Raw genomic sequence first — 57671 nt, 5'->3', positions numbered from 1 at the left:
GGTGAGCGGCCAAGTGGTGCGCTGGAACGACCCGTTGGGCCTCGGGCCGATCGGCGGCTACGACTACGCGGTGGTCCGGATCGCCCCGCCGGACGACACCGCCACCGTCACCCACGCCGGCCCGCTGCCCGCACCCGGCCCGCCGTACGGGCCGCTCGCCGTCTCCGTCTACGGCGGCCGCTCCGGCCGCTGCCGGGGCACCGTCACCGGCGCCCTCGAACAGCTCGGCGACGCCGACCGGCAGTGGCTGACGCTCTGGCAGGTCGTCACCTCGGAACCGCTCGGGTACGGCGACTCCGGCAGCCTCGCGATGGTCGACTCCGGCCCGTACCGGGGCCGTCTGCTGGGCCACCTCGTCGGCGGCACGGTGACCGCGCCGCACGCCTTCGACCACTGCTACGTCCAGGACCTGCGCGCCTGCCTCGCCCACCAGGACGGGCCGGACGTCCTCCTCTGACACCACCCGGTCCCGTCGGCCTCGGCGACGGGATCCGCGAATCCACCCGGAGGATCCGATGAGCACCATCCGCAGCATCGCCAAGGGGGCCCACATCCGCACCAGGGCGGCCGCGCTGCCCGTGCTCGGCCCGCCGGGAGCGAAGGCCGTCGCGGTCCGGCCGGCCCAGCCGGCCCAGGGGCAGCAGGGCGGCGGTGGCGAGGCCGCGGAGCCCCAGGAGAAGGCCACCGATCTCAGCTCGCTGCTCACAACACCGTCCCGGTGGAGGTGGTGGCGCTCTACACCACCGTGCTCGGCGTGCTCACCAGCGTGCTGGCGGCCGACGCCCAGGACAGCTACCTCCCGCTGCGGTGGTGGCTCTACGGCGGCTGCGTGCTGGCGACGGTCCTGGCCGTGCCGCTCGCGTACTCGCTCGACAAGGCGCCGCCCGCGGAGCAGGGACAGGAACCCGCGGCCGAGCCGCCCGTCACGGCCCCGCCGCAGAAGCCGCCCGGGGTGGACGGCCCCGCCGGCGCGTCCGCCCTCGTCCCGGCCGTCGGGGCGGCCGCGGCTCCGGCCGCCGTGGAGACCCCCGTCAAGAAGCCTCCCGGCCGGGACCGCCGGGGCCCCGTCGCGGAGACCTTCATGGCCGCCTTCTCCTTCGCGGTCTGGGGCCTGGTCATCCCCGAGTCCCCGCTCTACCTGCTGATGGAGGCCCCCACCCTCCCCGTGGTGGTCGCCCTGCTGAGCGCCGCCGGCGCCTTCCTGGCCAACAACGTCTTCGGCCCCTGGCTGGACCGCCCGGCCCGCCGCATCCGGATCACCCTGTACTGAGGCCCCGCCCCGCCGGGACGCCGCCCCGCACGGGTACCCTGCCTGCGGCACGACCCTCACCCAAGGGGTCAACTCATGCGCGTAGGCATCGTCGGTCACGAGGGTCTCTCCGACCTCAGCGAGATGCTGGTCCGGGGCGAGCTCTGGCGCCTCGTCACCTCGCACACCCCGCACGACCTGATCGGCGTCAGCTGCCTGGGCCAGGGGCCGGAGAGCTGGTTCGCCCAGTCCGTGCTGGACCACGGCGGCAAGCTGGAGGTCGTCCTGTCCGCGTCCACGGCCCAGGCGGGCGCCTTCGCCGGGCCCGCCCGCTCCACCGTCCGCTCCCTGCTCAACCAGGCCAACGCGGTGCACCGCCTGGCGCCCGAGCAGTACGGCGGCCTCGGCGACGACACCTGCCGGGCGATGGTCGGGATGATCGACGAGCTGGTCGCGGTCTGGGACGGCGTCACCCCCGGTGCCCCGGCCGAGCTGGTCGCGGCGGCCAGGGCGGCCGGGTTGTACGTGGAGGTGGTCTGGCCGACCGGATGTGAGAGCCCGTCAGCGGGATGAGCCGGGCGCGGGGTGCCCGGTGCCCGGACGAGGGCCGGGGGAGCGGGGCCGAGCTGCCACAATGGGCCCCATGTCGATCACTCCCGCCGCCCCCGGCAGCACCGCGCTCGACCCGGCGATCGCCGCCCGGCTGAAGCGGACCGCCGACGGCCTGCTGCCCGCCGTCGCCCAGCAGTACGACACCGGCGAGGTGTTGATGCTCGGTTGGATGGACGACGAGGCGCTGCACCGCACCCTCACCACCGGCCGCTGCACCTACTGGAGCCGCAGCCGCAGCGAGTACTGGGTGAAGGGCGACACCTCCGGCCACGTCCAGGCGGTCAAGTCGGTCGCCCTGGACTGCGACGGGGACACCCTGCTGGTGAAGGTCGACCAGACCGGCGCGGCCTGCCACACCGGCGCCCGCACCTGCTTCGACGCCGACGTGCTCCCGCTCTCCTGAACCGCTGACCTCCCCTTCGACCGAACGGTGCCCAGCCCCATGGATCTCGAGACCTTCCGCAAACTCGCAGTGGACACCCGGGTCATCCCGGTCTCCCGTCGGCTCCTCGCGGACGGCCTCACCCCGATCGGGCTCTACCGCAGCCTGGCCGGGGAGCGACCGGGCACCTTCCTGCTGGAGTCGGCCGAGCAGGGCAACTGGTCGCGGTACTCCTTCGTCGGGGTCCGCAGCGCCGCCACGCTCACCGCCGACCGGGACGGCAACGCCCGCTGGCACGGCACCCCGCCGGTCGGCATCCCCACCACCGGCGACCCGCTCGCGGTGCTGCGCTCCACCCTGGAGGCGCTGCACACCCCGCGCCACGACGACGACGGCCTGCCGCCGCTCACCGGCGGCCTGGTCGGCTACCTCGGCTACGACGTGGTGCGGCGGCTGGAGAAGCTGCCCAACCTCACCCCGGACGACCTCCAGCTCCCCGAGCTGACCATGCTGCTGGCCACCGACCTCGCGGTGCTGGACCACGCCGACGGCTCGGTGGTGCTGATCGCCAACGCGGTCAACCACAACGACCTGGCCTCGGGCGTGGACGAGGCGTACGCGGACGCGGTGGCCCGCCTGGACGCCATGCAGGCCGACCTGGCCCGCCCGGTCGACCCGGGCCTGGCCACCTTCACCCCGACCGCCGTGGAGCCGCACTCGCCGTTCGGCGGGGCGCCCTACCGGGCCGCCGTCGAGGAGGTCAAGGAGCGCATCCGGGCCGGCGAGGCCTTCCAGGTGGTGCCCTCGCAGCGCTTCGAAGTGCCCTGCGCAGCAAAGGCCTTGGACGTCTACCGGGTGCTGCGCACCACCAACCCCAGCCCGTACATGTACCTGTTCCGCTTCCCCGGCCCGGACGGCACCGCCGAGGGCGGCTTCGACGTGGTCGGCTCCAGCCCCGAGGCGCTGGTCAAGGTGACGGACGGTCAGGCGATGCTGCACCCGATCGCCGGCACCCGGCACCGGGGCGCCACCCCGCACGAGGACGCCGAGCTGGCGGCCGAGCTGCTGGCCGACCCGAAGGAGCGGGCCGAGCACCTGATGCTGGTCGACCTGGGCCGCAACGACCTGGGCCGGGTCTGCGAGCCGGGCAGCGTCGAGGTGGTCGACTTCATGTCGATCGAGAAGTACAGCCACGTGATGCACATCGTCTCCACCGTCACCGGCAAGGTCGCCCCCGGCCGCACCGCCTTCGACGTGCTCACCGCCTGCTTCCCGGCCGGCACCCTCTCCGGCGCCCCCAAGCCGCGCGCCATGCGGATCATCGAGGAGCTCGAACCCACCCGCCGCGGCCTCTACGGCGGCTGCGTCGGCTACCTCGACTTCGCCGGCGACTCCGACACCGCCATCGCCATCCGCACCGCCCTCCTGCGCTCCGGCACCGCCTACGTCCAGGCCGGCGCCGGCGTGGTCGCCGACTCCGACCCGCACGCCGAGGACACCGAGTGCCGCAACAAGGCCGCCGCCGTCCTGCGCGCCGTCGCCACCGCCAACACGCTGAAGGCCTCCGGCTGACCCCCGGTGAACCGTCGGTGTACGGCTCGGGGATAGTGGACGGGTGACCACCGAGCTGCCTTCGCCCCGTACCGCCGAACCCGTCGAGACCGCTGCTCCGAGCCCGAAGGGGCGGCGGATGCTCGGGGTGATGCTGGGGTGCACGGTGCTGGGGGCGGTGCTGGTGCTGACCGCGGTGAGCCGGGTGTGGGCCGAGGGGACGGCCGGGGGTCAGCTGGAGGTGTCGGCGACCGGGAGCGCGGTGTCGGGCCTGCCGGGCGGGCTGGCGCTGGTCGGGCTGGCCTCGGCGGTGGCGGTGTTCGCGGTGCGCGGGGTCGGCAAGCTGGTGGTGGGCGCGCTGCTGACGCTGGCCGGGCTCGGTGCGGCGGTGGCCGCGGTGCTGGGCGCCACCGACGGTGCCGCGCTGCACTCGGCGGCGGCCAAGAAGCTGGCCCTGGTGAGCGCCTCGGCCGAGCAGGTGAGCCACACCGCCTGGCCCTGGGTCGCCTTCGCCGGCGGACTGCTGCTTGCGGTGGCGGGCGCCCTGACGGTGCGTCACGGCCGGTCCTGGCCGGCCATGGGTGCCCGGTACGAGGCCCCGGCCCGGAAGGCGGCGCCGAAGCCCAAGGGTGCGGGCACCCCCGCGGACATCTGGCAGGCCCTCGACCGCGGCGAGGACCCGACGGCGTAGCGGTGGTCGACCCGGGGCCCCGCAGGGGCCTCCAGGGGCGCGGGGAACTGCGCGCAGGGGAACGGCAGTACGTGCAACTGGCTGACGTGCCCCGATCTCACCCTGGGCCGCCTTCCGTACTCGCGCAGTTCCTCGCGCCCCTGGGCCTTCGGCCCCCGGGGTGACCGCGGCGGACCCCCGCTTGGGGTCGGGTGTGTGGGCCCGGCACAATGGACGAGTCAACCCGACGGGCGCCCGCAGTCCGGCCGGGCCCCGCAGATTCAAGGAGCACCATCAGATGTCGGCAACCGCGCACGGCCACACCCCCGCCGCCTGGACCGGCTCGACCATCGCCTTCATCGGCTTCACGGTCAGCGGCGTTGCGATGATCATCCCCGCCGTCTGGCTCTTCTGGGTGGGCCTGGGCGTGGTCCTGCTCGGCGGTGTCGTCGGCAAGGCGATGTCGATGGCCGGCATGGGCAAGCAGCCCAGCCCGTACTTCGCCACCCCGGAGGAGACCCTCGCCCGTCGCGAGCTGGCCGCCAAGGCCGCCGCGGGCGTCTGATCCACGGTCGACGAACGGGAGCGGTGGGGCGCGCGGAGCGCCCCGCCGCTCCCGTTCGCATGACACGCACCGCCGGCTGAGGGATGCGCCCCGGCCCCGGGGGCAGAATCGGCCCTGTGACCGCCGCCCCGCAGCCGAAGCCCGCCGCCGCCCCGCCCTCCCGGGCGCGCCGGACGGTCCGTCCGCTGCTGGCGCTGGTGGCGGTGGCCGTTCCCACCGTCTACGTGGCCGCGGTCGACCCGAACGCCCCGGGCCACTACCCCGTCTGCCCGGTGCTGGCCGCCACCGGCTGGTGGTGCCCGGGCTGCGGGGGGCTGCGAGCGGTGCACGCGCTGGCCCACGGGGACCTGGCCACCGCCGCGCACGACAACCTGCTGGTGGTGGTGCTGGCGATGGTCGTCGGGGTGCTGTGGAGCGGCTGGCTCTGGGCCGCGCTGACCGGTGGGCGGGCGCCGAAGGTCCGGTTCGGGCTGCCGCAGACGGTGCTCCTGCTGCTGGTGCTGGCGGTCTTCATGGTCTACCGCAACCTCCCGGTCGGGGCCGGGCTGGCGCCCCCGGTGCTCTGACGGAGCCCACGCGACGGCGTACGGCCGGGTCCGCTCCGCGAGACGCGCGCCGGGCGGATGCGGTTCGCGCCCCCCGCGCCCGATACCATCGAGGAGCCGACGGGGGCCGGAAGTTCCGCGCCGTTCAGCAGGACGGAGCAGGACGTGGTCCGCCGCCCGCGGTGAAACACCCGACGAGCCGGGCATGTGCCCGGCGGAATGATGGGGGCGCCCGCGTGAGTGTGCTCGACGAGATCATCGACGGGGTCCGTGAGGACCTCGCCGAGCGGCAGTCCCGGGTCTCCCTGGACCAGCTCAAGGAGCTGGCCGCGAAGGCCCCCGACGCCAAGGACGGAGTGGCCGCGCTGCGCGGCGACGGCGTCCGGGTGATCTGCGAGGTCAAGCGCTCCAGCCCGTCCAAGGGGGCCCTGGCGGCGATCGCCGACCCGGCGGCCCTGGCGCTCGACTACGCGGCCGGCGGTGCCGCCGCGATCAGCGTGCTGACCGAGCAGCGCCGCTTCGGCGGTTCGCTGGCCGACCTGGACGCCGTCCGGGCGGCGGTGGACACCCCGCTGCTGCGCAAGGACTTCATCGTCACCGCCTACCAGCTCTGGGAGGCCCGCGCCCACGGCGCCGACCTCGCGCTGCTGATCGTGGCGGCCCTGGACCAGCCGGCCCTGGTGTCGCTCATCGAGCGCGCCGAGTCGATCGGGCTCACCCCGCTGGTCGAGGTGCACGACGAGGAGGAGATCGCGCGCGCGGTGGACGCCGGCGCGAAGATCATCGGCGTCAACGCCCGCAACCTCAGGACCCTCGAGGTGGACCGGAACACCTTCGGCAACGTGGTGGACGCCATCCCGGCGCACATCGTGAAGGTGGCCGAGTCCGGCGTGCGCGGCCCGCACGACCTGATCGCCTACGCCAACCTCGGCGCGGACGCGGTGCTGGTCGGCGAGTCGCTGGTGACCGGCCGGGACCCGAAGGCGGCCGTGGCCGACCTGGTCGCCGCCGGTGCCCACCCGGCGCTGCGCAACAACGGACGGGGCTGACCCGCAGATGAACGCCCGCCTCGCTCCCGGCTGCCGGCCGCGCGGTTGCCGCGCGCCCGCGCGCCGGGTGCTGGGGCGGCGGGTCCGGTACGTGATCGGTTGTGAGCCGGGGCAGGTCCCCGGTCGGCGATGGCGACGCACGCACGGCTGACGTTCCGTCAGCACGCATGCCATGCACGCCACTTCACCGATTCACGAGGACGTAACTGCCATGTCCGAAAAGGACTACCTGCCAGGCACCCAGGTCCCCGACGCCCGGGGGTACTTCGGGGCGTACGGCGGCCGCTTCATCCCGGAGGCGCTGGTCGCCGCCGTCGAGCAGGTCGCCGAGGAGTACGAGAAGGCCAAGGCCGACCCGGCCTTCGCGGCCGAGCTGGACGGGCTGCTGAAGGACTACACCGGCCGCCCGAGCCCGCTCACCGACGTGCACCGGTTCTCCGCCGAGGCCGGCGGGGCGCGGATCCTGCTCAAGCGCGAGGACCTCAACCACACCGGCTCGCACAAGATCAACAACGTGCTGGGCCAGGCCCTGCTCACCCGCCGGATGGGCAAGACCCGGATCATCGCAGAGACCGGCGCCGGCCAGCACGGCGTGGCCACCGCCACCGCCTGCGCGCTGTTCGGCTTCGACTGCACCATCTACATGGGCGAGGTCGACACCCAGCGCCAGGCGCTGAACGTGGCCCGGATGCGGATGCTCGGCGCCGAGGTGGTGGCCGTGAAGTCCGGCAGCCGCACCCTCAAGGACGCCATCAACGAGGCCTTCCGCGACTGGGTGGCCAACGTCGACGACACCCACTACCTGTTCGGCACGGTCGCCGGGCCGCACCCCTTCCCGGCCATGGTCCGGGACTTCCACCGGGTGATCGGCGTGGAGGCCCGCGAGCAGGTGCTGGAGCGCACCGGCAGGCTCCCGGACGCCGTGGTCGCCTGCGTCGGCGGCGGCTCCAACGCGATGGGCATCTTCCACGAGTTCATCCCGGACGCGGGCGTCCGGCTGATCGGCTGCGAGGCGGCCGGCGAGGGCGTGGACACCGAGAAGCACGCGGCCACCCTGACCAAGGGCGACCCGGGCGTGCTGCACGGCTCCCGCACCTACGTGCTGCAGGACGAGGACGGCCAGACCATCGAGTCGCACTCGATCTCGGCCGGCCTGGACTACCCGGGCGTCGGCCCGGAGCACGCCTGGCTGAAGGACACCGGCCGGGCCGAGTACCGTCCGGTGACCGACGACGAGGCGATGCAGGCGCTGCGCCTGCTGTCCCGCACCGAGGGGATCATCCCGGCCATCGAGAGCGCCCACGCGCTCGCCGGGGCGCTCAAGCTCGGGCGCGAGCTGGGCCCGGAGGCGACCATCCTGGTCTCGCTCTCCGGCCGCGGCGACAAGGACATGCACACCGCCGCCGAGTACTTCGGCCTGTACGACGCCGCGCAGAACGACAGCAACGGGGGCAAGTGATCATGGCTTCGAAGTTGAGCTCCGTGCTGGCCGCCGCCAAGGCGGAGGACCGCGCGGCCCTGATCGGCTACCTCCCGGCCGGCTTCCCGACCGTGGACGGCGGGATCGCCGCCGTGAAGGCGCTGATCGAGGGCGGCTGCGACGTGGTCGAGATCGGCCTGCCGCACTCCGACCCGGTGCTGGACGGCGCGGTCATCCAGACCGCCGACGACATCGCGCTGCGCGGTGGCGTGAAGATCAAGGACGTGATCCGCACCGTCGCCGAGGTGGCCGACGCCCACCCGGAGGCCGCGGTCCTGGTGATGACGTACTGGAACCCGGTCGAGCGCTACGGCGTGGCCCGCTTCGCGGCCGACCTGGCGGCCGCCGGGGGAGCGGGCTGCATCCTGCCCGACCTGCCGGTGGAGGAGTCCGGCGAGTGGCGCTCGGCCGCGGCCGAGCACGGTCTGGACACCGTGTTCGTGGTCGCGCCGAGCAGCAAGGACGCCCGGCTGGCCGAGGTCACGGCGGCCGGCTCCGGCTTCGTCTACGCCGCCGCGGTGATGGGCGTGACGGGCACCCGGGCCGCCGTCGGCTCGATGGCCGAGGACCTGGTCGCCCGGACCCGGGCCACCACCGAGCTGCCGGTCTGCGTCGGCCTCGGGGTCTCCAACGCGACCCAGGCCGCCGAGGTGGCCGGCTTCGCCGACGGCGTGATCGTCGGCTCCGCCTTCGTCCAGCGCATCCTGGACGCGGACGGCGAGCCGGCCGCGCTGGACGCGGTCCGCTCGCTCGCCGCCGAGCTGGCCGAGGGCGTCCGCAAGCGCTGACGCCACTCGCCGCCCGACCGAGGCCCGTGCGAACCCCCTCCGGGGGGCGCACGGGCCTTCGTCACCCCGGGCCGCGCCACGCTCGGGAGCGCCCCGCAGGGGCGCGAGGAACTGCGCGCAGGGGAACGGCAGCACGTGCAACTGGCTCGCGTGCCCCGATCCAGCGCTGGTCCGCCTTCCGATTCGCGCAGTTCCTCGCGCCCCTGCGGGGCGCTCCGCCATTGCCGCGTCAGGCGGGACACACCGGCGGGCTGCCCCGTCCGGGTGAAGTACCTGGCTCCGACGCATCGGGGGGGATTGACCGGCGTTGAGTGGAGGGACGAGTTCGTGTGCGGTACGGACCGTTCCCGACCGAAGGAGTCCATCCAGTGCCCTGTTTCCAGCGCGCCGTCCTGCTCCGGGCGGCGGTCGCCGCCCTGGTGCTCGGCGTCGCGATGGGGGCGGAGGCGACCGTCGGCCCGGCGATGGCCCGGCGCGGGGTGGAGCGGGCCGAGCACGAGGCGTACCGCTGCGGGCAGTTGGCCAGCGCGGACTCGGCGGCCCGGGCCGGGCGCTCGCAGCCGGAGGGCCGGCCCCCGCTGGGTTCGGCGGCCGAGCGGCTGCGCTGCCGCCAGCTGCGCTGACCCACCGTCAGTGAGATCGGACATACGCACTATTCCATCACTCATTCGGCTTAAGGCGCGAATGTGGAGTAACCGCCATTCATCCCCTACGGTTCATCAGGAAGCGTGAGCGGCAGCCACGTCACGACGCACCGATGGGGGAGGACACCCGATGGCCAGTGAGCAGACCGCCGAGCGTCCGGGCGGCGGGTCCGCCCTGCGCAGGGCGGTGGACGGTCCGCCCGGTGAGTGGTTCGGGCTGGTGGTCCGGCTCGGCCTGGCGGTGGTCTGGGCCTGGGCCGGGCTGGCGAAGATCGCCGATCCGGCGGAGGCCGCCCAGGCGGTGCGGGCGTACGAGATCCTGCCCGAGTCCCTGGTCAAGCCGGTCGGCTACGGGCTGCCGTTCCTCGAAGTGACGCTCGCCCTGCTGCTGTTGATCGGTCTGGGCACCCGGATCGTCGCGGCGGTCTCGGCCCTGCTGCTGCTCGCCTTCATCGCCGGGATCGCCTCCGCGTGGGCCCGGGGCATCTCGATCGACTGCGGCTGCTTCGGCGGCGGCGGTGCGGTCGACTCCTCGAAGACCGAGTACGCGCAGGAGATCGCGCGCGACACCGGCTTCCTGCTGCTGGCCGCCTGGCTGGTCTGGCGGCCGAGGACCAAGCTCTCGGCCGACGCCTGGCTCAACGCCTGAACGGCCCGCGCCCGCCCCGGACCTGACGGACTCCCGACGACTTTCCCCGCCCACCCGGCCCCCACCTTGGACGTACCGAGACATGAGCGAGAAGAACCGAGAAGGCAAGCGCACCGCCCGCGAGCGGATGCTGGAGGAGCGGGCTGCGGAGGAGGCCCGGGACAAGCGCAAGAAGAAGCTGGTCATCGGCGGCGCGGTGCTGGCCGTGATCGCGGTCGGCGTGGTGATCGGCGTGGTGGTGCAGAACCAGCGCGACAAGCCGGACACCCCCGTCGCCCACCCGGCCGGGACGATCGGCGAGAAGAACCTGGTCATCCCGGACGGCCCGTCCAACGCCCCCTCGACGCTCACCGTCTACGAGGACCCGCGGTGCCCCGCCTGCGGCATCTTCGAGCGTGAATTCGCCTCCACGGTCGACCAGTTGGAGGACGCCGGGAAGCTCCAGGGGAACTACCACATCGTCTCCTTCATCGACCGCTCGCTCGGGGGCAAGGGCTCCAAGTACGGGGCCAACGCGCTCGGCTGCGCGCAGGACGCGGGCAAGTTCCGCGCCTACCACGACGTGCTCTACAAGAACCAGCCCGAGGAGACCGCCGACACCTTCGGCACCAAGTCGACCCTGATCGACCTGGCCAAGCAGGTGCCGGGCCTGGACTCGCCGGCCTTCGAGAGCTGCGTCAACGACAACAAGTACGCGGACTGGGTTTCGGCGGTGCAGCAGGACTTCGACAAGTCCAGCTACAAGTCGACCCCGACGGTGCTGCTCAACGGCCAGCCGGTCTACCCGAAGAACGCGGCCGGCGAGCAGATCTCCCCGGAGAACCTGGTGAAGTGGGTGGACGAGGCCAACGCCGGCAAGCAGCTCGGCACGGTGGCCTCCGCGCCCGCCTCGCCGGCCCAGTAGCGAACGTTCGGAAGCTGTGACCCCGCGCGGTGCAGGAGTGCCGGGCGGGGTCGGGTAGCGTCGACCCTGCCATGGATCTCGCATACATTCCGAGCCCGTCGCGGGGCGTCCTCTACCTGGGGCCGGTCCCGCTGCGCGCCTACGCGTTCTGCATCATCATCGGTGTCGTCGTGGCCGTCTGGCTCGGCAGCAAGCGCTGGGTCGCCAGGGGCGGCGCCAAGCACACCGTCGGGGACATCGCCGTCTGGGCGGTGCCGTTCGGCCTGGTGGGCGGCCGCCTCTACCACGTGATCACCGACAACCAGCTGTACTTCGGGGAGGACCGGAACCCGGTCGACGCCCTGAAGATCTGGGAGGGCGGCCTCGGAATCTGGGGCGCGATCGCCTTCGGTGCCGTCGGCGCCTGGATCGGCGCCCGCCGCCGGGGCGTGCCGCTGCCCGCCTACGCCGACGCGATCGCCCCGGGCATCGCGCTGGCCCAGGCCTGCGGTCGCTGGGGCAACTGGTTCAACCAGGAGCTGTACGGCCGGGCCACCGACCTGCCGTGGGGCCTGGAGATCCACAAGGTCGAGGCGGACGGCACCGTGGTGGACGGGGTCTTCCACCCGACCTTCCTCTACGAGTCGCTCTGGTGCGTCGGCGTCGCGCTGCTGGTGATCTGGGCGGACAAGCGCTTCACCCTCGGCCACGGCCGGGCCTTCGCGATCTACGTCGCCGCGTACAGCGTCGGCCGCTTCTGGATCGAGGGGATGCGGATCGACGAGGCGCACCACTTCCTGGGCCTGCGCCTGAACGAGTGGACCGCGATCCTCACCTTCGTCGCCGCGATCGTCTACCTGGTGGTGGTCGGCAGGCTGCGCCCCGGCCGGGAGGCTCCGGACAGCATCGACCCGGCCTCGAACGTGGGCGAACTGACGGTGTCCGCACCGGAGTCCGCCACCGGCGACCAGACCCCCGCCGAGACGCCGGCCGAGGCCCCCGCCGAATCGGACCGACCGGAGCCCGGCACCAAGGCCTGACCTGCGACTCCCCAACTCCTCGGCCGCCCGCACCGCTTGGTGCAGGGCGGCCGAAGTCGTGTTCGGGAAGCCTTACTTTGCTGGAAAGCCCCGATACATCGGACTACCTTTCAAATCGTCACGAGAAGACCGCAACCACCTTCCTGAGGGGGGCTATTCGCCATGGCCGCGACCATTGCCGAGCCGATCGCCGAGGAGAACCCGATGCCGCGCATCCCGGCCGAGGGGCACCACCGGGACGTCAACGGCGGCTGGCTGCGTCCGGCGGTCTTCGGCGCCATGGACGGCCTGGTTTCCAACTTCGCGCTGATGACCGGTGTGGTCGGCGGCGCCGCCTCGCCGGGCACGGTGATCATCACCGGGCTGGCCGGCCTGGCCGCCGGGGCCTGCTCGATGGCGGCGGGGGAGTACACCTCGGTGGCCTCCCAGCGCGAGCTGGTCGAGGCCGAGATCGAGGCCGAGCGGCTGGAGCTGCGCCGCAACCCGCAGGGCGAGCTGGCCGAGCTGGCCGAGCTCTACGTCTCGCGCGGGGTGGAGCCCGAGCTGGCCAAGGAGGTGGCCCGGCAGCTCTCCGCCGACCCGGAGCAGGCGCTGGAGGTGCACGCCCGCGAGGAGCTCGGGGTGGACCCGACCGACCTGCCCTCCCCGATGGTGGCGGCGGTCTCCTCCTTCCTCTGCTTCGCGGCCGGCGCGCTGCTCCCGCTGCTGCCCTACCTGCTGGGCGCCACCTCGCTGGCCCCGGCCCTGGTGCTCTCGCTGATCGGCCTGTTCCTGTGCGGCGCGGTGGTGGCCCGGGTGACGGCCCGCACCTGGTGGTTCAGCGGCCTGCGCCAGCTGGTGCTGGGCGGTGCCGCGGCGGCCGTGACCTTCGGGCTGGGCGCGCTGATCGGCGGCCAGATCGGCTGACCGGGCGAGCATGGTTATGACATTGCACACATGGTTCTGCGGGCCGACCTGCGCAGATCCCGGCCGAGCCGTGGTCCGGCCGCAGAATCTCATGCCGCGCTCGCCGATCGACGCAGGATTCGCAGGGCACCCGTTCTCGACATGTGGACAGGGAATTACGCCCCTGTTTCGTCCTCGGGGGCAGGGGGCACACTGGTGGGGGCACGCGGCCGAGAGCACGCCTCCGGCCCGTCCCCGATACGTCAGGTTGAGCGCCCTGACCAGGGCGGACTGTCCGCACTGTGGACGAGAAATCCCACTGTCCGGTCAGTCCGACATCATGTAACCTGCACGAAATCGCATGAGGGCCAACGTCGTCCCTACTGCACCAAGCACTTGCCAGAGACGACGACGGGAGAGCCGATGCTGTCTGCATCCATGCACTCCGCCAACGAGCCCGGTCAGGCCGCCGCGCGGCCTTACGCGCTCGTTCCGGATGCGCGACCCACTGCTCAGGGCCTGTACGACCCGCGTAACGAGCACGACGCCTGCGGCGTCGGTTTCGTCGCCACGCTGACCGGCATCGCCGACCACACGATCGTCGACCAGGCGCTGACCGTCCTGCGCAACCTGGAGCACCGAGGCGCCACCGGCGCCGAGCCGGACTCCGGTGACGGCGCGGGCATCCTGACCCAGGTGCCGGACGCGTTCCTGCGCTCCAAGGTCTCCTTCGAGCTCCCCGAGGCCGGCTCCTACGCCGTCGGCATCGCCTTCCTGCCGGACGAGGACGCCGCCGACGCGGCCGCCGTCGCGCAGATCGAGGCCATCGCCGCCGAGGAGGACCTGACCGTCCTCGGCTGGCGCGAGGTGCCGGTCACCCCCGACCTGCTCGGCGCCACCGCCCGTTCGGTGATGCCGCGCTTCCGCCAGCTCTTCGTCACCGGCGAGGGCAAGAGCGGGATCGCGCTGGACCGGGTCGCCTTCGTCGTCCGCAAGCGCGCCGAGCGCGAGGCCGGGGTGTACTTCCCCTCGCTCTCCGCCCGGACCATCGTCTACAAGGGCATGCTGACCACCGGTCAGCTGGAGCCCTTCTTCCCCGACCTGTCGGACCGGCTCTTCGCCTCCGCCATCGGCCTGGTGCACTCGCGGTTCTCCACGAACACCTTCCCGAGCTGGCCGCTGGCCCACCCGTACCGCTTCGTCGCCCACAACGGTGAGATCAACACCGTCAAGGGCAACCGGAACTGGATGACGGCCCGTGAGTCCCAGCTGGCCACCGACCTGATCCCGGGCGACCTGAACCGGATCTTCCCGATCTGCACCCCGGACCACTCCGACTCGGCCTCCTTCGACGAGGTCCTGGAGCTGCTCCACCTGGGCGGCCGCTCGCTGCCGCACTCGGTGCTGATGATGATCCCGGAGGCGTGGGAGAACCACGCCACCATGGAGCCGGCCCGCCGCGCCTTCTACCAGTACCACTCCAACCTGATGGAGCCCTGGGACGGCCCGGCCTGCGTGACCTTCACCGACGGCACCCAGATCGGCGCGGTCCTGGACCGCAACGGCCTGCGCCCGGCCCGGTACTGGGTCACCGAGGACGGCCTCGTGGTGCTCTCCTCCGAGGTCGGCGTGCTCGACATCGACCAGGAGAAGGTGACCCGCAAGGGCCGCCTGCAGCCGGGCAAGATGTTCCTCATCGACACCGCCGAGGGCCGGATCGTCGAGGACGAGGAGATCAAGTCCGCGCTGGCCGACGAGCACCCGTACCAGGAGTGGGTGGCCGCCGGGCAGATCGAGCTCAAGGCGCTGCCCGAGCGCGAGCACATCCACCACACCCACGCCTCGGTGACGCGCCGTCAGCAGACCTTCGGCTACACCGAGGAGGAGCTGCGGGTCATCCTGGCCCCGATGGCCAAGACCGGCGGCGAGGCGCTCGGCTCGATGGGCACCGACAGCCCGATCGCGGCGCTGTCCGAGAAGCCCCGGCTGCTCTTCGACTACTTCGTGCAGCTCTTCGCGCAGGTCACCAACCCGCCGCTGGACGCCATCCGCGAGGAGCTCGTCACCTCGCTGCTGTCCAACCTCGGGCCGGAGGGCAACCTGCTCTCCACCACCTCCGCGCACTGCCGCTCGATCGGCATCACCTTCCCGGTGATCGACAACGACGAGCTGGCCAAGCTGACCCACGTCAACCAGGACGGCGACCAGCCGGGCCTCAAGGCCGTCACGCTGTCGGGCCTCTACAAGGTCGCCGGCGGCGGCGAGGCGCTGGCCGCCCGGCTCGCGGCCATCGCGGCCGAGGCCGACGCGGCGATCGCCGACGGTGCCCGGATCATCCTGCTGTCGGACCGTCACTCCGACGCCGAGCACGCGCCGATCCCCTCGCTGCTGCTCACCTCCGCGGTGCACCACCACCTGATCCGCACCAAGCAGCGCACCCAGGTGTCGCTGCTGGTCGAGGCCGGTGACGTCCGCGAGGTGCACCACGTCGCGCTGCTGATCGGCTACGGCGCCGGCGCGGTCAACCCGTACCTGGCCATGGAGTCGGTCGAGGACCTGGTCGAGCAGGGCGTCTTCATCCAGGGCATCGAGCCCGAGAAGGCGATCAAGAACCTGATCAAGGCGCTCGGCAAGGGCGTCCTGAAGGTGATGTCCAAGATGGGCATCTCCACCGTCGCCTCCTACCGCGGCGCCCAGGTCTTCGAGGCCATCGGCCTCGACCAGGCCACCGTGGACGCCTACTTCGCGGGCACCACCACCAAGCTCGGCGGCATCGGCCTGGCCGAGGTCGCCAAGGAGGTGGCCGCGCGCCACGCCAAGGCGTACCCGGCCTCCGGCATCTCCGCCGCGCACCGCGCGCTGGAGATCGGCGGCGAGTACCAGTGGCGCCGCGAGGGCGAGCCGCACCTGTTCGACCCGGACACCGTCTTCCGGCTGCAGCACTCGACCCGCTCGCGCCGCTACGACATCTTCAAGCAGTACACCGAGCGGGTGAACTCCCAGTCCGAGCGCCTGATGACGCTGCGCGGCCTGTTCAAGTTCGACGCCAAGGGCCGTGCGCCGATCTCCGTCGACGAGGTCGAGCCGGTCTCCGAGATCGTCAAGCGCTTCTCCACCGGCGCCATGTCGTACGGCTCCATCTCGATGGAGGCGCACGAGACGCTGGCCATCGCGATGAACCGCCTCGGCGGCAAGTCCAACACCGGTGAGGGCGGCGAGGACCCGGAGCGCCTGTACGACCCGGAGCGCCGCTCGGCGATCAAGCAGGTCGCCTCCGGCCGCTTCGGCGTCACCTCCGAGTACCTGGTGAACGCGGACGACATCCAGATCAAGATGGCCCAGGGCGCCAAGCCCGGCGAGGGCGGCCAGCTGCCCGGCCACAAGGTCTACCCGTGGGTGGCCCGGACCCGGCACTCCACCCCGGGCGTCGGTCTGATCTCGCCGCCGCCGCACCACGACATCTACTCCATCGAGGACCTGGCTCAGCTGATCCACGACCTCAAGAACGCCAACCCGGACGCCCGCATCCACGTGAAGCTGGTCTCCGAGGTCGGCGTCGGCACCGTCGCGGCGGGCGTCTCCAAGGCGCACGCGGACGTGGTGCTGGTCTCCGGCCACGACGGCGGCACCGGCGCCTCGCCGCTCACCTCGCTCAAGCACGCGGGCGGTCCCTGGGAGCTCGGCCTGGCCGAGACCCAGCAGACCCTGCTGCTGAACGGGCTGCGCGACCGGATCGTGGTCCAGACGGACGGTCAGCTCAAGACCGGCCGCGACGTGGTCATCGCCGCCCTGCTGGGCGCCGAGGAGTTCGGCTTCGCCACCGCCCCGCTGGTGGTCTCCGGCTGCATCATGATGCGGGTCTGCCACCTGGACACCTGCCCGGTCGGCGTCGCCACCCAGAACCCGGTGCTGCGCGAGCGCTTCTCCGGCAAGCCCGAGTTCGTGGTGAACTTCTTCGAGTTCATCGCGGAGGAGGTCCGGGAGATCCTGGCCGAGCTGGGCTTCCGCTCCATCGAGGAGGCGGTCGGCCACGCCGAGCACATCGACGCCGCCGACGCGATCACCCACTGGAAGGCGGCCGGTCTCGACCTGGCCCCGCTGTTCCACGTGCCCGAGCTGCCCGAGGGCGCGGCCCTGCACTGCACCACCACGCAGGACCACGCGCTGGACAAGGCGCTGGACAACCAGCTGATCGCGCTCGCCGAGGACGCGCTGGAGCGCGGCGACTCGGTCCGCATCCAGCTCCCGGTCCGCAACGTCAACCGGACGGTCGGCACCATGCTCGGCCACCAGGTGACGAAGCGTTACCGGGGCGAGGGCCTGCCCGAGGGCACCATCGACGTGACCCTCACCGGTTCGGCCGGCCAGTCCTTCGGCGCCTTCGTGCCCAAGGGCGTGACGCTCCGTCTGGAGGGCGACGCCAACGACTACGTGGGCAAGGGCCTCTCCGGCGGCGTGGTCATCGTCCGCCCGGCGCGGGACGCGGCCGCCATCGGCGCCGACGCCCAGAACCACGTGATCGCGGGCAACACCATCGGCTACGGCGCCACCTCGGGCCGGATCCACCTGCGCGGCAAGGCCGGCGAGCGCTTCGCCGTCCGCAACTCCGGTGCCACCCTGGTGGTCGAGGGCGTGGGCGACCACGGCCTGGAGTACATGACCGGCGGGCGGGTCGTCATCCTGGGCGAGACCGGCCGCAACCTGGCGGCGGGCATGTCCGGTGGCATCGCCTACGTGCTGGACCTGCGCCCGGCCAACGTGAACGACGGCATGGTGGGCATCGAGGCCCCCTCGGCCGACGACCGCGAGTGGCTGCGCGAGACCGTCCAGCAGCACTACGAGGAGACCGGCTCCACCGTCGCCGCCGAGCTCCTGGCTGACTGGGGCAGCGGGGTCTCCCGCTTCTCCAAGATCATGCCGACCGACTACAAGGCTGTGCTCGCCGCCAAGGACGCCGCTGAGCGCGATGGCCTCTCCGAGGCCGAGACCACTCGCAAGATGATGGAGGCGGCACATGGCTGACCCCAAGGGCTTCCTGACCACGCCCAAGCAGCTGGCCGAGCGCCGTCCCGTGGACGTCCGTCTGCGGGACTGGAACGAGGTCTACGTCGAGCGCAGCCTCCTGCCGATCATCACCAAGCAGGCCGGCCGCTGCATGGACTGCGGCATCCCGTTCTGCCACAACGGCTGCCCGCTCGGGAACCTCATCCCCGAGTGGAACGACCTGGCCTTCCGGGACGACTGGAAGGGCGCCATCGAGCGCCTGCACGCGACCAACAACTTCCCGGAGTTCACCGGGCGGCTGTGCCCCGCGCCGTGCGAGTCGGCCTGTGTCCTGGGCATCAACCAGGACGCGGTGACCATCAAGAACGTCGAGGTCACCATCATCGACAAGGCCTGGGACAACGGCGGGGTCACCCCGCAGGTCCCCGAGCGCCTGTCGGGCAAGACCGTCGCCGTGGTCGGTTCCGGCCCGGCCGGTCTGGCCGTGGCCCAGCAGCTCACCCGGGCCGGCCACACCGTGGTGGTGTACGAGCGCGCGGACCGGATCGGCGGCCTGCTGCGGTACGGCATCCCCGAGTTCAAGATGGAGAAGCGCCACATCAACCGCCGCATCGAGCAGATGCGCGCGGAGGGCACCCGCTTCCGCACCGGCGTCAGCGTCGGCGAGGACATCACCGGCCAGCAGCTGCGCGAGCGCTTCGACGCCGTGGTGGTCGCCGCCGGTGCCACCACCGCCCGCGACCTCCCCGTCCCCGGGCGGGAGTTGAAGGGCATCCACCAGGCGATGGAGTACCTGCCGCTGGCCAACAAGGTGCAGGAGGGCGACTTCGTCGAGCCCCCCATCTCGGCCAAGGGCAAGCACGTCATCGTGATCGGCGGCGGTGACACCGGCGCCGACTGCCTGGGCACCGCGCTGCGCCAGGGGGCCGCCTCGGTCACCCAGCTGGAGATCATGCCGCGCCCCAGCGACGACCGGCCGGCCGGCCAGCCCTGGCCGACCATGCCGATGACCTACAAGGTCACCTCCGCGCACGAGGAGGGCGGTGAGCGCGTCTACGCCGTGAACACCACCCACTTCACCGGCGACGAGGACGGGAACGTGGCCGAACTCCACCTGGTGGAGGTCGAGTTCAAGGACGGCCGGTTCGAGCCGGTGCCGGGCACCGAGCGGGCCATCCCGGCCCAGCTGGTCACCCTGGCGATGGGCTTCACGGGTACGGACGTGAAGAACGGCCTGGTCGAGCAGCTCGGTGTCGAGCTGGACGCCCGGGGCAACGTGAACCGGGACGCCAAGTTCGCCACCAACGTGGACGGCGTGTACGTCTGCGGCGACGCCGGCCGCGGCCAGTCGCTGATCGTCTGGGCCATCGCGGAGGGCCGTTCGGCCGCCGCCGCGGTGGACAAGTACCTGGGCGGCAAGACCCCGCTGCCCGCCCCGATCCGCCCGACCGACCGCCCGCTGGTGGTCTGACCACTTCCGGTGGTCACCTTCAAATCCCTCACCAGAAACCGCCGGACGCCTTTGGTTCGGCTGCTTTAACCGCCTGCCCGTCAGAGCCGCCGGGCTCATGCGGTCCCTACGGCGCCTGCTCCCTCCCCGACCAAGTGGGGAGCAGGCGCCGTTTCTTGCGTTTCCGTCAGGTTAATGACAGGTAGAAGCTGTACGTTCGCTGGATGCGCACGGGAACCTGACGATGACCGCCGTACCCTTTCCGGGTTCGCCCCCGATGTGACGTACGGAGTCCTGCTGGTCCGTCAGATTCTGGCTGGTCAAGTTAGTTGACGGTTGAATGTCAGGTTCCTTTCGGATGTGATGGGCCGCAGTGGTGAGCGAGCCGGGTTCGAATTCGACGGCCCACGCTGCCACTTCCTTTCGGTGCCCCACGCCCGAGTCCTGTCACCGCATCCGGACCAGCCCGGCCCAATTGGGCGGTCCAGCGTATCCGAAACACGTCAAAGCGGCACCGGTCCATTTCTGGCCGTTGCCGGAAGGAAGGACCAACTGTGGCTCAAGTGACGGCAGTTGAGGCTCAAGACTGGCTGATCGAGAAGATCGCCCACCGGCTCGGATCCACGCCGGACCAGGTCTCGCCGGAGCAGTACTTCGACGAGCTGGACCTGGACTCCACCGAGGCGCTGATCCTGGCCGGGGAGATGGAGAGCTGGCTCGGCTTCGAGCTCGGCACCACCACCCTCTGGTACCACCCGACCATCAAGGACCTGGCGGCCCACATCGCGGAGGAGTGCAGCCGGCGTGCAGCCGCGTAGAAGCGGGCCCGCCCTGGTCCTGCCGCTGCGCCCGGCCGGACCGGGCGGCCGCACCGTCCACCTGGTGCACCCCGGGGCGCTGGCCGCCCAGGTGCACCACACCCTGGCCGAGGCCCTGCCGGACGGGACCGGGCTGACCGTGCTGGACCTCTCCGCCCTGCCCGAGTACGGCGAGGCCGCCCTCACCGGCGGCCGGGCCGAGACCACCGTCGGGGCGCTCGCCGAGCGGCTGACCGCCGAACTGGGGGACGGCCAAGTCACCCTGCTGGGTTGGTCGTTCGGCGGCGTGGTGGCCCAGGCCATGGTGGAGCTGCTGCCCGCCGAGCGGCGCCCGGAGCAGTTGGTCCTGTTGGACAGCATCGCGCCCACCGAGGAGTACCAGCAGCCCGACGAGGCACTCGAACCGCCGCTCCTGCTGGGCTGGTTCGCCATGTACCTGGGGGCCAAGCGCGGCCGCCCGGTGCCGATCGACCCGGGGGCGCTGGCCGGCCTCGGGACGGACCAGGGCCTGCCCCTCGTCCTGGACGCCGCCACCGCGAGCGGCGCCCTGCTGCCGGACACCCCTCTGCCCGGCCTGCGCAAGCTCTACGACACCTACGTGGACGGCCTGTTGCGCAACAACCGGCTCACCGCCCCGCACCGGCCGGAGCCGTCGAGCGTCCCGTTGGTCCTGGTCAAGGCCGAACAGAGCCTGATCCCGGAGGACCCGACGCTCGGCTGGCAGCCGCTCGCCCCACGCGGGCTCGGCCTGGCGGTGGTCCCCGGGGACCACTACACGATGCTCACCCGACCGGACGCCGCCCGGGCCGTCGCCCGCCTGCTCGACCTCTGAGCGCCGGGCCGCTCCGGCCCACCCGAGGCCCCGCTCCGCGTACCAGACCGCGCAACCGCCCCGCCCCAGCCCTTCGCCGGGCCCGGGCCGGGCGGCAGACCCGGCCATCCGAGACCAAGAGAGCCCCGCCGTGAACCCTTCGCAGCCAGCGCACTCCCCGAAGCACACTCCCCTCGAAGCCGGCAGACCGAGCGACCGCGAGCTCGACCGCCGCCTCGCCAACGACCCGATCGCCATCGTCGGCATGTCCGCCCTGTACCCCAAGTCCCGTGACCTGCGGGAGTTCTGGTCCAACGTGGTGGCGGCCGCCGACTGCATCGAGGAGGTCCCCGCCGACCACTGGGACCTGGACGAGCACTACGACCCGGACCCGAACGCGCCGGACAAGACCTACTCCCGGCACGGCGGCTTCATCCCCACCGTGGAGTTCAACCCGCTGGAGTTCGGCCTGCCGCCGAACACCCTGGAGGTCACCGACGTCCTCCAGCTGCTCAGCCTGATGGTCGCCCGCGACCTGCTGAAGCACGCCGGGGCCGACCAGGGCTGGTACGACCCGTCCCGCACCGGCGTGGTGCTCGGGGTCACCGGCGCCAACCAGCTCACCCAGCCGCTCTCGGCCCGTCTGCAGACCCCGGTCATCAAGGAGGTGGCCCGCAGCGTCGGGCTCTCCGAGCAGGACGCCGAGGAGATCGCGGAGAAGTTCAAGCTGGCCTTCGCGCCCTGGGAGGAGAACTCCTTCCCCGGCATGCTGGGCAACGTGGTGGCCGGCCGGGTGGCCAACCGCCTCGACCTCGGCGGCATCAACATGACCATCGACGCCGCCTGCGCCTCCTCGCTCGGTGCGGTGAAGTCCGCGATCAGCGAGCTGATCGAGGGCCGCTCCGACACCATGCTGGTCGGCGGCTGCGACGCCGAGAACACCATCTTCATGTACCTCTGCTTCGCCAAGACCCCGGCCTTCTCCAAGGCCGGCCGCATCCGGCCCTTCGACAAGGAGGCCGACGGCACCCTGATCGGCGAGGGCATCGGCATGCTGGCGCTGCGCCGCCTCGCCGACGCCGAGCGCGACGGCAACACCATCTACGCCGTGATCAAGGGCATCGGCGCCTCCAGCGACGGCCGCTTCAAGTCCATCTACGCGCCGCGCAAGGAGGGCCAGATGACGGCCCTGCGGCGGGCCTACCAGGACGCGGACTGCACGCCCGAGAGCATCGAGCTGTTCGAGGCGCACGGCACCGGCACCGCGGTCGGCGACGCCACCGAGCTCTCCGCGCTGGCGGCCGTGGTCGCCGAGTCCACCGAGGCCCGGCAGTTCGCCGCCGTCGGCAGCGTCAAGTCCCAGATCGGGCACACCAAGGCGGCCGCCGGCGCGGCCGGTCTGATCAAGCTCTCGATGGCCCTGCACCACAAGCTGCTGCCGCCCACCATCAACGTGGACGAGCCCAACCCGGCCATCGACTTCGAGAACAGCCCGTTCTACGTCAACACCGAGACCCGGCCGTGGATCCGCGACCCGGAGCGGGAGCGCCGTCGGGCGGCGATCTCCTCCTTCGGCTTCGGCGGCACCAACTTCCACGTGGTGCTGGAGGAGTACGGCGACGGCGAGGACCTCAAGGTGCTCTTCCCGGTCGCCCGGGTGCACCACTGGCACGCCGCCACGGCCGGCGAGCTGGCCGGGGCGCTGAACGGGCCGGAGTCGGTGGAGGCGGCTCCGGCCGGGCACGCGCGGATCGCGCTGGTCGCCCGGACGGCGGAGGAGCTGGCCGAGCTGCGCGCGCTGGCCGCCGCCGAGCTGGCCGCCAAGCCGGGCGTGACCGAGTGGGCGCACCCCAAGGGCGTCTACTTCCGTTCCACCGCAGGGGAGTTCGGCAAGGTCGGCGCGCTCTTCGCGGGCCAGGGGAGCCAGTACGTCAACCCGGGCCACCGGGCCGTGCTCGCCGTCCCGCCGCTGCGGGCCGCCTTCGACGCCGCCAACCGCCGCTTCTCCGGCGCCGAGCCGCTCTCCCGGGTGGCCTTCCCGCCGCCGGCCTTCGACCCGGCCTCGCGCGGCGGTCAGGAGGAGGCGCTGCGCCGCACCGAGTACGCGCAGCCCGCGATCGGCGCGCTGGCGGCCGGCCAGTTCCGCTACCTGAGCGACCTCGGCTTCGCCGCCGAGGGCCACCTCGGCCACAGCTTCGGCGAGTTGACCGCCCTCTGGGCGGCCGGGGCGCTGGACGACGAGGCCTTCTTCGGCCTGGCCCGGGCCCGGGGCGCCGCGATGGCGCCGCCCGCCGAGGCCGGGTTCGACCCCGGTGCGATGGCCGCGCTCAGCGCGGACGACCAGCAGGTCGCCGAGCTGCTGGCCGCCCGCGACGGCGTGGTGGTCTGCAACCGCAACGCGGCCGACCAGATCGTGGTCGGCGGCGGCACCGCCGAGATCGAGGCCCTGGTGGCGGCGGCGAAGGCCGCCGGTGTGCGGGCCAGCCGGCTGCCGGTCTCGGCCGCCTTCCACACCCCGTACGTGGCGCACGCGGTGGAGGCCTTCCGCGCGAGCGTCGAGCAGGTCGAGGTGCGCGAGCCGCGCGGCCCGGTGTACGCCAACACCCCGGGTGCGGTCTACGGCGCGGACGTCGCGGCCAACCGGGCCGTGCTGGCCGAGCAGTTGGTCAACCCCGTGCACTTCGCCGACCGGGTCGAGGAGATGTACGCGGCCGGGTTCCGCACCTTCGTGGAGTTCGGCCCGAAGGGTGTGCTCACCCAGCTGGTCCGCCGCATCCTCGGTGAACGCCCGCATCAGGCTGTTCAGTTGGACCCGGGCCCGGGCGGTGACGCCGACGTCGCGCTGAAGCGCGCGGTGGCGCAGCTGCTGGTGCTCGGCCTGCCGCTCACCGCGGCCGACCCGTACGTGGCGGCCGAGACGGCGGAGGAGGCCGGGAAGAAGGGCATGGCGGTGCCGCTGAACGGCATCAACCACGTGTCCGAGCAGCGCAAGGCCGCCTACAAGGAGGCGTTGGAGAACGGCTACCGGGTCTCCACGGCTCCGTCGGCCCCGGCCCCGGCCCAGGCCCCGGCCGCCGCCGCGGTGCCGGCGTCGGCCCCGAAGCCCGCCCCGGCCCCGGCTCCGGTCGCGGCTCCGGCTCCGGTGGTGGCAGCGCCCGTCGCCGTGACGCCCGCTCCGGCACCCGTCGTCGCCCCGGCTCCCGTCGCCGTGCGGCCCGCCGTCCCGGTGGTGCCGGTGGCTGCGCAACCCGCCTCGCCGGTCATACCCCCGGCCGTCCCCGTACCTGCCCAGGAGGCAGCACCCGTGGAGCACGAAAGCCGGTCCGACCGGCTGTCCGAGCTGATCAGTGATCACCTCGCCCTGCACGACGACTACATGAACGGCCAGATGCAGAGCGCCGAGCGGCTCGCCGGTCTGCTGGAGAACGCGGTCGGTCAGGGCCGGCTGGCCGAGGTGCTCGGCGGCGTGACCGCCGTCAAGGAGCACGGCCTCGCCATCGGCCGCACCCACCTGCGGGCCAACGAGATCCTCCGCGACCTCGCCGCCCTGGAGCTCGGCGGCACCCCGGCACCCACCCCTGTGGTGCCGGCCGCCTTCGCCGCTCCGGTCGCCCCGGTGGCCCCGACTGTCGCCGTGCCCGCCCCGGCCCCGGTCGCCCAGGTGGCACCGGCCCCGGCCCCGGTACGGGAGATCGCCCCCGCCCCGGTCGCTCCGGTGGCCGCACTGCCGCCCGCTCCGGTGGCCGCCCCGGCGCCCGTGGTGGCGGCCCCGGCCCCCGTGCAGGCCGCCGCCCCCGTGCAGGCCGCCGCCCCCGTGCAGGCCGCCGCACCGACGGTCGACGTCGCGTCGGCCCTGCTGGCCGTGGTGTCGGCGAAGACCGGCTACCCGATCGACATGCTCGACCTCGGCATGGACGTCGAGGCGGACCTGGGGATCGACTCGATCAAGCGGGTCGAGATCCTGGGTGTGCTCTCCGAGCAGTTCCCGAGCGACACCCACGTGGGCCCGGAGCAGCTGGGTGAGCTGCGCACCCTGGGCCAGATCGTGGAGTTCATGAGTGCCTCCGCTCCGGTGGCTGCGGCTCCGGTGGCTGCGGCTCCGGTCGCCACCGTTCCGGCCGCCGATGTGGCCGGCGCCCTGCTGGCGGTGGTCTCCGCCAAGACGGGCTACCCGGTGGAGATGCTGGACCTGGGCATGGACGTGGAGGCCGACCTCGGCATCGACTCGATCAAGCGGGTCGAGATCCTGGGTGTGCTCTCCGAGCAGTTCCCGAGCGACACGCACATGGGCCCGGAGCAGCTGGGTGAGCTGCGCACCCTGGGCCAGATCGTGGAGTTCATGAGCGCTGCGGCCCCGGCTGCTCCCGCTCCCGCCGCTCCCGCTCCGGTCGCCGCTGTTCCGAGTGCTGATGTCGCGTCGGCGCTGCTGGCGGTGGTGTCGGCGAAGACCGGTTACCCGGTGGAGATGCTGGACCTGGGCATGGACGTCGAGGCGGACCTGGGGATCGACTCGATCAAGCGGGTCGAGATCCTGGGTGTGCTCTCCGAGCAGTTCCCGAGCGACACGCACATGGGCCCCGAGCAGCTCGGTGAGCTCCGCACGCTGGGTCAGATCGTGGAGTTCATGTCCGGTGCCGTTGCTCCGGCCGCCGCGCCGGTCGCCGCTCCGGTCGCTGCCCCGGCGGCTCCCGCCGCCGACGTGGCGGGTGCGCTGCTCGCGGTGGTGTCGGCGAAGACCGGTTACCCGGTGGAGATGCTGGACCTCGGGATGGACGTCGAGGCGGACCTGGGGATCGACTCGATCAAGCGGGTCGAGATCCTGGGTGTGCTCTCCGAGCAGTTCCCGAGCGACACGCACATGGGCCCCGAGCAGCTGGGTGAGCTGCGCACCCTGGGCCAGATCGTCGAGTTCATGTCCGGTACTGTCGCGCCCCAGCCCGTCGCCGCTCCGGTGGTGGAGGCGTCCGCGCCGGTCGCCGCCGTGCTGCCCGGCCGGCTCGGCCGCACGCACGCCACGCTGACCGAACTGCCGCTCCCGGACCGCCTGGTGGGTGCCTACCCGGCCGGCTCCGGCGCGCTGCTGGTGGACGACGGCGGGGAGCTGACCCCGGTGCTGGCCGAGCGGCTGGCCGCCGAGGGCTGGCAGGTGCAGGTGCTGCGGCTGCCCGGGGTGACCCGGGAGGTCGAGGGGGTCCGCAACCTGGCGCTGAACAGCTGGGGCGTCAACGAGCTGGCGGACCGGATCGAGGAGCTGACCCAGGTCCGACTGGCCGTCAACCTGGCCGTCCGCCGGGACGGCGACTGGGCGGACGGCGTGCGCCGGCTGTCCCACGCGCTGCTCACCGCCAAGCACCTGGTCGAGCCGCTGACCCGGGCCGCCGACGGCGGCCGGGCCTGCTTCGCCACCGTGACCCGGCTGGACGGCGGCTTCGGCCTCGCCGGCGTGGACGAGGCGCTGGCCCCGTCCGGCGGGTACGGCGGTCTGGTGAAGACCCTGGCCGTGGAGGCCCCGGAGCTGTTCTGCCGGGCGGTCGACCTGGCTCCGGCCCTGTCGGACGCGGCCGCCGTCGAGCTGCTGCTGGACGAGCTGCTGGACGCCGCCGCCGAGCCGGTGCAGGTCGGCCACGACGGCACCCGCCGGGTGACCCTCGGTCTGCTGACCACCGATCAGCTCCCCGCCACCACCGAGCCGGTGGCCGCGCCGACCTCCGAGGACCTGATCGTGGTCACCGGCGGAGCCCGTGGCATCACCGCCCGCTGCGTGGTCGATCTGGCCGCGACCCACAAGCCCGGCTTCCTGCTGCTCGGCCGCACCGCGCTGGCCGGAGAGCCTGCCTGGGCCCAGGGCATCACCGGGGACGCCGAGTTGAAGGCCGCCGCCGTCGCGCAGCTGCGCACCGCGGGTGAGAAGCCGACCCCGAAGCGGGTCGAGCAGCTGTACCAGGGCGTGGTGGGCGAGCGGGAGATCCGTCGCACGCTGGCCGAGGTGCAGGCGGCCGGGGGCACGGCGGAGTACCTGGCGGTGGACATCACCGACGCCGCCGCCACCGCCAAGGCGCTGGCCCCGTACGCCGCGAAGGTGACCGGTCTGGTGCACGGCGCGGGCGTGCTGGCGGACCAGCTGATCAGCGCCAAGAAGGCCAGCGAGATCGAGCGGGTCTTCGCGCCCAAGCTGACCGGGCTGCGCTCGGTGCTGGACGCGCTGCCGGCCGACGGCCTCAAGCACGTGGTGCTGTTCACCTCGGTGGCCGGGTTCTTCGGCAACCGCGGCCAGTCCGACTACGCGATGGCCAACGAGGCGCTGAACGCCTGGGCGGCCGGTTGGAAGCGCAAGCACCCGCAGGCCCGGGTGACCGCCCTCAACTGGGGCGCCTGGGACAGCGGGATGGTCTCGCCGCAGATCAAGGCGGTGTTCCGGGAGCGCGGCATCACGCTGATCCCGGAGGAGGTCGGCACGGCCCTGTTCACCGGTCAGTTCGCGCCGGAGCGCGGGCAGGACGTGGTGACGGTGCTGGGCCCGACGACGCCGCTCTCGGTCCGCGAGCAGTCGGTGCCGGAGGCGACGGTGCTGGAGCGCCGCCTGGACGTGCTGGCCGGTGACCCGATCGTGGCCGACCACGTGATCGGCGGGGTGCCGGTGCTGCCGGCCGCCGTCGCGCTCGGCTGGGCGGTCGGTGCGGTGGAGCGGCTCAGCGGGGGGACGGTCCGTCAGGTCCGGGACTTCGCCGTGCACAAGGGCGTCACCTTCGACGGCGGTGAGCACGGCAGCTTCCAGCTGGCGGCCTCCCCGGCCGGTGACGGTGCCACCACCGAGGTGGTGATCCGCTCGGTCGCCGCCGACGGTGCGGTCCGTCCGCACTACGCGGCCGGTGTGGTGCTCGGTGCCGACCCGGCGGGCGAGGTGAACCGGCCGAGCATGGCCGGGCTGCCCGCCCTGGGCCGCGGCCGCGACGCGGCCGGCTTCTACGCCGACGGCACGCTCTTCCACGGCGAGGCCCTGCGCGGACTGCGCAAGGTGCTGGCGGAGGACGAGTCCCGGCTGGTTCTGGAGGCGCAGCTGTCCGAACTCCGGCCCGGGAACGGTGCGTTCGGCGCCTCGCTGTACGGCCCCGGCACCGCCGACCTGCTGCTGCAGGCCGCCCTGGTGTGGATGCGGCTCTACCGCTCGACCGCGAGCCTGCCGCTCTCGGTGGCCCGTGCCGAGCTGTTCCAGGCCCTGCCGGACGGTGAGCCCTTCCTGATCGTGGTCGAGCCGGTCTCCGCCAACGGGGTCAGCGCGTCCCTGACGGTCACCGCCTGCGCCCCCGGCGGCCGGGTGCTGGCCCGCTTCGGCGGGATCAGCCTGGTCTCCACCCCGCAGCTGGCCGCCAAGTTCGCCGCCAACTGACGTACCTGGCAACCGGGTCCGGCCGGCCGTCCCCCGTGGGCGGCCGGCCGGGCCCCGGCCCCGTCAGGCTCCGGAAAGGACCACAGCTTCCATGAGCAAGTACGCCATTGTCGGCCTCTCCTGCCTCTTCCCCGGCGCGGCCACGCCCGCCGAGTTCTGGCAGAACCTGAGCGCGGGCGTGGACAGCCGCCGGGAGGGCGGCGCGGAGGTGTTCGGCCAGCAGGCCGACCCCCGCGACGAGGACCCGGCCCACCGCATCTACTGCAGCCGGGGCGGGTTCGTCTCCGGCTTCGACTTCGACCCCACCGGCTACCTGCTGGACGCCGACCGGCTGGCCGGGCTGGACCGGGTCTTCCACTGGACCCTGCACGTGGCCCGCGAGGCGCTGCGCGACAGCGGTGCCGACGGACGCCCGGAGCTGCTGGCCCGGACCGGCCTGATCATGGGCAACTACTCGTTCCCGACGCCCGGTTCGGCCCGGATCAGCCTGCCGCTGGTGGACCGCGCCGTGCTGGCCGGTCTGCGCGAGGCGGGCCTGCCCGGCCTCGACCTGCCCGAGCCGGCCGCCGCCGAGCCCGCCGACGCCCGGGTCAGCGGCGCTCCGGCCCGGGTCGCGGGAGCGGCCCTGGGCCTCGGCGGTCCGCGCTTCGCACTGGACGCCGCCTGCTCCTCCGCGCTCTACGCGCTCAAGCTGGCCTGCGACCAACTCGCGGCCGGCCAGGCGGACCTGGTGCTGGCGGGTGGCGTCTGCGCCCCCGACCCCACCCTGATCCACCTCTCCTTCTCCGATCTGCACGCCTACCCGGAGAACGGCTTCAGCCAGCCCTTCGACTCCTCCTCGGCGGGCATCCTCACCGGCCAGGGCGCCGGGATGGTGGCGGTCAAGCGCCTCGCCGACGCCCAGCGCGACGGGGACCGGATCCACGCCGTGATCGACGGCATCGGGCTCACCAACGACGGCGCCGGCCGTCACCTGCTGCTCCCCAACGCGGCCGGGCAGCACAGCAGTTACCAGCTCGCCTACGCCGAGGCCGGGGTCGAGCCGACCGCGATCGACTACCTGGAGTGCCACGCCACCGGCACCCCGGCCGGTGACTCCACCGAGGCCGAGTCGGTGGCCCGCTGGTTCGGCGGCCACGGCAAGGTGCCGCTGCTGGGCTCGGTGAAGGGCAACATCGGGCACCTGCTGACGGTGGCCGGGCTGAGCAGTCTGCTCAAGGTCATCCTGGCCATGCAGCACGGCGAACTCCCGCCCACCGTCGGGGTGGACACCCCGGTGGACGCCACCGTCGGCGGCGCCCTGGTGCGCGAGCGGACGGCCTGGCCCGCGCACGAGGGCCCGCGCCGGGCGGCGGTCTCCGCCTTCGGCTTCGGCGGCACCAACGCCCACGTGGTGCTGTCGAACTCGGCGGAGCAGGTGGCCGAGGCGCAGCCGGTGGAGGCGCCCGCGCTGGACATCGTCGGGCTCGGCGCGCACTTCGGCACCCTGGAGACGGTGGCCGAGTTCGAGCGGGCCCTGCACGAGGGCGCCGACGCGTTCCGTACGCTGCCCGAACTGCGCTGGCGCGGCATGGAGTCCGGCCCGGTGCCGGAGGGCGGCTTCGTCGACCAGGTGGCCATCGACCCGGTGGACTACCGGATCCCGCCGGCCGACCTGCGCAACTACAACCTCCAGCACGCCCTGATGGCCAAGGTGGCCGACGAGGCGCTGGCCGACGCGGGCTTCGCCCGCACCCCGGCCGAGGGCCAGTCGGTGCCGGCCCCGCGCCGGGTCGCGGTGGTCGTCGCGATGGAGATCGAGCCCAGCGCCCACCTGCACCTGGCCCGGCACGGCCTGGCCGGGCGGCTGCGCGAGGCGTACGCGGCGGCCGGTCTGGAGCTGACGGACCAGCAGGTCGAGCAGCTGGCCGCGGCGGCCCGGGACGGCGTGCACCAGCCGATCGTGGCCAACGAGGTGCTCAGCTACATCGGCAACATCATGGCCAGCCGGATCTCCGCCCTGTGGAACCTGACCGGCCCCTCCTTCACCATCTCCTCCGACGGCGCCGGCACCGCCGAGGCGCTGGACATCGCGCGGCTGCTGCTGCTCGACCCGGAGATCGAGGCGGTGCTGGTCGGCGCCGTCGACCTGGCCGGCTCGCCCGAGTCGCTGCTGCTGCGCAAGGACGCCCCGGTGACCGGAGCGGGCCTCAGCTTCGGCGCGGGCAGCCAGGGTTGGCGGATCGGTGAGGGAGCCGGCGCCGTGGTGGTGGCCCGCCCCGGGAGCGACCGCCAGGTGTACGCCCGGCTGGACGCCGCCGTGGTGCGGCACGCCGTCCCGGTGGCCGGGGAGCTTCCCGAGGCCGACCCGGCACTGTTCGCCGAGGCGGCCCGTGAGGCGCTGGCGCTCGCCGGGGTCGGCCCGGCCGAGGTCGGCTACCTGGAGGCCCACGCCGGCGGCACGCCGGAGCAGGACGCGGCCGAGCTGACCGCACTGGCGGAGGTCTACCCCGCCGGGGCCTGCGAGCCGGCACTCGGCAGCGGCAAGGCCCAGCTGGGCGACACCCAGGGCGCGGCCACCATGGCCGGGCTGCTGCGCGCGGTGCTGGCCCTGCACCACGGCTACCTGCCGGGGGTGCCCAACTGGCGCGGCCCGGCCGAGGAGCACGCGGAGACCTTCGCGGCGGCGGGCTTCCACCTGCCCGGCGAGTCCCGTCCGTGGCTGCGCGCCGAGCGCTCGGCCCGCCGGTACGCGGCGGTCAGCTTCCTGGGCAGCGGCGGGGCGCACGGACACCTGGTGCTCTCCGCCGGTCAGACCCGCGGCGCGAGCGTGGAACGGGACTGGCGGCTGGCGGGCGGTCCGGTGCTGCTGGCCCTCGGCGCCGAGGACCGCGCCGGGCTGCTGGCCGAACTGGACCGCCACCTCGACCTGCTCTCGGTCAACGCCGACCCGTACGCCCTGGCGGTGGCCGCGAGCCGCCGCCTGACGCCCGGTCGGACCGTGCGCGCGGTGCTGGTCGGCACCGACGCGGACAGCCTCACCGCGCAGCTCACCGCCGCCCGGCGGGACCTGCCCGGGGTGTTCGCGCGGGACGAGGAGTGGGCCACGCCGGCCGGCAGCTACGCCACCGCGCGGCCGATCGGCCCGGAGGGCAAGGTCGCGCTGGTCTACCCCGGAGCCTTCAACTCCTACCCGGGGCTGGGCCGGGACCTGTTCCGCGCCTTCCCCGGCCTGCTCACCCGCTTCGAGGCCGAGGCCGAGCAGCCGGACCGCGCCTTCCGCTCAGCGCTGCTCCACCCGCGCTCCCAGCAGCCGCTCGGGAAGCGGGAGTTGATGGGGCTGGAGGAGAAGCTGGGCGGTGACCTGCCGTTCATGCTGGCCACCGGCACCAGCTTCGCGATCCTCTACACCGACCTGGTCCGTGAGCTGCTCGGGGTCAGGGCGCACGGCGCCTTCGGCTACAGCCTGGGGGAGAGCAGCATGCTGTTCGCCACCGGCGGCTGGCTGCGGGAGGCCCGGCGGGACGACCGGATCAGCGCCACCCCGCTCTTCAAGGACCGGCTCTGCGGGCCGCGCCGGACGGTCCGCGAGCTGTGGGGCCTGGCCGAGGACGCGCCGGACTCGGCGGTCTGGGGCAGCCACGTGCTGCTGGCCGGGGCGGAGGACGTGCGGGCCGCGATGGCCTCGTACGACCGGGTGTACCTGACCCACGTCAACACCCCCAACGAGGTGGTCATCGCCGGGGCGCCCGACCAGTGCAAGGCGCTGATCGCCGAGCTCGGCTGCCCCTCGGCCCGCTCGCCCGTCAACTCGGTGATGCACTGCCCGGTGGTGGACGAGGAGTTGGCCGGCCTGGCCGAGCTCAATGACCACCCGGTCGGCCCGGTCGGGGAGTTGGACCTCTTCACCGCCTACGACTACGGCACGGTGGGGGAGTTGGACCGGGAGACGGTCGCCGGGCGGATCGCGCACACGCTCCGCTCCACCATCGACTTCCCCAAGCTCACCCGCACCGCGTACGAGCAGGGCTTCCGCTACTTCGTGGAGGTCGGCCCCAGCTCCACCTGCACCCGCTGGGTGAAGGAGTCGCTGGGCGCCGAGCACCCGCACGTGGCGGTCTCGGTCGACCGGCGCGGGGTGCCCGCCACCAAGGCGATCGCCCAGTTGGCGGCCCGGCTGGTGGCGCACGGCGTCCCGCTCGACCTGACCGGGCTGCTCGGTGAGCTGCCCGCCCCGGAGGGGCGGAAGCGCCTGCGCTTCCCGGTCGGCGGCGGCCCGTCCATCCCGGCCGCCGTGGCCGCCGCGGCCAGGCCGGTCGTCAGCGGCACGGTGGGTGCCCCGGCCGCCTTCGCGGGCGTCGGCATCGTGCCGGGCGCACCGCTCGCCGCCACCGCCGCGTCCAGCGCCCCGCCCGCCGTCTCCGCCCGGCGCCGCCGCGCCGAGGCGGCGACCGTGCCGGCCGGCCCGGTGGCTCAGGCCGCTCCGCGCGGGACGGTCGCCTCGATCGACCTGCCGGGTGCGGGTGCGGCCGCGCGGCCCGGTGTGGGCGCTGCGGCCGGTCCGGCCGCCGCCGCTCCCGCCGGGGCGGGTTCGCCCGCACAGCCGGGGCAGGTGACCGCCCTCGGTGCGTCCGGGCCCGTCGCGATCATGGCCGGGCCTCCTGCGGTGAGTGCCGCGCCCGCCGCCCCGCCCACCCCGCCGGTACGGCCGTCCGCCGTCGTCCCGCCGTCCCCCGGACCGTCCGGTCCCGTTCCCGTGGAGGGCCAGCCCCCGATGCCTGTCGATCCGTCAGTCGCCGACCCCGAGGTCATCACCTTCGACGGCGAGCCGATCTCCTTCCTGCCCTGGGCCGAGCCCGAGGCGGCCCCGGTGGCCCAGCTGCCCGCGCGGCAGTCCGTGGCCGCCACCGCTCCGCAGGACACCGCTCCGCAGGCGGCTGCGCCGCAGCCCGGCGTCAGCCCGGCGGGCCAGCTGGTCCGCGAGCTGCGCGAGCAGCTGCTCGCCACCCACTCGGTGGTGATGGAGACCCAGCGGGTGCTCCAGGAGTCCACCCTCAGCCGGGCCGAGGCCCTGCTCTCCCAGGCGCCGGTCGTGCAGCCCGGATTGCCGGTGCTCCCGGCCCCCGAGCCGATCGCCTTCGCGATCGAGACCACCGTCCCGCAGGCCTCGGCCCCGGCTCAGGCCCCGGTGCTGCCCGCCGCCGTGCTGCCGCCGGTCACCCCGCAGCCCGTCGCCCCGGCCAAGCCGGCCGGAGTGATCTGGGACCAGGCCGACCTGCTGGAGTTCGCCACCGGCAGCCTGGCCAAGGTCTTCGGCGCCGAGTTCGCCGAGATCGACTCCTACGGCAAGCGGGTGCGCCTGCCCGCCGAGCCCTACCACTTCGTCACCCGGGTCACCGACCTCAAGGCGGAGACCGGCGTCTACCAGCCCTCCTTCATCCGCACCGAGTACGACGTCCCCGAGGACGCCTGGTACACGGTGGACGGCGGTGTGCCGCCGGCCGTGGCGATCGAGGCCGGGCAGTGCGACCTGCTGCTGATCAGCTACCTCGGCATCGACTTCAAGAACAAGGGCAAGCGGGTCTACCGCCTGCTCGACTCCACCCTGGTCTTCCACGGCGACCTGCCGAAGGCCGGGCAGACCCTGCGCTACGACATCTCGATCAACCGCTTCGTCACCCAGGGCGAGACCACGATCTTCTTCTTCTCCTACCTCTGCTACGCGGACGGCGAGTTGATCCTGGAGCTCAAGGACGCCTGCGCCGGCTTCTTCAGCCAGCAGGAGCTGGAGACCCCGCTCGGCGTCGTCATCACCGAGAAGCAGAAGGCCGAGCGGGCCGCGCTGAAGAAGACCTGGTTCAAGCCGTTGGCGGAGACCGGCCACAACGACCTGACCGCCGCCGATCTGGAGCTGCTGGCCCAGGGCAAGCCCGGGGAGGTGTTCGGCCCGCACCACGCTCAGGACGAGGGGATGAACCCGGCGCTGCGGCTGCCGGACGCCCGGCTGCGGATGATCGACGAGCTGCACATCGACCGCACCGGCGGCCCGCGCGGCCTCGGCCTGCTCACCGCGAGCAAGCAACTGCAGCCCGATGCCTGGTACTTCGAGTGCCACTTCCCGGACGACCCGGTGCTGGCCGGCTCCATGGTGGCCGAGGGCGCGGTGCAGGCCCTGCAGGCCTACCTGCTCCACCAGGGCATGCACCTGGTGCTGCCGGACGCGCGCTTCCAGACCATCATCGGCCTGCAGACCGAGGTCCAGGTGCGCGGCCAGATCACCCCGCAGCACAGCGAGATCCGCTACGAGATCGAGGTGATGGAGCTGACCCTGCTCCCGCGCCCCTCGGTGATCGCCGACATCCTGGTCTACCTGGGCGACAAGCCGGTGATCCGGATGCACAACTTCGGCATCCAGATCCGGGAGAAGGAGGGCACCCCGTACCGTCCGGAGGCGGGCGGCGTCCCGGTCTTCCTCGGCCGGCGCAACCGCAGCGGCGAGCCCGCGATGATCAACGAGCTGCACCTGGCGCACGCCGCCAAGGGCGACCTGGGCACCGCGATGGGCCCCGAGTTCGACGTCTACGCGAACAGTCGCGCGCCCTACATCCCCAACGGGGACTTCCAGTTCGTCGACCGCATCATGCGGCTCGACGGCACCCGCGGCGACCTCAACCCGGGCTCGGAGATGGTCACCGAGTACGACTCCCCGGCGGACGCCTGGTACTACACCCAGAACGCCCACCCGCACATGCCGAACGCGGTCTACATGGAGACCTCGCTGCAGGCCGCCATCCTGCTCGGCTACTACCTGGGCGCCACCCTGAAGCGCCCGGAGGAGCAGTACGCGATCCGCAACCTGGACGGCAAGGCCACCCTGGTCAAGGACCTGGACCTGCGCGGGAAGACCATCCGCCACCACTCCAAGCTGCTGATGACCAGCGCCATGTCCGGCGCGGTGCTGCAGAACTTCAGCTACGAACTCTCCGCCGACGGCGAGGTGTTCTACGTCGGCGAGTCGCTGTTCGGCTACTTCAGCGACGCGGCGCTGGCCAACCAGGTGGGCCTGGACGCGGGGACGTACGTGGCCCCGTGGATCGAGCAGGAGCAGCCGGCGAACGTGCGCCGGATCGAACTCCCCTCGGAAGCACCGGCGTTCACCGACCCGACCGGTGGACGGCTGCACCTGCCGGGCGAGCACTACGCCCTGGTGGACCGGGTCGACCTGGTCGAGGGCGGCGGCAGGTTCGGGGCCGGCTACCTGCACGGGCACCGCGAGGTCCGCCCCGACGAGTGGTACTTCGACTGCCACTTCCACCGCGACCCGGTGATGCCCGGCTCGCTCGGGGTGGAGGCGATCCTCCAGGGCCTGCGGCTCTTCGCCCTGGAGCAGGGCCTGGCCGAGGGGATCGAGCAGCCCCGCTTCGGGCTGGCCGTGGACGTGCCGATGAGTTGGAAGTACCGCGGCCAGATCCTGCGCCACGACCGCGAGTTGAGCTTCGACGTGCACGTGAAGGAGGTCCGCCGCGAGCCCGGCCGGGTGGTCGTGATCGCCGACGCCGACCTCTGGAAGCCCGGCCTGCGGATCTACGAACTCACCGACGTGGCCATCGAGGTCCGCTCCGACGCCGTCTGACGGCTCACCAGACACCCGGGGCTTGCCGGGTCGGTCCTCGGCCCGGCAAGCCCCTTCCCCAGCTAGGAGACAGAGACCCCACCCATGGACACGCTGGAGACACCGCTCCGCTGGTACGGGGAGAGCTACCCCGCCACCGACTCACCGGGCATCTACCAGGCCCTGGCCGCACTGGACCGCCCCTGCTTCATCGTCCGCACCCCCGAGGGCATCGGCGCCGTCGCCGAGGGCCACCCCGCCGCGCGCGGCGCCCGCGCCGGCGGTGGACTGCCGCTGCTGGCCGCCGTCCCGCCGCTGCCCGCCGACCGGCTCGGCTCGCCCGAGTTCCGCGCCGCGCACGGCGTCCGCCAGCCGTACCTGGCCGGGGCGATGGCCGGCGGCATCGCCTCCGCCGACCTGGTGATCGCCCTCGCCAAGGAGGGCTACCTGGCCTCCTTCGGCGCGGCCGGCCTGCTGCCGGAGACCATCGAGCAGGCGCTCACCCGCTTCGCCACCGAGATCCCCGGCCTGCCGTTCGCCGTCAACCTGATCCACAGCCCGAGCGAGGAGCGCCTGGAGCGCGAGGCGGTCGAGCTCTTCCTGCGCTACGGCGTGCGCTGCGTGGAGGCCTCGGCCTTCATGGCGCTCACCCCGCACGTGGTCCGCTGGAGGCTGGCCGGGCTGCGGCCCGGCCCGGACGGCCGGGTGCTCGCCGAGCACCGGCTGATCGCCAAGATCTCCCGGACCGAGACCGCCGAGCGCTTCATGAGACCCGCTCCGGCCGCCATGGTCGGCGCGCTGCTGGCGGAGCGTCTGATCACCCCGGAGCAGGCCGAGTTGGCCCGTCACGTGCCGATGGCCGACGACATCACGGTGGAGGCCGACTCCGGCGGCCACACCGACCGCCGCCCGCTGCCCGCCCTGCTGCCCTCCATCCTGCGGCTGCGCGACACCGTCCAGCGCGAGCACCGCTACCCCGCCCAGATCAGGGTCGGCGCGGCCGGGGGCCTCGGCACCCCGACGGCGGTGGCCGCCGCCTTCGCCATGGGCGCCGCGTACGTGGTGACCGGCTCGGTCAACCAGTCCTGCGTGGAGTCCGGCGCCTCCAAGGCGGCCAAGGCGATGCTGGCCGAGGCCGGGATCGCCGACTGCGAGATGGCGCCGGCCGCCGACATGTTCGAACTCGGCGTCGAGCTCCAGGTGTTGAAGAAGGGCACGCTCTTCCCGATGCGGGCCAAGCGGCTCTACGAGCTGTACCAGGCCTACGACGGGCTGGAGGCACTGCCGGCCGAGGAGCGGGCCCGGCTGGAGACCCAGGTGTTCCGCCGCCCGCTCGCCGAGGTCTGGGACGAGTGCGTCGGCTACTTCCGGCGGCGCGACCCCGAGCAGCTGGCCCGGGCCGAGGGCAGCCCCAAGCGGCGGATGGCGCTGGTCTTCCGCTGGTACCTGGGCATGTCCTCGCGCTGGTCGGTGGTCGGCGACCCGGACCGCACCCTGGACTACCAGGTCTGGTGCGGCCCCGCGATGGGCAGCTTCAACGACTGGGTGACCGGCAGCTACCTCAAGACCCCCGGCAACCGCCGGGTGGCCGACGTGGCCCACCACCTGATGCACGGCGCCGCCTTCCACACCCGGGTCGCGCAGCTGCGCACCGCCGGCGTGCGGATCCCCGCCACGGCGGGCGACTACCGGCCGGTGCCGCGGTGACGCCCGAGGAGCTGGACCGCGAGCTCGGTGACCCGGCCGACCCGGAGAACCCGTACGGCTGGGCGGCGGCGGTGCGGCGGGACGAGGCGGGGGAGTACCCGGAGGAGCTCGCCGCCGCGCTGCGCAAGCACGACTTCCACCTGAACTACCTGCCGCGCGAGCTGGGCGGCGCCTTCGAGGGCTTCGACCGCAGCCTGACCCTGGTCCGCACCGCCGCCCGGCGGGACCTCAACGTCATGCCCAGCACCATGTTCTCGATCACCGCCGCCACCTGCGTCCAGCTCCACGGCTCGGCCGCCCAGCAGGAGCGCGTGGCGGAGGTCCTCCGCCGCGGCGGCTCCGTCGCCTTCGCGATGTCGGAGGCCGACCACGGCAGCGACCTCCTGGCCAACGAGGTCCGGCTCACGCCCGTGGCGGCGCGCAGCGCGAGTTCGCCTGCAGCGGGCTCGGTGGAGGAGACGGGGCAGGCCGCGCGCAGCGCCGGGTCGCCTGCGGCGGGCTCGAGTTCCGCCTCCGACGCCTCTCCCGCGCGGAGCGCGTCCCCGGCCTCCGGCGAGAGCGCGGCGGCGGCCTGGCGGCTCGACGGGGCCAAGTGGATGGTCGGGCTCGGGCAGCGCAGTGAGGCGGCGTACGTGGTGGCCCGGACCGGCGAGCGCGGGCCCGGGGCGTTCTCGGCCGTCCTCACCGGTCTGGACGGGGTGGAGCGCGGCCCCGAGGTGCCGACCGGCGGCATGCGCGGGATCGACTTCGCGCACCTGCGGTTCGAGGGGCACCCCGTCGCGGCCGAGGAGCTGGTGGGCCGTCAGGGGGAGGCGCTGGAGGCGGCGGTCAAGGCGCAGCAGGTGGTGCGGCTGATGAGCACCGCCGGCAGCCTCGGCTGCGCCGACACCGCGCTGCGCCTCACCCTCGACTTCGCCACCGAGCGCCGGATCGGCCGCACCGCGCTGGTCGAATCCCCCTACCCCCGCCGCGAGTTGGCGATCGCCTCGGCGGCCCTGCTGGCCGCCGACGCGGTCGCCCTGGCGGCGGCCCGCGGCATCCACGTGGCGCCGGAGCAGTTCAGCGTCTGGGGGTGCGCGGCCAAGCACGTGGTGGCCGAGGCGGTGGAGGACGCGATGGGGCGCTGCGCCACCGTGCTGGCCACCCGTTCGGTGCTGCGCACCGAGGGCCCGGGCGGCGGGATCTTCCAGAAGCTCCAGCGGGACGCCGCGCTGGTGCGGGTGGTGGACACCTCCACGGTGGCCAACCTGCGCTCCTTCGCCGGACAACTCCCGGCGCTGATGCGGGGGCTGAACGGGATCGACGCGGATCCGAGGGCGGTCCGGGAGGTCTTCGACCTCCAGGCCGAGCTGCCGCCGTTCGAGCTCGGCCGCCTCGACCTGAACGCCCGCGGCCGGGACCTGGTGACCGCGGGCCTGCCGGACACCGGGCCGATCCACCGCCACCTGGCCGACCTCTCGGTCCAGGTCTCCACCGCCGACCCCAAGGGCAACGAGCTGGTCGACCTGGCCGAGCGGTTCGCCTGGCTGCACGCGGCCGCCGCCTGCCTGCACCTGTGGGTGGTGAACCGGGAGAACGAGGTGCTCGGCCGCCCGGACTGGCTGACCGCGGTGCTCGCCTACCTGCTCTCCCGCGCCGAGGGCACCCCCGTCCGCCGCCGTGAGGCCGAGCTGCTGCCGGCCCTCGCGACCGTCCGGGACCTGTACGGGCGGGGCCGGCTGTTCTCCGCCGTCCCGGTCCAACTCATCTGATGGCACCACCGATCCACAGGAGCGAACCACCGTGCCGAAGGCAGACCTGACCGAGCTCGCCGCGCGGCTCGAAGAGCAGCTCGGCGACCCGCACGACCCCGACAGCAGCATGCCGTTCGAGCAGATCCTGGCCCACGACGAACGGGAGGAGTTCCCCTACGCCTTCGTCAACCTGCTCCAGCGCTGGGGCGTGCACGAGTACGTCATCCCGAAGGCGCAGGGCGGCAAGGCGGGTGACGTCGAGGTCGGCTTCAACCTGCTGCGCCTGATCGCCCGCCGCGACCCGACCTCGGCCACCGCGCTGATGCTCACCAGCCTCAGCTTCATGCCCGCCTGGATCGCCGGAACGGACGAGCAGAAGCAGTACGTCGTCGACCGGATGAAGCAGGGCACCAAGCTGGCCTGGGGCCTGTCGGAGCGTCACCACGGCAGCGACGTGCTGGCCAACGAGATGCGCGCCGAGAAGGTCGAGGGCGGCTACCTGCTGACCGGCGAGAAGTGGCTGATCGGCAACGCCACCGTGGCGGACGGGGTCAGCGTCTTCGCCCGCACCGACCCCAAGGGCGGCCCGGCCGGGTACTCGATCTTCCTGGTGGAGAAGCGCAACACCCCGGCCGGCTCGGTGGTCGAGCTGCCCAACGAGCGGCTGCACGGCCTGCGCGCCCTGGACATGAGCGGCATCCGGCTGGACGGGGTCTTCGTGCCGGACTCGGCCCGGCTCGGCCACGAGGGCCAGGGCCTGGAGATCGCGCTGAAGAGCGCCCAGGTGGCCCGCACCACCATCGGATCGATGGCGCTGGCGGCGGTGGACACCGCGCTGCGGGTGACCCTGGACTTCACCGAGCAGCGCGAGATCTTCGGCAAGAAGGTCAGCGACATCCCGTACTCCCGGCGGCAGTTGACCGAGGTCTTCGCCGATCTGCTGACCGCCGACGCGGTCAGCCTGGGCGCGGTGCGCAGCCTCCAGCTGGTGCCGGAGCAGACCAGCGTCTGGTCCTCGGTCGCCAAGTACTTCGTGCCGACCCTGCTGGAGCGCTCGATGGCCCAGCTGAACATCGTGCTCGGGGCCCGGCTCTACCTGCGGGCCCATCCGCACTACGGCATCTACCAGAAGATGCTCCGCGACCTGTTGGTGGCCATCTTCGCGGACGGCAACACGGTGGTGAACCTCAAGAACATCGCCCTCCAGCTGGACGGTCTGCTCACCACCGCGGGCAACCCCGAGGCCCGGGCCGAGGCCGAGCGGCGCACCCCCGTGCTCTACGGCATCGACCGCGAGCTGCCGCTCTACCGGCCCTGGGACCAGGAGCTGTTCAGCCGCGGCAAGGACGACGCGCTGCTCGGCGCGCCGGCCGCGCTGTCCCGGCTGTGCGAGCTGGCCGCCGCCGCCAAGGGCGAGGAGCGCGGCTGGCTGGAGCGCTCCGCCGCGCTGGCCGCCGAGCTGCTGGAGCGGGCCGAGGACCTGCACGCGCAGGCCGCCGAGCTGCGCTCCGAACTCGGCCGGGAGTACGGCCAGTCGGCCGAGCTCTTCGACCTGGCCAAGCAGTACGCGACCCTGCACGCCACCGCCGCGGTGCTGCACACCTTCGTCCACTCGCACGCCGCGCTGGACGACCCGCTGCCCAGCGGCGCCCTGCTGCTGCTCCAACTGGAGCGGCTGGCAAAGGAGTTCGAGCCGCACCGGGTGGTCACCGGAGCCGCCGAGGTGGACGAGGTGATGCGGGTGCTGCGGCACCTGCACCGGGCCAACCGGCTGTTCTCGTACTGGCAGTTCCCGCTCGCCGAACGGACCGGAGCCGTCCATGCCCAGAGCTGAGCGCCGTACCGCACCCCGCACCGCCGTCTGCCACGGCTGCCAGGGCGTCTTCGCCAAGGAGCTGCTGGACCACACCCTCAAGGTCTGCGAGCCCTGCCGGACCGGCTTCCGGCAGTCCATGGACGAGTGGCTCAAGCGGCTGGTCGGCCTGGCCGCCCTCGCCGAGCCGGCCGAGCGCCGCCCGGCTGCCCCGTACCGGGCCAGGCCGTGACCACCGCGGCCACGGGCACCGAGGTCCTGGCCGCCGATGCCCACCTCTACCTGCTGCCGGAGCGCTCGGTCGACGGCTTCGCCGAACTCCACGGTGGAACGGGCCTGTTGACCCGGGCGGAGCGGGAGCGGATGGACCGTCAGCGCACCGCGGGGGCGCGGAGGCGGTACCTCGGTGCCCGGCTGCTCTCCCGGCACGCGCTGAGCGACCGGGACGGCCGCCCGGTGGGGGAGTGGCGGTTCGCGGTGGCGGCCTCCGGCCGTCCGGAGGCCGAACCGGACGGCCACGCCCTGCGGTTCAACCTCTCGCACACCGAGGGCCTGCTGGCCTGTCTGGTCACCGAGGGCCGCACCTGCGGGGTGGACGTGGAGGCCACCCCGGCCCGGCCGGACGCGGTGACCCACCTGCCGCGCTGGTTCGCCCCCGCCGAGCGGGCCGCACTGGCCGGCGCGGCGGACCGGGCGGCCGCGGTTGCCGCGTACTGGGTGCTCAAGGAGGCCTACCTCAAGGCGCTCGGCACCGGCCTGCGCCGGGAGCTGGACGGCTTCGCCGTCAGTGCCCCCTGGCAGCCGCCGATCCGGCTCCACGACCCGCTCCAACCCCCGGACTCCGACTGGAAGTTCGACCTGCTCCACCCCGCACCCGGCTATGTGCTCGCCACCGCCGTCGCCGACGGCACGGCCGGCCGGCTGCACCAGACCTGGATCACCCCGTAGAACCGCGTAGAAGAGGAACAGCCAGATGTCCAAGCCCCGTGTCGCCGTCGTCGGAGCCGGTGTGGCCGGTCTCTCCGCCGCCTACAAGCTGCGCGAGCACGCCGAGATCACGCTCTTCGAGGCGGAGGGCCGCCCGGGCGGCCACGCCAACACCATCGAGGTGGAGGACGAGGGCCGCACCCTCGGCATCGACACCGCCTTCGTGGTCTTCAACCAGCCCAGCTACCCCAACCTCAGCAAGTTCTTCGCCGAGCTCGGCGTGGAGAGCCGCCAGCACCTGGGCGGCTTCAACTTCTTCGACCTGGACAGCGGCCTGCAGTACGGCACCGTCGAGATGGGCCTGCCGGAGGAGGAGGTGACCGGCCGCTACGGCGCCGAGTTCCAGACCATCTGGCGCGAGGCCCGCCGCTTCCACGAGGAGGGCCGCAAGGACTTCCTGCGCAAGCGCACCGACCTGCCGCTGGGCGAGTACCTGGACCGGGGCGGCTACAGCCAGGAGTTCCGGTACGGCTACGTGATCCTGCTCTGCACCGCGGTCTGGTCGGTGCCGGCCGAGCTGATCTGGGAGATGCCGGCCACCACGGTGATCGCCTTCTTCATGGCCCACGACGAGGGCGGCCTGGGCGGCCAGAAGGTGGACTGGCGGACCGTCAGCGGCGGCTCGATCTCCTACGTGCGCAAGGCGATCGCCGCGATCGACCCGAAGCTGCGGCTGGCCGAGCCGGTCACCGGCATCCGCCAGGAGGAGGACGGCGTCACCGTCTCCACCGCGCGCAGCTCCGAGCGCTTCGACCACGTGATCCTGGCCACCCACGGCGACACCGCCCGGGAGCTGCTCAGCAACCCGGACGAGGTGCAGCGGCGCACCCTGGAGAAGATCCGCTACAACACCTCGCTCGCGGTGCTGCACACCGACGCCTCGGCGATGCCGGCCGACCGCGGCCGCTGGGACAACTGGAACTACGGCAAGGTCGCGGTGGACGGCGTCAGCCGCCCGTACGTGGCGTACTACATGAACCGCCTGCACGGCTTCGAGTCCGCCACCGACTACTTCGTCACCCTGGACTACCCGCGCGAGATCCGCGAGGAGCTGGTGATCCGCGAACTGTCGTACTCCCACCCGGTCATCGACATCGACCTGCGCCGCCTCCAGCAGACCATCTACGAGGTGAACGAGGGCACCCGGGTCAAGCTGGCCGGCTCCTACTTCCACTCCAAGCAGCTCTACCACGACCAGATCGGCTCCCACGAGGCCGCCTTCTCCTCCGGCATGGAGGCGGCGGCCCAACTCCTTCGCGAGCTGGGCCACCGCGAGGCCTGACGGTCGCTCAGGCCGGGAGGCCGTAGCGCTTGGCGGACTCGTTCTCCTGGGCCATCCGGCGCAGGGCGAGCAGGACGGGTTCCATCAGGATGGTGAGCAGGACGGCACGCTCGACCCGCTCCAAGGGGTCCGGGACGCCCTCGAGTTGGTCGAGGTCGAGGGCGGCGGTGTTCGCGGCCAGCTCGGCGTAGGGGAGCAGGGCCTGCCAGTCGGCCGGCAGGCCCAGCTCCCTGAGCGTGGCGAGGGTGTCGGTGACCACGGCGCGGGTAGGAGCCTTCTCGCTGACCTCCCAGCCCATGGCGGAGATCAACTCATCGGCGGGGGAGGGTTCTTGCGGTCCGTCCGCGGACGGTTCGGCATCGCCGGTCGGCACCGCGCCGACCGCCAGACCGAGCAGGAAGTGGACGTCGGTCGAGTGCTCGTCCAGGCCCCGGAGCACCTCCCGGGTGGTGGACACCGACAAGCCGCGCACGGTGACCAGCGCGCGGGCCAGCCGGAGCCGCCGGAGGTGGTGCTCGTCGTACTCCGCCTGGGTGGCGGAGGTGGCCACCCCGGCGGGCAGCAGTTCCTCCCGCAAGTAGTACTTGATGGTCGCCACCGGGACGCCGCTGCGGCGGCTCAGCTCCGAGATCCGCATCTTCTCCGCTCTCCACTGGAAATTAGGTAGCTGCACTGTCTAATATAGATAGTGCGACACTCCAATAGTGCACCGAAAGGCCGACGCATGCCCACGCTGCCCTGGACCACCCCCAACACCCCTCGCCCGAACAGCCAGGTGCTGGTGATGGCCTCCCGGCTGGAGGTCCGGTCCCTCAAGGACGTGCCGCGCTTCTTCCTCAAGTCCCTGGCCGCCTGGAAGCAGGTCAAGACCGCGCCCGGCGCGGTCGGCGCCTCGCTGATCGCCCAGCCGCTGAAGGGCGTCTTCTGGACGCTCTCGGCCTGGGAGGACCGCCAGTCGCTCTACGCCTACGCCAAGGCCGAACCGCACTACACGATCATGACCGGGCTCCGCGAGGTGACCAAGCAGTCGGTTTTCACCTTCTGGGACACCACCGCCGAGCAGCTCCCGATCACCTGGCCCGACGCCAAGAACCGGCTGGCCGAGCAGCAGCGCACCGACGCCGCCGGCTGACCGCCGACCCCTCCAACAGCCCCGCCCGACAAGGGAGATCCCCGCCATGTCCGCACCCGCCCCCGCCGGGCGCAAGGTACCGCTCTGGCTGTCGATCGTCGCGTGCAGCCTGCCGATGTTCATGGTGGCGCTGGACAACCTGGTGGTGTCCACCGCCCTGCACACCCTCGCGGTGGACCTGAAGGCCACCACCCAGGACCTGCAGTGGTTCGTCAACGCCTACGTGCTGAGCTTCGCCTGCCTGCTGCTGACCGGAGCCGCGCTCGGTGACCGCTTCGGCCACCGCAAGGTCTTCGCGCTCGGCATCGTGCTGTTCACCCTCTCCTCGATCGGCTGCGGACTGGCCGACACCAGCGGGCAGTTGATCCTCGCCCGGGCGATCCAGGGCTTCGGGGCGGCGGCCGTCATGCCGCTCTCGCTCACCCTGCTCTCCAACGCCGTGCCGGAGAAGATGCGCAGCCTGGCGCTCGGCCTCTGGTCCGCCGTCAGCGGCCTGGCCATCGCGCTCGGCCCGGTGGTCGGCGGCGCGGTGGTCGAGGGCCTCGCCTGGGAGTGGATCTTCTGGATCAACATCCCGGTCGGCATCGTCGCCGTCCCGCTCGCCCTGATGGCGCTGAACGAGAGCCACGGCGAGAAGGCCAAGCTCGACCTGGTCGGCATGCTGCTGGCCACCGGCGGCCTGCTCGCCCTGGTCTGGGGCATCGTCAACGGCAGCGAGGACGGCTGGACCGACACGAAGATCCTCGGCGCCTTCGCCGTCGCCGCGGTGCTGCTGGCCGCCTTCGTGGCCTGGGAGCGCCGTGCCCCGCACCCGCTGCTGCCGCTCGGCTTCTACCGGATCCGGGCCTTCACCCTGACCAACCTGGTCTCCGCCTCGATGTACTTCGGGGTCTTCGGCTCGATCTTCTTCCTCTCCCAGTACCTGCAGATCGCCCCGCCCCGCACCCCGCTGCACGCCGGCACCCTGACGCTGGCCTGGACCCTGATGCCGATGGTGATCGCCCCGATCGCCGGCGCGCTGACCGACCGGGTCGGCGGCGGCCGCCTGATGGCGCTCGGCCTCTTCCTCCAGGCCGGCGGCCTGGCCTGGATCAACCTGGCGGCCGGCCCGGACACCCCGTACTCCCGACTGGTCGGTGCGATGCTGCTGGCCGGTGCGGGCATGGGCTTCGCCATCGCCCCGACGGCGGCCGTGGTGCTCGGCGCGGTCGGCCCGGAGCACCGGGGCAAGGCCTCCGGCGCCAACACCACCGTCCGCGAGATCGGCGGAGCGCTCGGCATCGCGGTGCTGAGCAGCGTCTTCACCGCCAACGGCAGCATGCGCGGCGCCCAGGAGTTCACCGACGGCCTGCACCCGGCCGTCTGGGTCGGCGTGGCGGTCGTGGTGCTCGGCGCGCTGGCCGCGCTGGCCATCCCGCGTCCGCCCAAGGCGGCCCCGGCCGAGACCGTCGAGACCACCGAGGCCCCGGCCCCGGTCACCGTCTGACCCGCCTTCAGCAGGGGCCCGGGGAGCGTGCGACTCCCCGGGCCCCTCGGCGTTCGGTGCCGGGCCGATGGTGGAGGTGCCGGCCGGGTGCGGCGGCGGAGCGCGGCGGTGGCCGCGCCGCCGCCGCTCATCAGCTCACCAGCTCCCCTGCGGGGCGCCGGTGGCGAGGTCGAGCACCAGCCGGGCGTCCAGCGGGCGGGTCAGCTTCACGGTGACGCGGTCCGTCACCAGCACGAGGGTGCACGGCTGCTGCTGCGGCTGCGTCCGCCGCACCTCGGCGATCAGCACCACCAGCCGGTCGGTCTCGTACGCCTCGGTGCCGGTCACCCGCTCGCAGGAGCCCCGCCCCACCCTGCCCGTGACGGTCAGTCCGTCCGCCGAGACCGACTCGTAGGTCACGCTCCGGTCGGCCCACCGCTGCACGGGTCGGCCGACGGGCGGCTGTTGCGGGGCGACCGCCGGGTAGACGAAGGGATCCTGGTAGCCCGCGATGGTGAACTCCCAGACCGGGACGGTGGCCTGGCCCCGGCTGGTGGCCACGGTGCGGCTGCCCCGGGCCACCCCCGTGAGCTTCAGCGGGGGTTCGCAGTCCGCCCCGCACGGGGGCTTGCCCTTGGCCAGCCCGTCCAGCACCTGCCACGGCGAGATCATCGGCAGGGCCTGCCGCCGGCCGTGGACCCAGACCACCTCGGCGGTGGCCTCGGCGGTGGGCAGTGCGGTGACCGGCTCGATCAGCCCGCTGAGGTAGGCGGTCTTGCCGCCGTGGGTGAAGGCGTCCGGGGGCAGCCACTCCTGGCGCGGGTCCAACGGGTAGTACCCGTCGGACCAGGCCCGTTCCGCCTCCGACCCCGGCCACTCCCGGGCCACCTGCGCGGCCCGCTCCAGGGCCGTCCCGCTCGTCGTGGGCACCGGTGTGCGGTCGATGTCGTGCCCGGCGTCGGTGGCGGCGCAGCCCGCCGTCAGCAGCGCCGCGAGTGCGAGTGTCGTGATGCGTCTCATCTGGTCGTCCCCCCGTACCGGAAAGCCGAGTCGGCGCCGATCGGACGCGGCCGGTCAGCCGTCGGTTCCACCGGACGAGGGCACCGGGCGGACCGGACGGGGCTCGCCGGTGGTCAGGTCGAGGACCGTCCGGTCCCCGAGCGGGGCGCGCAGGCGGACGGTGGCCGTCCCGCTCACGGTCCCGGTGGTGGCGCAGTCGGCGCCGGTGGTGCCGGTGAGCAGCAGCACCGGCACCACGGAGTGCTCGGTCTCGAACGCCTCGCTGAGGAACACCCGTCGGCAGGGCGGGAGTTCGACCGTGCCGGTGACGGTGAGGCCGTCCCAGGAGGCGGTGCGCGGGTCGAACTCCGCCACCGACAGGCCGGCCGGTGACGAGGGGTAGCCCGTGGGCGGGAGGGGGTCGGCCCGGCGCTGGGCGGCGACGGCGGGCAGCACGAACGGCTCGGAGTAGCCGGGGGAGACGAACTCCCAGACCGGGACGGTGGCCTGGCCCCGGCTGGTGCCCAGCTCGCGGCGGGCCGGCCGGATCTCGGTCACCTTCAGCGGGGTGCAGTCGGCGTGGCAGCTGCCGAACTGCTCCCCTGCCATGTCCCGCAGCGCTTCCAGGGGCGAGCGCCCGACCAGGCCGAGGGCGCGCCCGTCGGACCAGCGGACCTCCGCGAGCCGGTCCGTGGCCGGCCAGGAGTCCGCCGGGTCGACGCTGCCACTCAGGTAGCCGGCCTTCTCGGCGAGGCTGCGGAAGGCCTCGGGCGGCAGCCACTGCGGGGACCGGTCCAGCGGGTAGTACCCGGCCCGCCAGGCCTCGTGGGCGGCGGTGTGCTCCCAGGCCCGCACGGCCTCCAGGGCCCTGGCCCGGGCGGCTGTGGCCACCGGGTCGTCCGGTGTGCCGCTCGGCCCGCTGGGGCGCGGCGCCGGGCCGCCGCCGGTGGTGCAGCCGAGCAGTGCCAGTGCCGCCAGCGCCGCGACGACGATCCGCTTCATCTCATCCCCCGTGCCGGAAAGCCGAGTTGGCGGCACCGGTGCCCGGTGCCGCCAACTCGTACATGCCCGGTTCGGACCCGGTCAGAACAGCGGGACGCCGTTCCGGACCAGGCGCCAGGTGCCGCCGCCGAACTCGGCCGGGTCGATGACGCCCTTGGCCTTCACCCAGGTGATCATCGTGTTGCGGATCTCCTCGGAGTTGGACCAGGCGACCGTGGCCTTGGCCACGTGCGGGAAGTTGCCGCCGCCGTTGGCCCGGTAGTTGTTGACCGCCAGCACGAACTGGGCGGCCGGGTCGACCGGGGCGCCCTCGAAGGTGAGGCCGACGATCCGGGAGCCGACCGGCTTGGTCAGGTCGATGTCGTAGGAGACGCCGTACACCGAGTCGAAGTTGTAGTCCGGCGTGTTGGCCTGGTTGGTCAGCGTGTCGAGGTTGACCGCGTCGCCGGGGGCCAGCTGGGCGAAGTACCTCGCCGAGTACTCCAGGTAGTCCTTGATCTGGGCACCCGTCAGGACCCGGGCCTCCAGGGTGTTCTCGTAGATGTACAGCCCGGCGGCGTCGCGCAGCTTCACCGTGCCGGCCGGGATCACGGCGGTGCGGTTGAACGGCGCGGCCTGGGCCAGCACCGGCAGGGCCGCGTACGAGGTGCCCACGAGGGCGGCCTTCACGGTGTCGACCTGGACCCGGCCGATCAGGTCGATGATCGGGACGTCCTTGAACCGGGCCTCGGCGATGGAGAGTTCGCTCTTGCAGGTGCCGATCACCTGGTTGACGTAGGCGACCGTCTTCTTGTGCTGGGCGTCGATCAGCCGGACGACCTCCTTGTCCTCCGGCACGGTGTTGGAGTTGAGCACCCGGGAGGTCACCGAGGTGACGTTCCACCGGCCGCGCTCGAACTCGACCTCGAAGTCGAAGCAGGTCAGGCGCTGGCCCCAGGCGAGCGGCTCGGAGAGCACGACGGTCTTCCCGGTCTCCCGGTTGGTCACCAGGCGCTGCGGGATCTCCTTGTGCGCGTGGCCGACCAGCACGGCGTCGATGCCGGGCACCGCGGCGGCCAGCTCGGCCGCGACGTTCTCGCCCCACGGCAGCTGGTCGCCCCAGGAGCTCGGCTCGTCCGCACCGGTGTGCGCGGCCACCACGACCACCTCGGCGCCGGCCGAGCGCAGCCGCGGCACGTACTTCCTGGCCTGCTCCACGATGCCGGGGAAGACCATCTGCCCGGCCACGTTGGCCTTGTCCCAGATCGCGATGCCGGGGTTGGTCAGGCCCAGGATGCCGACCCGCAGCGCCCGGCCGTGGCCGAGGTGCAGCTCCTTGATGACGTACGGCGGGAAGGCGGGGCGCTCGTTCTTCGCGTCCAGCGCGTTGGCACCCAGCAGCGGGAAGTCGAGCTGGCGCTCGAAGGCGCGCAGCAGCGGGATGCCGTAGTTGAACTCGTGGTTGCCCAGCGCGGCGGCGTCGTACTTCAGCGCGTTCATCGCCACGGCCATCGGGTGCTTGGGCGCGCGCTTGCCGGTGATCGGCTCGACCCGGGCGTAGTAGTAGGCGAGCTGGGTGCCCTGGATGGTGTCGCCGGCGTCGATCAGCAGGGTGCGCTCGCAGCCCTTCTCGGCCCGGATCTGCTTCACCAGGGTGGCGATCTTGGCGAGGCCGACGTCGTTGTGCGCCTTGTCGTCGTACTCGGCGTCGGTGAAGTAGTCCCAGTTCAGCACCCGGCCGTGCAGGTCGGTGGTGCCCATCACGGTGAACGTCTGCTTCTTCTTCTCGCGGCCGCGCTGCTCGGCGGGTGCGGCCGCCGCCTCGGTGGCGGTGACCATCGGCAGGCCACCGGCCAGGGCGGCACCGGCGGCGGTGACCGCCGACCGGGCGACGAAGTCACGACGGTTCAAGGGCATGGACGGCTCCAACGTGAACGGACGGGGCGTCAGCAGGCAGACGGTGACGCGCGTAGAAGTCTGCACGCAAAACCCGCCCGCGAACACCCCCGGCACCTTTCCGGCAGGTGAGCTCTGCAAGTCCCGCACATGAAACCCGTACCCCCGTGGCGGCGGGGGCACCCGCTGGGGCTTAGATGTAACCCTCGCGCAGGGCGTGGGCGACGGCGTGGGCGCGGTTGCGGAGGTTGAGGCGGGTGGTCAGGCCGTGCAGGACGTTCTTGACGGTCCGTTCGGAGTAGGAGAGCTTCCCGGCGATCTCACCGGTGTCCCAGCCCTCGGCGATCAGCCGGAGGATGTCGGACTCGCGCTCGGAGATGCCGGGCGGGGCGTAGCCGGGCAGGCCCTGGACGCTGCGCTGGAGCCGGCCCATCTGGGCGATCAGGCGGCCGAGGAGGTCACCGGGCAGGTCGCCCTCGCCGCGCGCGGCGGCCACCACGGCCTGCCCCAGCCGCTCCGCGGTTGCCTCGCGGCGCCGCAGGATGGCGGAGACCCCGCACTCGACGGCCTCCAGCAGGTCGGCCTCCCGGATCTGGTCCACCACCAGGACGACCCGGCTGCCGTCCCGGTGCACCAGCCGCCGCATGGTCCCGGTGACGGCGTTGTCCACGCTCTCCGCGACCACCACGGTGACCGTGCCCGGTCCGGCCTCGGAGACCACCTGGAGGTCGCCGCAGGCGCGCAGCTGACTGGCGGCCCCCGCGTAGGAGATGGGGTCGGTCGCATGGATCGCGACCTGGACCACGGCGGTGTGCCGCAGCGTCTCGTCGGCGAACTGGATCGTCACGGTGGCCTGCCTCATGCCTCGTCGGTGCCCTGACATGCGGGAACGGCTCAGCCCTCGCCCTCCCCGACTGCTCACATGCTCACCGCGGGCACCTCGGGGTGACCATCGTGGTCCACCACGAGATCCACGGGGTGAGACGAAGGTCACACCACGAAGTGGTCGTTCGGGGGGTCCGGGTCAGGGGGTGGACACGTGGAATGAGCAGGAGCGGTTGTGGGAGGGGAAGCGATGTACAGCGGTGGCACGGCCGCCGGGGTGCTGGGCCCGGTGCAGGCCGGTCTGGTGGAACGTCAGGCCGTACTGGCCGAGGCGGCCCGGCTGGCCGACCTGGCCCGGCACGGGGCCGGCACCCTGCTGGTGCTCACCGGCCCGACCGGCATCGGACGCAGCGCCCTGCTGGACGCCGTCGCCGGCCCGGCCGTCTCCTGGGGCATGACGGTGCGCCGGGCGGCCTGCGCCCCCGACGAGACCGGCCACTCGTACGCGGTGGCCCGCCAACTCAGCGGATCCGGACCGGAGTTCGTCCCCGACGAGGAGGGTCGCACCCCCTGGGAGGTGCTCCGCGAGACCGCCGTACGGCGCCCGCTGCTGCTCCTGGTGGACGACGTCCAGCACGCCGACCCGGCCTCCGCCGACTGGCTGCGCCAGCTCGCCCGCCGGCTCCACCAGCTGCCCGTGCTGCTGGTGGTGACGGAGCGCCGGGACGCCGGACGGGCGGACCGCAGGCCGCCGTTCGGCGCCGGCCTGCCCGCCGCCGTGCTGCAGACCCGCCGCCTCGCACCGCTCAGCCAGGCCGGCACCGCGGCCCTGCTCACCGCACGGCTCGAACGCCCGGTGCCGGACCGCCTGGTCCAGGAGTGCCACCGGGCCACCGCCGGACTGCCGCTGCTGCTCACCGCCCTCACCTGCCCGGACGGCCGCCCGGTCGGCGACGGACTCGGCCCGGTGCCGACCGGCGCCTTCCGCGAGGCGGTCGGCCACTGGCTGGAGCGCGTCGGCGAGCCGGCCGCCACCGCCGCCCGCACCCTCGCCCAGCTCAGCGGTACCCGCACCGGCTCGGTCGGCCTGGCCGACCTGGTCGCCGCCCAGTCGGGCCGCACCGGCCGACCGGACCGCTCGGAGCACCCCGAGTACCCCGGGCACGCCGGGCACGCCGGGCCGTCCGAGGGCCCCGACCTCTCCGGCTGGCTCCCGGACTGGCTGCACGGCCTGCAGGCCGTCGGCCTGCTGCGCCCCGGCCGCGGCGGCGCGCTGCCGGAGTTCGCCCACCCCTGGCTGGCCACCGCCCTGCTCGCCGGCTGGAGCGACCAGCGCCGGGCCGAACTGCACCGGGGCGTCGCCACCCTGCTCTACGGCCGCGGCGCGCCGGACGACCTGGTCGCCGAACAGCTGCTGCACACCGAGGTGTGCGGCGCCGAGTGGGCCGCCGACGTGCTGATCGGCACCGCCCGGCAGACCCAGCGCGACGGCGACCGCGAGTACGCGGTGCGGCTGCTGCGGCGCGCGCTGCGGGAGCCGCTCAGCCAGTGCCGCCGGGGCTCCGTCCTGGTCGAACTCGGCTGCCTGGAGGTGGCCCTGGGGCCGCCGGAGTCCGTCAACGGCACCCGCCACCTGGCCGAGGCGGTCCGGCTGCACCGCTCCGACGAGGCGGTCTTCGAGGCCGCCAACGCACTGGGCGTGGCGCTGGCCGGCCGCGGCGAGACCGCCGCCGCCCTGGACGTGCTGGAGGACCTGGCCGAGCGCTTCGCCGACCGCTCCGACCTGGCCCACGCCGTGCACGCCGCCACCGCGATGATCGCCTCCCACGACGGCGAGAGCTGGCTCCAGGTGGTGGACGGCGTGCGCCGGATCGAGGCCCGCTCGGCCACCGGCGTGGCCCCGGCCGCCTACAGCCTGCTGACCGAGTTCGACGCCACCAGCGGACGGCTCTCGGCCACCGAGGTCTCCCGCCGGGTGGTCGAGTTGACCGCCCAGCCGATGGACAGCTTCTCCGCCAGCTACCTCACCGCCTCCGCCGCCACCCTGGCCCAGTGGGCCGACCGGCTGGACCTGGCGGACCGGCTGGTCGCCGAGGGCCTGACCGCGCACCGGGGCGCCAAGCTCCACCCGGCCTACCAGTGCCTGCTCAGCGTGCGGGCCGAGAGCCGGATGATGCGCGGTCAGTTCTCCCTGATGCTGCAGGAGCTGGCCGCCGCCTCCGACCAGCGCGGCGTGCTCAGCCTGGGCAACGCCCACCTCACCTCCCAGGCCGTGCTCGCCCTCTGCGAGACCGGGCACCCGGTGCAGGCCCGGCAGCTGATCGCGGCCGGCTTCGAGGACAGCCCGCCGGGCGGCCCCTCCTCCTGGGAGCTGAACGAACTCGTCTACGCCCGCGGCCTGCTGCGGCTCGCCGACGGACGGGCCGAGGAGGCGCTGGCCGACCTGCTGGACTGCGGGCGCCGCCAGCTGGAGCGCCAGGTGCTGAGCCCGATCGTCACCCCCTGGCGCTCGGCCGCCGCCGACTGCCACCTGATGCTCGGTCAGGTCGGCCCGGCGGCCGAACTCGCCGCCGAGGAGCTCCGCCTGGCCCGCGTCTGGGACACCCCGCGGACCGTCGGCCGGGCCCTGCGGGTGCTCGGCGCCGCCACCGGCGGACGGCAGGGGCTGGCCACCGTCCAGGAGTCGGTGCGGCTGCTGCGCGCGGACGGGCTGGACGTCGAGCTCATCCCCGCGCTGACCACCCTCGGCGGGCTGCTCGGCGGCAGCGGGCAGCGCGCGGCTGCCCGGGAGGCCCTGCGGGAGGCGGTCAGCCGGGCAGAACGGATCGGCGCGGTCCGGCTGCGCGCCGTCGCCGCCGACCTGCTGCTGGCCTCCGGGGCACGGACCGACCGGCAGCGGCAGACCGGCGCGGGCGCCCTGACCGCCGGCGAGCAGCGGGTCTGCCGACTGGCGGCGGAGGGCAACTCCAACCCGGAGATCGCCGAGCTGCTGCACCTGGCGCTGCGCACGGTGGAGACCCACCTGACCAACAGCTTCCGGAAGTTGGGCATCAAGCGGCGGGCCGAGCTGGCGGGAGTGCTGGAGCAGCCGCAGGAGTGACCGCAGGCACGGGCGCAGGCGGGCGCGCAGGCGGGCACGGCGCCGTCCGGGGGAGGTGGCCGTCGGCACCGGCGGATGCGGTGGGGCGGCGGTCACCTGGGGCGGTCCTCTCCGGTCTGCTGGTGAGGCCAAGCCTGCCCGCAGTGACGGGAGTGACACCAGGGCCGGACGGTCACCGGCGAGGGACGACCCGGGGTGTCCGCAAGGGCAACCCGGCAGTAACCTCGCCGCCGGTGGCCCGGTGGCCCGGTGGCCCGGACCGGCGGGTGGGCGGCCTCAGAGGAGACCGGCGAGCCGCTCCAGCTCGGCCTTGAGGGCCGCCGTCGGGTCGACCCCGCCGGGGACCAGCGTCTCCCAGCTGCGGGCCCGCACGTAGCCGTCGAGCGCGAGCGGCAGCTCCCGGAGGAGCAGCTGCCGGGCCGGCCCGGCCTCCGCCCTCGCCAGCGCCGCGAACAGCCCCTCCGCGTCCACCGAGGACGGCAGCCCGACGGCCGCCGCCCGCTCCCGCAGCACCGCTAGCTCCGCCCGGAGCTCGGAGGGCAGCGCCTTGGGCCGTGGCGGCTTCGGCACGGGCCGCGGCACCGGCGTCGGCGTCGGCGTCGGCCCGACCGCCCCGCCCGCGGGCCCGGGCGCGGCCTCCACCTCGGGCGCGCCACCGCCCTCCTGACGGTCCCACGGCCACCGCCGGGGGGCGAGCAGCGCGCCCGCCCCGTACAGCCCCGCGACGACGGCGGGCCACCACGGCCCGGCCGCCCCCGCGAAGTACAGCGCCAGGCCCCCGGTGCCCGCCGCGCACCCGATCAGGTTGCGCGGCGACTCCAGGTACCCCAGCAGCCGGTCACTGATACCCACGGATCTCCTCGAACGCCCCGTCCAGCGAGCCCCGCCCGTCGAACAGCTTCCCGCCCGTCAGGTCCGCGATGCCCTGGAGCTGACCGGTCGCCGCGTCGCCGAACAGGATCGGGAAGACCGGCACCGCCCGCGCCGCCCCGGACAACCCCCCGTACCAGGCGCGGAACTCCTGGTCCTTGAGGCCCTCGTTGCTCTCCCCGTCCGTCATCACCACGATCGAGGTGAAGCGGTCGTCGTTGCTCTCCGCCCGCTGACGGGCCACCAGCTCGAAGGCCTCCTTCAGGCTGCTGTACACCGCCGTGCCGCCGTCCGCGGTCAGGCCCTGGACCTCCTGCTGGATGCGGGCCAGCTCCGCCTCCGGCGGCCCGGCCGGGATCCGGTAGGTCCGCTCCGACTTCACCACCGAGGCGAACTCGACCACCGTCACCTCCTCGCGCTGGCGGAACCGCCGCTGTCCGCGCGGGTCCTGGGCCCCCGTCAGCCGGGCCATCGCGGCCTTCAGCGACTCCAGCCGGGCCCCCTTCATCGAGCCCGAGGTGTCCAGCACGTACACCGTCCGCGACGGGCGGCGTAGCTCGTTCTGGTACGCCGTCAGCAGTCCGTCCGCCACCGCCCGGGTGCCCGGGAACGGCAGCTCCCGGCGCCGGTCGGCGGGCAGACCGGCGGCCGGCGCCACCCCGGTGGCCACCGGGCGGCGCAGGGTCTCCTCGGTCATCCGCTGCTGCGCCTTGGGGTCGAGCAGGTAGCGGCCGAGGCGCTGGAAGGAGTCCTGCGCGGGCTTGCCGGCCGAGGCCAGCAGGCTGAGCGGGTAGTCGGCCGAGACCACCCCGTCCACCGGCCGGACCACGGTGAGCCGGTCCTCGGCGGGCAGGGTGCGGTTCATCGAGAGCAGCACCGACTCGTAGTTGACCAGGGCGCCGACCTTGGTCTCGTTCTGCTTGGCGGCCTTCTGGTAGGCCTCCGCCAGCCAGCCCGAGGAGCCCGAGGTCAGCTTCTGTCCGCTGAAGAACTGCTTCAACTGCGGTGCGGCCTTGGCCACGTCGGCGTCGGTGAGGGCCGAGCCGGCCCCCGAGAAGGCCGAGGCCAGCGCGACCAGCGCGGAGAATCCGGAGTTGGAGCGGGACGGGTCGGCCATGCCGTAGCTGAGCTTGCCCGCCACCGCCGCCTCGCCGATCTTCCCCCAGGTGACCTGCGAGCCGTCGCCCCAGCCCAGCTCGCTCAGCATGGTGGACCGCACCCCGACCGCCACCGGCGTGCTCATCACCGGCGTCTCGGAGAGCAGCTTGCCCTTGCCCGCCTCGTCCAGCCGCAGGTAGTGGTTGGACGGGAACCAGACCGCGTCGTACTTGCCGTCCGCCTGCCCCGAGGCCACCGTGTCGGCCCCGTCCAGCGAACCGGTCCAGGTGAACTGCACCGTGACCCCGGTCGCCGCCTTGGCGTCCGCCAACACGGCCGCCATGTCCTGGAGTTCACTCCCCGCCAGGACCCGGAGCACGCCGTCCTTCGGCTGCGCCGTCCCGCCGCCGCCGTCCCCGCCCTCGCTCGTGCAGCCCGTCCCGGCCAGCGCCAGCGCCAGCACGGCGGGTGCGATCCGTCGCAGCACTCCGTCCCCCCTCATCCCCTGCCTCACTTCCCCTTGGCGGCGTCGACCAGCTGGGCCAGCACCTCGACCGTCGGCGGCTGGGCCTGCACGATCCCGGCCTCGGACAGCCCCGGCACGAAGGCCGTGGTCGGGTTCGGTTCCTTGAGCGCCCGGGCGAACGCCCCGGGGTCGGCCTGCGGGCGGAAGCCGTGCAGCGCCGCCAGGTTGATCAATTTCGGGTCGTCCCGCAGCAGTTCGGCGATCTTCTGCCCGTCCGGCGTCAAGGCGACCGCCGTGTGGTCACTCGAAACGGTGGTGTCCGGGTAGAGCACCACCAGGTCCTTCACCGTGGTCCCGTGCGCCACCAGCGAGGCCACCTGGGACTCGTAGGTCAGCACCAGGGGATTGCCGACCCCGCTCAGGAAGTCCTTGAAGGGGCCGTCCGAACTGGTCTTCTGGTCACCCTGCTTGGCCGTCAGCTTGCGCAGCAGCGGGGCGACGGCCTGCACCCCGGCGGCGTCGGAGACCACCCGGTTGCCGTTCTTCACGTAGGCGGCCGCGGCCAGGTAGAGCGCACCGGAGGAGGAGGTGGCCGGGTCGGTGCTGGTCACGTAGAGGTCGCCGGCCAGCTCCGGGATGACCTGCGGCTCCTTGATCTTGTCCCACCGGACGTCGTTGCCCACGGCCTCCAGGTACTTGGCCATGTCCAACTTCCAGGCCTGGTTGTCCTTGTGGGTGGCGTAGCCCTTGTCGACCAGCAGGGCGGCCACGTTCGGACGCGCGATCACCACCAGCGGCGAGTAGAACGGCCGGACCGGCTCGGTGGTGATGCCGCGCTTCTTGGCCACCTCCTCGGCCGGCCCCCGGCTGGCCGGGAAGACCATTCCGTAGCCGTCCAGCTTCGCGTTCGCCATCGACCAGGAGCCGATGGTCTGGCTCCTCACCTCGAACCCCTTGGCCCGGAACTCGGCGGCCACTTCGGGGTCGTTGAAGAACTCCGCCTTCTCCGAACCGATCAGGATCCGCACTTCGGCGAGCCCCGGTCCGGATTCCGGACGGAGCAGCGCGAATGCCACCCCGCCCAGCAGCACCAGCGCCGCAAGTACGCCGATGACTCGTCCTCTCATCGTCAACCCTTCCCCCACCAGCGGCACTTCAGGACCTTGAGATTCCCGCCAAGTCGGGAGCGGCACCCGAACCGAGGGTGAACCGAGGGTGAACAAGCCTTCACGGAACCGCATCGGTTCCGGTACGTCAGCACCAA

Annotated in this window: 40 protein-coding genes (1 of these 40 cut by a window edge); 32 read left to right on the top strand and 8 right to left on the bottom strand. The window is 73.2% G+C overall.

What is annotated here, in order from left to right; all coding sequences use genetic code 11:
* The 29 genes from ACWCYY_RS25755 to ACWCYY_RS25615 form a co-directional block, all read left to right on the top strand.
* Positions 1-457: the 3' end of a hypothetical protein gene (locus ACWCYY_RS25755; protein ID WP_449797375.1), read on the top strand. It extends 497 nt beyond the left edge of the window; 457 of the gene's 954 nt are visible here — the last part of the coding sequence; its start codon lies beyond the left edge, outside the window; it ends in the stop codon at positions 455-457.
* 261 nt (positions 458-718) lie between these two features.
* Positions 719-1270, top strand: a complete 552-nt coding sequence (locus tag ACWCYY_RS25750) for a hypothetical protein (protein WP_449797374.1) — start codon at positions 719-721, stop codon at positions 1268-1270.
* Between the two features lie 75 nt (positions 1271-1345).
* Positions 1346-1822: a hypothetical protein gene (locus ACWCYY_RS25745; protein WP_449797373.1), complete on the top strand. Its 477-nt coding sequence runs from the start codon at positions 1346-1348 to the stop codon at positions 1820-1822.
* Positions 1823-1892: 70 nt separating this feature from the next.
* Positions 1893-2264 carry a phosphoribosyl-AMP cyclohydrolase gene (gene hisI, locus ACWCYY_RS25740; protein WP_345284344.1) on the top strand — a complete coding sequence of 124 codons (372 nt, stop codon included), beginning with the start codon at positions 1893-1895 and terminating at the stop codon, positions 2262-2264.
* A 39-nt stretch (positions 2265-2303) separates the two neighbouring features.
* Positions 2304-3815 carry an anthranilate synthase component I gene (locus tag ACWCYY_RS25735; protein WP_449797372.1) on the top strand — a complete coding sequence of 504 codons (1512 nt, stop codon included), beginning with the start codon at positions 2304-2306 and terminating at the stop codon, positions 3813-3815.
* Between the two features lie 43 nt (positions 3816-3858).
* Positions 3859-4485, top strand: coding sequence for a TIGR02234 family membrane protein (locus ACWCYY_RS25730; RefSeq protein ID WP_345284340.1), 627 nt, complete (start codon positions 3859-3861; stop codon positions 4483-4485).
* 277 nt (positions 4486-4762) lie between these two features.
* A complete protein-coding gene (locus tag ACWCYY_RS25725) occupies positions 4763-5029 on the top strand; it encodes an HGxxPAAW family protein (protein WP_345284338.1) in 267 nt (88 codons plus the stop codon).
* Between the two features lie 116 nt (positions 5030-5145).
* A complete protein-coding gene (locus ACWCYY_RS25720) occupies positions 5146-5595 on the top strand; it encodes a DUF2752 domain-containing protein (RefSeq protein ID WP_345284336.1) in 450 nt (149 codons plus the stop codon).
* 215 nt (positions 5596-5810) lie between these two features.
* The gene (trpC, locus tag ACWCYY_RS25715; RefSeq protein WP_345284335.1) at positions 5811-6623 is read left to right on the top strand and encodes an indole-3-glycerol phosphate synthase TrpC; all 813 of its coding nucleotides are present in this window, start codon (positions 5811-5813) and stop codon (positions 6621-6623) included.
* 7 nt (positions 6624-6630) lie between these two features.
* A complete protein-coding gene (gene trpM / locus ACWCYY_RS25710) occupies positions 6631-6774 on the top strand; it encodes a tryptophan biosynthesis modulator TrpM (RefSeq protein ID WP_380148896.1) in 144 nt (47 codons plus the stop codon).
* 60 nt (positions 6775-6834) lie between these two features.
* Positions 6835-8082, top strand: a complete 1248-nt coding sequence (gene trpB / locus ACWCYY_RS25705; protein ID WP_345284333.1) for a tryptophan synthase subunit beta — start codon at positions 6835-6837, stop codon at positions 8080-8082.
* 2 nt (positions 8083-8084) lie between these two features.
* The gene (gene trpA, locus ACWCYY_RS25700) at positions 8085-8891 is read left to right on the top strand and encodes a tryptophan synthase subunit alpha (protein ID WP_345284331.1); all 807 of its coding nucleotides are present in this window, start codon (positions 8085-8087) and stop codon (positions 8889-8891) included.
* A gap of 368 nt (positions 8892-9259) precedes the next feature.
* The gene (locus ACWCYY_RS25695; RefSeq protein ID WP_345284329.1) at positions 9260-9514 is read left to right on the top strand and encodes a hypothetical protein; all 255 of its coding nucleotides are present in this window, start codon (positions 9260-9262) and stop codon (positions 9512-9514) included.
* 151 nt (positions 9515-9665) lie between these two features.
* Positions 9666-10184 (top strand): MauE/DoxX family redox-associated membrane protein, encoded by a 519-nt coding sequence (locus tag ACWCYY_RS25690; RefSeq protein WP_345284327.1) that lies wholly within the window; start codon positions 9666-9668, stop codon positions 10182-10184.
* 82 nt (positions 10185-10266) lie between these two features.
* On the top strand, positions 10267-11088 hold the full coding sequence (locus ACWCYY_RS25685) for a DsbA family protein (RefSeq protein WP_345284325.1): 822 nt from the start codon (positions 10267-10269) through the stop codon (positions 11086-11088).
* Between the two features lie 71 nt (positions 11089-11159).
* A complete protein-coding gene (lgt, locus tag ACWCYY_RS25680) occupies positions 11160-12107 on the top strand; it encodes a prolipoprotein diacylglyceryl transferase (protein ID WP_345284323.1) in 948 nt (315 codons plus the stop codon).
* Positions 12108-12311: 204 nt separating this feature from the next.
* Positions 12312-13013 carry a VIT1/CCC1 transporter family protein gene (locus tag ACWCYY_RS25675; protein WP_345284363.1) on the top strand — a complete coding sequence of 234 codons (702 nt, stop codon included), beginning with the start codon at positions 12312-12314 and terminating at the stop codon, positions 13011-13013.
* A 417-nt stretch (positions 13014-13430) separates the two neighbouring features.
* Positions 13431-18014: a glutamate synthase large subunit gene (gene gltB, locus ACWCYY_RS25670; RefSeq protein ID WP_345284362.1), complete on the top strand. Its 4584-nt coding sequence runs from the start codon at positions 13431-13433 to the stop codon at positions 18012-18014.
* On the top strand, positions 18007-19467 hold the full coding sequence (locus ACWCYY_RS25665) for a glutamate synthase subunit beta (RefSeq protein WP_345284321.1): 1461 nt from the start codon (positions 18007-18009) through the stop codon (positions 19465-19467). Before gltB ends, ACWCYY_RS25665 begins: the two co-directional genes overlap by 8 nt.
* 542 nt (positions 19468-20009) lie before the next feature.
* On the top strand, positions 20010-20264 hold the full coding sequence (locus ACWCYY_RS25660; RefSeq protein ID WP_345284319.1) for an acyl carrier protein: 255 nt from the start codon (positions 20010-20012) through the stop codon (positions 20262-20264).
* Complete coding sequence (locus ACWCYY_RS25655; protein ID WP_449797371.1) at positions 20251-21096, top strand: alpha/beta fold hydrolase; 846 nt, start codon at positions 20251-20253, stop codon at positions 21094-21096. Before ACWCYY_RS25660 ends, ACWCYY_RS25655 begins: the two co-directional genes overlap by 14 nt.
* 130 nt (positions 21097-21226) lie before the next feature.
* Positions 21227-28462: an SDR family NAD(P)-dependent oxidoreductase gene (locus ACWCYY_RS25650; protein ID WP_449797370.1), complete on the top strand. Its 7236-nt coding sequence runs from the start codon at positions 21227-21229 to the stop codon at positions 28460-28462.
* A 91-nt stretch (positions 28463-28553) separates the two neighbouring features.
* On the top strand, positions 28554-36074 hold the full coding sequence (locus ACWCYY_RS25645; RefSeq protein ID WP_449797369.1) for a beta-ketoacyl synthase N-terminal-like domain-containing protein: 7521 nt from the start codon (positions 28554-28556) through the stop codon (positions 36072-36074).
* An 84-nt stretch (positions 36075-36158) separates the two neighbouring features.
* Positions 36159-37760: a PfaD family polyunsaturated fatty acid/polyketide biosynthesis protein gene (locus ACWCYY_RS25640; RefSeq protein ID WP_345284311.1), complete on the top strand. Its 1602-nt coding sequence runs from the start codon at positions 36159-36161 to the stop codon at positions 37758-37760.
* On the top strand, positions 37757-39511 hold the full coding sequence (locus tag ACWCYY_RS25635) for an acyl-CoA dehydrogenase family protein (protein ID WP_380148892.1): 1755 nt from the start codon (positions 37757-37759) through the stop codon (positions 39509-39511). The genes ACWCYY_RS25640 and ACWCYY_RS25635 overlap by 4 nt, the downstream gene beginning before the upstream one ends.
* 31 nt (positions 39512-39542) lie before the next feature.
* Positions 39543-41327 carry an acyl-CoA dehydrogenase family protein gene (locus tag ACWCYY_RS25630; protein WP_345284303.1) on the top strand — a complete coding sequence of 595 codons (1785 nt, stop codon included), beginning with the start codon at positions 39543-39545 and terminating at the stop codon, positions 41325-41327.
* Positions 41314-41538: a hypothetical protein gene (locus tag ACWCYY_RS25625; RefSeq protein ID WP_449797368.1), complete on the top strand. Its 225-nt coding sequence runs from the start codon at positions 41314-41316 to the stop codon at positions 41536-41538. Before ACWCYY_RS25630 ends, ACWCYY_RS25625 begins: the two co-directional genes overlap by 14 nt.
* On the top strand, positions 41535-42254 hold the full coding sequence (locus ACWCYY_RS25620; protein ID WP_345284299.1) for a 4'-phosphopantetheinyl transferase family protein: 720 nt from the start codon (positions 41535-41537) through the stop codon (positions 42252-42254). The genes ACWCYY_RS25625 and ACWCYY_RS25620 overlap by 4 nt, the downstream gene beginning before the upstream one ends.
* 25 nt (positions 42255-42279) lie before the next feature.
* Complete coding sequence (locus tag ACWCYY_RS25615; RefSeq protein ID WP_345284297.1) at positions 42280-43575, top strand: NAD(P)/FAD-dependent oxidoreductase; 1296 nt, start codon at positions 42280-42282, stop codon at positions 43573-43575.
* A 7-nt stretch (positions 43576-43582) separates the two neighbouring features.
* On the opposite strand, the gene ACWCYY_RS25610 is transcribed toward ACWCYY_RS25615, so the two are convergent.
* Positions 43583-44212 (bottom strand): MerR family transcriptional regulator, encoded by a 630-nt coding sequence (locus ACWCYY_RS25610; protein ID WP_449797367.1) that lies wholly within the window; start codon positions 44210-44212, stop codon positions 43583-43585.
* 87 nt (positions 44213-44299) lie between these two features.
* Here ACWCYY_RS25610 and ACWCYY_RS25605 point away from each other — a divergent pair, with 87 nt between their 5' ends.
* Both ACWCYY_RS25605 and ACWCYY_RS25600 read left to right on the top strand, forming a co-directional pair.
* Entirely contained in the window at positions 44300-44707 is a 408-nt protein-coding gene (locus tag ACWCYY_RS25605; protein WP_345284294.1) for a DUF3291 domain-containing protein, read from the top strand.
* A 46-nt stretch (positions 44708-44753) separates the two neighbouring features.
* A complete protein-coding gene (locus ACWCYY_RS25600; RefSeq protein WP_345284292.1) occupies positions 44754-46193 on the top strand; it encodes an MFS transporter in 1440 nt (479 codons plus the stop codon).
* A 135-nt stretch (positions 46194-46328) separates the two neighbouring features.
* Here ACWCYY_RS25600 and ACWCYY_RS25595 read toward each other — a convergent pair whose 3' ends face one another.
* From ACWCYY_RS25595 to ACWCYY_RS25580, 4 genes are all read right to left on the bottom strand, one after another.
* Complete coding sequence (locus ACWCYY_RS25595) at positions 46329-47192, bottom strand: hypothetical protein (RefSeq protein WP_449797366.1); 864 nt, start codon at positions 47190-47192, stop codon at positions 46329-46331.
* Between the two features lie 54 nt (positions 47193-47246).
* Positions 47247-48173, bottom strand: a complete 927-nt coding sequence (locus tag ACWCYY_RS25590) for a hypothetical protein (RefSeq protein WP_449797365.1) — start codon at positions 48171-48173, stop codon at positions 47247-47249.
* 81 nt (positions 48174-48254) lie between these two features.
* Complete coding sequence (locus ACWCYY_RS25585; protein ID WP_449797364.1) at positions 48255-50069, bottom strand: bifunctional metallophosphatase/5'-nucleotidase; 1815 nt, start codon at positions 50067-50069, stop codon at positions 48255-48257.
* Positions 50070-50241: 172 nt separating this feature from the next.
* Positions 50242-50910, bottom strand: coding sequence for a response regulator transcription factor (locus ACWCYY_RS25580; RefSeq protein WP_345284284.1), 669 nt, complete (start codon positions 50908-50910; stop codon positions 50242-50244).
* A 213-nt stretch (positions 50911-51123) separates the two neighbouring features.
* On the opposite strand from ACWCYY_RS25580, the gene ACWCYY_RS25575 reads away from it, so the two are divergent.
* A complete protein-coding gene (locus ACWCYY_RS25575; protein WP_449797363.1) occupies positions 51124-53973 on the top strand; it encodes a LuxR C-terminal-related transcriptional regulator in 2850 nt (949 codons plus the stop codon).
* A gap of 276 nt (positions 53974-54249) precedes the next feature.
* Here the strand turns inward: ACWCYY_RS25575 and ACWCYY_RS25570 are convergent, their stop codons facing one another.
* The 3 genes from ACWCYY_RS25570 to ACWCYY_RS25560 are packed head-to-tail and all read right to left on the bottom strand — an operon-like array spanning position 54250 to position 57534.
* Positions 54250-54825: a hypothetical protein gene (locus ACWCYY_RS25570; RefSeq protein ID WP_345284280.1), complete on the bottom strand. Its 576-nt coding sequence runs from the start codon at positions 54823-54825 to the stop codon at positions 54250-54252.
* Entirely contained in the window at positions 54812-56443 is a 1632-nt protein-coding gene (locus ACWCYY_RS25565; protein ID WP_449797362.1) for an extracellular solute-binding protein, read from the bottom strand. The genes ACWCYY_RS25570 and ACWCYY_RS25565 overlap by 14 nt, the downstream gene beginning before the upstream one ends.
* Before the next feature lie 8 nt (positions 56444-56451).
* Positions 56452-57534 carry a hypothetical protein gene (locus ACWCYY_RS25560; RefSeq protein ID WP_449797361.1) on the bottom strand — a complete coding sequence of 361 codons (1083 nt, stop codon included), beginning with the start codon at positions 57532-57534 and terminating at the stop codon, positions 56452-56454.
* Positions 57535-57671: the final 137 nt, after the last annotated feature.

The organism is Kitasatospora sp. NPDC001664, from assembly GCF_053596675.1.
The sequence above is the reverse complement of the archived record's forward strand: the minus strand, read 5'-3'. Positions and strand labels throughout refer to the sequence as shown.

Excerpts from the sequence above, each read along its gene's own strand:
- ACWCYY_RS25745 (WP_449797373.1), top strand. The coding sequence starts at position 1,346 with ATGCGCGTAGGCATCGTCGGTCACGAGGGTCTCTCCGACCTCAGCGAG.
- hisI (WP_345284344.1), top strand. The coding sequence starts at position 1,893 with ATGTCGATCACTCCCGCCGCCCCCGGCAGCACCGCGCTCGACCCGGCG.
- ACWCYY_RS25735 (WP_449797372.1), top strand. The coding sequence starts at position 2,304 with ATGGATCTCGAGACCTTCCGCAAACTCGCAGTGGACACCCGGGTCATC.
- ACWCYY_RS25725 (WP_345284338.1), top strand. The coding sequence starts at position 4,763 with ATGTCGGCAACCGCGCACGGCCACACCCCCGCCGCCTGGACCGGCTCG.
- trpM (WP_380148896.1), top strand. The coding sequence starts at position 6,631 with ATGAACGCCCGCCTCGCTCCCGGCTGCCGGCCGCGCGGTTGCCGCGCG.
- trpB (WP_345284333.1), top strand. The coding sequence starts at position 6,835 with ATGTCCGAAAAGGACTACCTGCCAGGCACCCAGGTCCCCGACGCCCGG.
- trpA (WP_345284331.1), top strand. The coding sequence starts at position 8,085 with ATGGCTTCGAAGTTGAGCTCCGTGCTGGCCGCCGCCAAGGCGGAGGAC.
- ACWCYY_RS25690 (WP_345284327.1), top strand. The coding sequence starts at position 9,666 with ATGGCCAGTGAGCAGACCGCCGAGCGTCCGGGCGGCGGGTCCGCCCTG.
- ACWCYY_RS25685 (WP_345284325.1), top strand. The coding sequence starts at position 10,267 with ATGAGCGAGAAGAACCGAGAAGGCAAGCGCACCGCCCGCGAGCGGATG.
- lgt (WP_345284323.1), top strand. The coding sequence starts at position 11,160 with ATGGATCTCGCATACATTCCGAGCCCGTCGCGGGGCGTCCTCTACCTG.
- ACWCYY_RS25675 (WP_345284363.1), top strand. The coding sequence starts at position 12,312 with ATGCCGCGCATCCCGGCCGAGGGGCACCACCGGGACGTCAACGGCGGC.
- gltB (WP_345284362.1), top strand. The coding sequence starts at position 13,431 with ATGCACTCCGCCAACGAGCCCGGTCAGGCCGCCGCGCGGCCTTACGCG.
- ACWCYY_RS25665 (WP_345284321.1), top strand. The coding sequence starts at position 18,007 with ATGGCTGACCCCAAGGGCTTCCTGACCACGCCCAAGCAGCTGGCCGAG.
- ACWCYY_RS25645 (WP_449797369.1), top strand. The coding sequence starts at position 28,554 with ATGAGCAAGTACGCCATTGTCGGCCTCTCCTGCCTCTTCCCCGGCGCG.
- ACWCYY_RS25640 (WP_345284311.1), top strand. The coding sequence starts at position 36,159 with ATGGACACGCTGGAGACACCGCTCCGCTGGTACGGGGAGAGCTACCCC.
- ACWCYY_RS25625 (WP_449797368.1), top strand. The coding sequence starts at position 41,314 with ATGCCCAGAGCTGAGCGCCGTACCGCACCCCGCACCGCCGTCTGCCAC.
- ACWCYY_RS25615 (WP_345284297.1), top strand. The coding sequence starts at position 42,280 with ATGTCCAAGCCCCGTGTCGCCGTCGTCGGAGCCGGTGTGGCCGGTCTC.
- ACWCYY_RS25610 (WP_449797367.1), bottom strand. The coding sequence starts at position 44,212 with ATGCGGATCTCGGAGCTGAGCCGCCGCAGCGGCGTCCCGGTGGCGACC.
- ACWCYY_RS25605 (WP_345284294.1), top strand. The coding sequence starts at position 44,300 with ATGCCCACGCTGCCCTGGACCACCCCCAACACCCCTCGCCCGAACAGC.
- ACWCYY_RS25600 (WP_345284292.1), top strand. The coding sequence starts at position 44,754 with ATGTCCGCACCCGCCCCCGCCGGGCGCAAGGTACCGCTCTGGCTGTCG.
- ACWCYY_RS25595 (WP_449797366.1), bottom strand. The coding sequence starts at position 47,192 with ATGAGACGCATCACGACACTCGCACTCGCGGCGCTGCTGACGGCGGGC.
- ACWCYY_RS25590 (WP_449797365.1), bottom strand. The coding sequence starts at position 48,173 with ATGAAGCGGATCGTCGTCGCGGCGCTGGCGGCACTGGCACTGCTCGGC.
- ACWCYY_RS25585 (WP_449797364.1), bottom strand. The coding sequence starts at position 50,069 with ATGCCCTTGAACCGTCGTGACTTCGTCGCCCGGTCGGCGGTCACCGCC.
- ACWCYY_RS25580 (WP_345284284.1), bottom strand. The coding sequence starts at position 50,910 with ATGAGGCAGGCCACCGTGACGATCCAGTTCGCCGACGAGACGCTGCGG.
- ACWCYY_RS25575 (WP_449797363.1), top strand. The coding sequence starts at position 51,124 with ATGTACAGCGGTGGCACGGCCGCCGGGGTGCTGGGCCCGGTGCAGGCC.
- ACWCYY_RS25565 (WP_449797362.1), bottom strand. The coding sequence starts at position 56,443 with ATGAGGGGGGACGGAGTGCTGCGACGGATCGCACCCGCCGTGCTGGCG.
- ACWCYY_RS25560 (WP_449797361.1), bottom strand. The coding sequence starts at position 57,534 with ATGAGAGGACGAGTCATCGGCGTACTTGCGGCGCTGGTGCTGCTGGGC.